The organism is Roseovarius sp. (assembly GCF_048262375.1).
In the GTDB taxonomy this organism is placed as follows: Bacteria; Pseudomonadota; Alphaproteobacteria; order Rhodobacterales; family Rhodobacteraceae; genus Roseovarius.
In genome coordinates this window covers 1-56,506 of record NZ_JBLXFE010000018.1, presented here as the reverse complement: position 1 = coordinate 56,506, position 56,506 = coordinate 1, and the positions used below count along the sequence as shown (strand labels likewise).

General features: G+C 60.6%; 53 protein-coding genes, 1 tRNA gene and 1 riboswitch (1 of these 55 cut by a window edge). Of the genes, 21 read left to right on the top strand and 33 right to left on the bottom strand.

Features of this window, described 5'->3' with window-relative positions; translation table 11 throughout:
* Positions 1 to 153 carry the 5' end (the start) of a tyrosine-type recombinase/integrase gene (locus ACN0SW_RS16200; RefSeq protein WP_417728968.1) on the bottom strand. The gene continues 519 nt to the left of window position 1, outside the view, so 153 of the gene's 672 nt are visible here — the first part of the coding sequence; its start codon is at positions 151 to 153; its stop codon lies off the left edge, out of view.
* Positions 154 to 691: 538 nt separating this feature from the next.
* Here ACN0SW_RS16200 and ACN0SW_RS16195 point away from each other — a divergent pair.
* Positions 692 to 1,057 carry an OB-fold nucleic acid binding domain-containing protein gene (locus tag ACN0SW_RS16195; protein WP_417728967.1) on the top strand — a complete coding sequence of 122 codons (366 nt, stop codon included), beginning with the start codon at positions 692 to 694 and terminating at the stop codon, positions 1,055 to 1,057.
* A gap of 36 nt (positions 1,058 to 1,093) precedes the next feature.
* Positions 1,094 to 1,603 (top strand): peptidoglycan-binding domain-containing protein, encoded by a 510-nt coding sequence (locus ACN0SW_RS16190; RefSeq protein WP_417728966.1) that lies wholly within the window; start codon positions 1,094 to 1,096, stop codon positions 1,601 to 1,603.
* Positions 1,604 to 1,684: 81 nt separating this feature from the next.
* Here the strand turns inward: ACN0SW_RS16190 and ACN0SW_RS16185 are convergent, their stop codons facing one another.
* A complete protein-coding gene (locus ACN0SW_RS16185) occupies positions 1,685 to 2,740 on the bottom strand; it encodes a P-loop NTPase (RefSeq protein ID WP_417728965.1) in 1,056 nt (351 codons plus the stop codon).
* A 249-nt stretch (positions 2,741 to 2,989) separates the two neighbouring features.
* On the opposite strand from ACN0SW_RS16185, the gene ACN0SW_RS16180 reads away from it, so the two are divergent.
* Positions 2,990 to 3,214 (top strand): DUF1127 domain-containing protein, encoded by a 225-nt coding sequence (locus tag ACN0SW_RS16180; protein WP_417728964.1) that lies wholly within the window; start codon positions 2,990 to 2,992, stop codon positions 3,212 to 3,214.
* 312 nt (positions 3,215 to 3,526) lie between these two features.
* Here ACN0SW_RS16180 and ACN0SW_RS16175 read toward each other — a convergent pair whose 3' ends face one another.
* The 4 genes from ACN0SW_RS16175 to mgtE all read right to left on the bottom strand — a co-directional run bounded on the left by ACN0SW_RS16175 (position 3,527) and on the right by mgtE (position 6,764).
* Positions 3,527 to 3,796: a hypothetical protein gene (locus tag ACN0SW_RS16175; protein WP_417728963.1), complete on the bottom strand. Its 270-nt coding sequence runs from the start codon at positions 3,794 to 3,796 to the stop codon at positions 3,527 to 3,529.
* Between the two features lie 109 nt (positions 3,797 to 3,905).
* Positions 3,906 to 4,126: riboswitch (cobalamin riboswitch) on the bottom strand.
* Positions 4,127 to 4,176: 50 nt separating this feature from the next.
* On the bottom strand, positions 4,177 to 4,647 hold the full coding sequence (locus ACN0SW_RS16170) for an OsmC family protein (protein WP_417728962.1): 471 nt from the start codon (positions 4,645 to 4,647) through the stop codon (positions 4,177 to 4,179).
* 171 nt (positions 4,648 to 4,818) lie between these two features.
* Entirely contained in the window at positions 4,819 to 5,376 is a 558-nt protein-coding gene (locus ACN0SW_RS16165; protein WP_417728961.1) for a 5-formyltetrahydrofolate cyclo-ligase, read from the bottom strand.
* A complete protein-coding gene (gene mgtE / locus ACN0SW_RS16160) occupies positions 5,373 to 6,764 on the bottom strand; it encodes a magnesium transporter (protein ID WP_417728960.1) in 1,392 nt (463 codons plus the stop codon). The genes ACN0SW_RS16165 and mgtE overlap by 4 nt, the downstream gene beginning before the upstream one ends.
* 136 nt (positions 6,765 to 6,900) lie before the next feature.
* Between mgtE and guaD the strand changes: the two genes are divergently transcribed.
* A complete protein-coding gene (gene guaD, locus ACN0SW_RS16155; RefSeq protein ID WP_417728959.1) occupies positions 6,901 to 8,187 on the top strand; it encodes a guanine deaminase in 1,287 nt (428 codons plus the stop codon).
* 195 nt (positions 8,188 to 8,382) lie between these two features.
* On the opposite strand, the gene ACN0SW_RS16150 is transcribed toward guaD, so the two are convergent.
* Positions 8,383 to 9,174, bottom strand: coding sequence for an inositol monophosphatase family protein (locus ACN0SW_RS16150; RefSeq protein WP_417728958.1), 792 nt, complete (start codon positions 9,172 to 9,174; stop codon positions 8,383 to 8,385).
* A gap of 56 nt (positions 9,175 to 9,230) precedes the next feature.
* A complete protein-coding gene (locus ACN0SW_RS16145; protein ID WP_417728957.1) occupies positions 9,231 to 9,605 on the bottom strand; it encodes a helix-turn-helix domain-containing protein in 375 nt (124 codons plus the stop codon).
* A 338-nt stretch (positions 9,606 to 9,943) separates the two neighbouring features.
* Here ACN0SW_RS16145 and ACN0SW_RS16140 point away from each other — a divergent pair, with 338 nt between their 5' ends.
* Positions 9,944 to 10,906, top strand: coding sequence for an NADPH:quinone oxidoreductase family protein (locus ACN0SW_RS16140; RefSeq protein WP_417728956.1), 963 nt, complete (start codon positions 9,944 to 9,946; stop codon positions 10,904 to 10,906).
* Here ACN0SW_RS16140 and ACN0SW_RS16135 read toward each other — a convergent pair.
* Positions 10,893 to 11,765: a LysR family transcriptional regulator gene (locus ACN0SW_RS16135; protein ID WP_417728955.1), complete on the bottom strand. Its 873-nt coding sequence runs from the start codon at positions 11,763 to 11,765 to the stop codon at positions 10,893 to 10,895. The two genes, ACN0SW_RS16140 and ACN0SW_RS16135, sit on opposite strands and share 14 nt — an antisense overlap.
* A 117-nt stretch (positions 11,766 to 11,882) precedes the next feature.
* On the opposite strand from ACN0SW_RS16135, the gene ACN0SW_RS16130 reads away from it, so the two are divergent.
* The 3 genes from ACN0SW_RS16130 to ACN0SW_RS16120 all read left to right on the top strand — a co-directional run bounded on the left by ACN0SW_RS16130 (position 11,883) and on the right by ACN0SW_RS16120 (position 13,411).
* Positions 11,883 to 12,098 (top strand): DUF1127 domain-containing protein, encoded by a 216-nt coding sequence (locus ACN0SW_RS16130; protein ID WP_417728954.1) that lies wholly within the window; start codon positions 11,883 to 11,885, stop codon positions 12,096 to 12,098.
* Between the two features lie 193 nt (positions 12,099 to 12,291).
* Positions 12,292 to 13,071 (top strand): Bax inhibitor-1 family protein, encoded by a 780-nt coding sequence (locus ACN0SW_RS16125; protein ID WP_417728953.1) that lies wholly within the window; start codon positions 12,292 to 12,294, stop codon positions 13,069 to 13,071.
* 154 nt (positions 13,072 to 13,225) lie between these two features.
* On the top strand, positions 13,226 to 13,411 hold the full coding sequence (locus ACN0SW_RS16120) for a CTP synthetase (RefSeq protein ID WP_417728952.1): 186 nt from the start codon (positions 13,226 to 13,228) through the stop codon (positions 13,409 to 13,411).
* Between the two features lie 37 nt (positions 13,412 to 13,448).
* Here ACN0SW_RS16120 and ACN0SW_RS16115 read toward each other — a convergent pair whose 3' ends face one another.
* A complete protein-coding gene (locus ACN0SW_RS16115; protein ID WP_417728951.1) occupies positions 13,449 to 14,204 on the bottom strand; it encodes an alpha/beta fold hydrolase in 756 nt (251 codons plus the stop codon).
* Between the two features lie 90 nt (positions 14,205 to 14,294).
* Here ACN0SW_RS16115 and ACN0SW_RS16110 point away from each other — a divergent pair, with 90 nt between their 5' ends.
* Positions 14,295 to 14,669 (top strand): hypothetical protein, encoded by a 375-nt coding sequence (locus ACN0SW_RS16110; protein WP_417728950.1) that lies wholly within the window; start codon positions 14,295 to 14,297, stop codon positions 14,667 to 14,669.
* 81 nt (positions 14,670 to 14,750) lie between these two features.
* Here ACN0SW_RS16110 and glyA read toward each other — a convergent pair whose 3' ends face one another.
* Positions 14,751 to 16,058: a serine hydroxymethyltransferase gene (gene glyA / locus ACN0SW_RS16105; protein ID WP_417728949.1), complete on the bottom strand. Its 1,308-nt coding sequence runs from the start codon at positions 16,056 to 16,058 to the stop codon at positions 14,751 to 14,753.
* Positions 16,059 to 16,229: 171 nt separating this feature from the next.
* Here glyA and ACN0SW_RS16100 point away from each other — a divergent pair, with 171 nt between their 5' ends.
* On the top strand, positions 16,230 to 16,991 hold the full coding sequence (locus ACN0SW_RS16100) for an NAD kinase (protein WP_417728948.1): 762 nt from the start codon (positions 16,230 to 16,232) through the stop codon (positions 16,989 to 16,991).
* Between the two features lie 119 nt (positions 16,992 to 17,110).
* Here the strand turns inward: ACN0SW_RS16100 and ACN0SW_RS16095 are convergent, their stop codons facing one another.
* From ACN0SW_RS16095 to ACN0SW_RS16085, 3 genes are all read right to left on the bottom strand, one after another.
* On the bottom strand, positions 17,111 to 17,785 hold the full coding sequence (locus tag ACN0SW_RS16095; protein ID WP_417728947.1) for a Crp/Fnr family transcriptional regulator: 675 nt from the start codon (positions 17,783 to 17,785) through the stop codon (positions 17,111 to 17,113).
* A 305-nt stretch (positions 17,786 to 18,090) separates the two neighbouring features.
* Positions 18,091 to 19,983 (bottom strand): propionate-CoA ligase PrpE, encoded by a 1,893-nt coding sequence (gene prpE / locus ACN0SW_RS16090; protein ID WP_417728946.1) that lies wholly within the window; start codon positions 19,981 to 19,983, stop codon positions 18,091 to 18,093.
* A 214-nt stretch (positions 19,984 to 20,197) separates the two neighbouring features.
* Positions 20,198 to 22,477 (bottom strand): NADP-dependent malic enzyme, encoded by a 2,280-nt coding sequence (locus ACN0SW_RS16085; protein WP_417728945.1) that lies wholly within the window; start codon positions 22,475 to 22,477, stop codon positions 20,198 to 20,200.
* 207 nt (positions 22,478 to 22,684) lie between these two features.
* Here ACN0SW_RS16085 and upp point away from each other — a divergent pair, with 207 nt between their 5' ends.
* Together upp and ACN0SW_RS16075 are read left to right on the top strand one after the other, a co-directional pair.
* Positions 22,685 to 23,317 carry a uracil phosphoribosyltransferase gene (upp, locus tag ACN0SW_RS16080; protein WP_417728944.1) on the top strand — a complete coding sequence of 211 codons (633 nt, stop codon included), beginning with the start codon at positions 22,685 to 22,687 and terminating at the stop codon, positions 23,315 to 23,317.
* 65 nt (positions 23,318 to 23,382) lie between these two features.
* A complete protein-coding gene (locus ACN0SW_RS16075; protein ID WP_417728943.1) occupies positions 23,383 to 24,786 on the top strand; it encodes an SPOR domain-containing protein in 1,404 nt (467 codons plus the stop codon).
* A gap of 23 nt (positions 24,787 to 24,809) precedes the next feature.
* On the opposite strand, the gene ACN0SW_RS16070 is transcribed toward ACN0SW_RS16075, so the two are convergent.
* The 4 genes from ACN0SW_RS16070 to ACN0SW_RS16055 all read right to left on the bottom strand — a co-directional run bounded on the left by ACN0SW_RS16070 (position 24,810) and on the right by ACN0SW_RS16055 (position 28,415).
* Complete coding sequence (locus ACN0SW_RS16070; RefSeq protein WP_417728942.1) at positions 24,810 to 25,808, bottom strand: type I glyceraldehyde-3-phosphate dehydrogenase; 999 nt, start codon at positions 25,806 to 25,808, stop codon at positions 24,810 to 24,812.
* Between the two features lie 169 nt (positions 25,809 to 25,977).
* Entirely contained in the window at positions 25,978 to 26,799 is an 822-nt protein-coding gene (locus ACN0SW_RS16065) for a bifunctional allantoicase/(S)-ureidoglycine aminohydrolase (protein WP_417728941.1), read from the bottom strand.
* A gap of 102 nt (positions 26,800 to 26,901) precedes the next feature.
* Positions 26,902 to 27,651: a Hint domain-containing protein gene (locus ACN0SW_RS16060; RefSeq protein ID WP_417728940.1), complete on the bottom strand. Its 750-nt coding sequence runs from the start codon at positions 27,649 to 27,651 to the stop codon at positions 26,902 to 26,904.
* 122 nt (positions 27,652 to 27,773) lie between these two features.
* Positions 27,774 to 28,415 carry a sulfotransferase family 2 domain-containing protein gene (locus ACN0SW_RS16055; RefSeq protein WP_417728939.1) on the bottom strand — a complete coding sequence of 214 codons (642 nt, stop codon included), beginning with the start codon at positions 28,413 to 28,415 and terminating at the stop codon, positions 27,774 to 27,776.
* Between the two features lie 132 nt (positions 28,416 to 28,547).
* Between ACN0SW_RS16055 and htpX the strand changes: the two genes are divergently transcribed.
* Positions 28,548 to 29,408: a zinc metalloprotease HtpX gene (gene htpX / locus ACN0SW_RS16050; protein WP_417728938.1), complete on the top strand. Its 861-nt coding sequence runs from the start codon at positions 28,548 to 28,550 to the stop codon at positions 29,406 to 29,408.
* Between the two features lie 126 nt (positions 29,409 to 29,534).
* Here htpX and ACN0SW_RS16045 read toward each other — a convergent pair whose 3' ends face one another.
* Both ACN0SW_RS16045 and ACN0SW_RS16040 read right to left on the bottom strand, forming a co-directional pair.
* Positions 29,535 to 30,761, bottom strand: coding sequence for an NAD(P)/FAD-dependent oxidoreductase (locus ACN0SW_RS16045; RefSeq protein ID WP_417728937.1), 1,227 nt, complete (start codon positions 30,759 to 30,761; stop codon positions 29,535 to 29,537).
* Positions 30,762 to 30,943: 182 nt separating this feature from the next.
* Entirely contained in the window at positions 30,944 to 31,429 is a 486-nt protein-coding gene (locus ACN0SW_RS16040; RefSeq protein WP_417728936.1) for a YHS domain-containing (seleno)protein, read from the bottom strand.
* Between the two features lie 155 nt (positions 31,430 to 31,584).
* Here ACN0SW_RS16040 and ACN0SW_RS16035 point away from each other — a divergent pair, with 155 nt between their 5' ends.
* The 8 genes from ACN0SW_RS16035 (at position 31,585) to ACN0SW_RS16000 (ending at position 39,512) form a co-directional block, all read left to right on the top strand.
* Positions 31,585 to 32,067 carry a thioesterase family protein gene (locus ACN0SW_RS16035; protein ID WP_417728935.1) on the top strand — a complete coding sequence of 161 codons (483 nt, stop codon included), beginning with the start codon at positions 31,585 to 31,587 and terminating at the stop codon, positions 32,065 to 32,067.
* An 8-nt stretch (positions 32,068 to 32,075) separates the two neighbouring features.
* A complete protein-coding gene (locus ACN0SW_RS16030) occupies positions 32,076 to 32,996 on the top strand; it encodes a branched-chain amino acid ABC transporter permease (RefSeq protein ID WP_417728934.1) in 921 nt (306 codons plus the stop codon).
* Positions 32,993 to 33,976, top strand: a complete 984-nt coding sequence (locus tag ACN0SW_RS16025) for a branched-chain amino acid ABC transporter permease (RefSeq protein WP_417728933.1) — start codon at positions 32,993 to 32,995, stop codon at positions 33,974 to 33,976. The genes ACN0SW_RS16030 and ACN0SW_RS16025 overlap by 4 nt, the downstream gene beginning before the upstream one ends.
* The gene (locus ACN0SW_RS16020; protein ID WP_417728932.1) at positions 33,969 to 34,733 is read left to right on the top strand and encodes an ABC transporter ATP-binding protein; all 765 of its coding nucleotides are present in this window, start codon (positions 33,969 to 33,971) and stop codon (positions 34,731 to 34,733) included. The genes ACN0SW_RS16025 and ACN0SW_RS16020 overlap by 8 nt, the downstream gene beginning before the upstream one ends.
* Positions 34,730 to 35,419, top strand: coding sequence for an ABC transporter ATP-binding protein (locus tag ACN0SW_RS16015; RefSeq protein WP_417728931.1), 690 nt, complete (start codon positions 34,730 to 34,732; stop codon positions 35,417 to 35,419). The genes ACN0SW_RS16020 and ACN0SW_RS16015 overlap by 4 nt, the downstream gene beginning before the upstream one ends.
* A 259-nt stretch (positions 35,420 to 35,678) precedes the next feature.
* The gene (locus tag ACN0SW_RS16010; protein ID WP_417728930.1) at positions 35,679 to 36,638 is read left to right on the top strand and encodes an ABC transporter permease; all 960 of its coding nucleotides are present in this window, start codon (positions 35,679 to 35,681) and stop codon (positions 36,636 to 36,638) included.
* On the top strand, positions 36,635 to 37,486 hold the full coding sequence (locus ACN0SW_RS16005) for an ABC transporter permease (RefSeq protein WP_417728929.1): 852 nt from the start codon (positions 36,635 to 36,637) through the stop codon (positions 37,484 to 37,486). Before ACN0SW_RS16010 ends, ACN0SW_RS16005 begins: the two co-directional genes overlap by 4 nt.
* Position 37,487: 1 nt before the next feature.
* Positions 37,488 to 39,512, top strand: coding sequence for a dipeptide ABC transporter ATP-binding protein (locus tag ACN0SW_RS16000; protein ID WP_417728928.1), 2,025 nt, complete (start codon positions 37,488 to 37,490; stop codon positions 39,510 to 39,512).
* A gap of 109 nt (positions 39,513 to 39,621) precedes the next feature.
* On the opposite strand, the gene rpoC is transcribed toward ACN0SW_RS16000, so the two are convergent.
* The 13 genes from rpoC to ACN0SW_RS15935 all read right to left on the bottom strand — a co-directional run.
* Positions 39,622 to 43,869: a DNA-directed RNA polymerase subunit beta' gene (gene rpoC, locus ACN0SW_RS15995; RefSeq protein WP_417728927.1), complete on the bottom strand. Its 4,248-nt coding sequence runs from the start codon at positions 43,867 to 43,869 to the stop codon at positions 39,622 to 39,624.
* Between the two features lie 97 nt (positions 43,870 to 43,966).
* Positions 43,967 to 48,103 (bottom strand): DNA-directed RNA polymerase subunit beta, encoded by a 4,137-nt coding sequence (gene rpoB, locus ACN0SW_RS15990; RefSeq protein ID WP_417728926.1) that lies wholly within the window; start codon positions 48,101 to 48,103, stop codon positions 43,967 to 43,969.
* 242 nt (positions 48,104 to 48,345) lie between these two features.
* The gene (gene rplL, locus ACN0SW_RS15985) at positions 48,346 to 48,726 is read right to left on the bottom strand and encodes a 50S ribosomal protein L7/L12 (protein ID WP_009818152.1); all 381 of its coding nucleotides are present in this window, start codon (positions 48,724 to 48,726) and stop codon (positions 48,346 to 48,348) included.
* Between the two features lie 75 nt (positions 48,727 to 48,801).
* Positions 48,802 to 49,320, bottom strand: coding sequence for a 50S ribosomal protein L10 (rplJ, locus tag ACN0SW_RS15980; RefSeq protein WP_417728925.1), 519 nt, complete (start codon positions 49,318 to 49,320; stop codon positions 48,802 to 48,804).
* Positions 49,321 to 49,575: 255 nt separating this feature from the next.
* The gene (gene rplA, locus ACN0SW_RS15975) at positions 49,576 to 50,274 is read right to left on the bottom strand and encodes a 50S ribosomal protein L1 (RefSeq protein WP_417728924.1); all 699 of its coding nucleotides are present in this window, start codon (positions 50,272 to 50,274) and stop codon (positions 49,576 to 49,578) included.
* A 1-nt stretch (position 50,275) separates the two neighbouring features.
* Positions 50,276 to 50,701, bottom strand: a complete 426-nt coding sequence (rplK, locus tag ACN0SW_RS15970; protein WP_417728923.1) for a 50S ribosomal protein L11 — start codon at positions 50,699 to 50,701, stop codon at positions 50,276 to 50,278.
* A 141-nt stretch (positions 50,702 to 50,842) separates the two neighbouring features.
* The gene (gene nusG / locus ACN0SW_RS15965; RefSeq protein WP_417728922.1) at positions 50,843 to 51,376 is read right to left on the bottom strand and encodes a transcription termination/antitermination protein NusG; all 534 of its coding nucleotides are present in this window, start codon (positions 51,374 to 51,376) and stop codon (positions 50,843 to 50,845) included.
* Positions 51,377 to 51,567: 191 nt separating this feature from the next.
* Positions 51,568 to 51,765 (bottom strand): preprotein translocase subunit SecE, encoded by a 198-nt coding sequence (secE, locus tag ACN0SW_RS15960; protein ID WP_417728921.1) that lies wholly within the window; start codon positions 51,763 to 51,765, stop codon positions 51,568 to 51,570.
* A 97-nt stretch (positions 51,766 to 51,862) separates the two neighbouring features.
* A complete protein-coding gene (locus tag ACN0SW_RS15955) occupies positions 51,863 to 52,447 on the bottom strand; it encodes a hypothetical protein (protein ID WP_417728920.1) in 585 nt (194 codons plus the stop codon).
* A 380-nt stretch (positions 52,448 to 52,827) separates the two neighbouring features.
* Positions 52,828 to 52,903: transfer RNA gene (locus ACN0SW_RS15950), tRNA-Trp, on the bottom strand.
* 85 nt (positions 52,904 to 52,988) lie between these two features.
* A complete protein-coding gene (locus ACN0SW_RS15945; protein ID WP_417728919.1) occupies positions 52,989 to 54,227 on the bottom strand; it encodes a CoA transferase in 1,239 nt (412 codons plus the stop codon).
* 282 nt (positions 54,228 to 54,509) lie between these two features.
* The gene (locus ACN0SW_RS15940) at positions 54,510 to 56,357 is read right to left on the bottom strand and encodes an ABC transporter ATP-binding protein (RefSeq protein ID WP_417728918.1); all 1,848 of its coding nucleotides are present in this window, start codon (positions 56,355 to 56,357) and stop codon (positions 54,510 to 54,512) included.
* A 72-nt stretch (positions 56,358 to 56,429) separates the two neighbouring features.
* Positions 56,430 to 56,506, bottom strand: a 77-nt coding sequence (locus tag ACN0SW_RS15935) for a hypothetical protein (RefSeq protein WP_219435318.1), incomplete at its 5' end; no start/stop codon positions are given.

Here is a 56,506-nt window from a genome sequence, read left to right as displayed (position 1 = left end):
AACTGCCCGCTCTCGGGCCTGCGCAAGCGTCAAGCCGGGCCACTGTTCGGGGTCATTGCTGAATGGGCCGATCCCTATATCCCGCCGCTTGCCCCGCACCACGAGGCGCTGCGTCCATCGCTTCGCCCCGGAATGCTCAACCTGGAGGAACAACCCTCCCGTCCACTTAGCGTCTGGGCGCACTGATGGACCGCACAAACGCGGCCGAGAGTTGGTTCCCCTTGTGCTGACCTTTCGCATTCCCCGGCATTTTTCACCCCCTATCCATTCGCCCCACATCCCAACCCACACTTTTTTGCGGAATGTCGTGGACACCTCAGGAACAAGAGGGCAGTATGTCCCTTGGAATACAGGGAAAATGAGGAATTCTTCGGACCACAGTGGAACATATGATGGCCGCCTTACCGGCTGCCACCTTGCGTATATCCCCCATAAAATTACAGATCTCGGCAAGACATAGGCGGTCACTCGGCTTTCCGCCGGGCACATGAACCTTAGTGTGGATCAGCACCGCCAAACCCCAAAGACCGCTCATTTGAAACATGGCTTTCGGGGCGATATGCGAGGCACAGCAGGACCCGCGCTGCAATGAACCACCCTGGATCAGAACAGCACAGCCGCATTGGCCCGGTGTCAAATCCCGTGAAACAGCGGTATGAAACCTTGAGACGACTGACAGATCAGGATCCAGATGCCCGCCATTCCCCGCCCCCCCTCCGCCCTGATCGCCGCCCGCCTGCCCGAAGTGGCCTCTGGCACGCGCATCACCGTGGCCGGGCTGGTGCTGGTGCGGCAGCGCCCCGGTACCGCGCGCGGCGTGGTGTTTGTCACGCTCGAGGATGAAACCGGCGTCGTCAACGTGGTGGTCTGGCGCAAGGTGTTCTTGCGCTTTCGCCGTGCGGTCATCGCCGGACGCATGCTGCGCGTGACCGGCCGGGTGGAACGGCAAGCGGGCGTAACCCATGTCGTGGCCGAAGAAATCGAGGATATTTCGGCCCTGCTCGACCTTCTGGCCGATCCCGACGCACCGCTTTCCCCACCAGATCAAACCGGCTAGACTTCGATGCGAAATCTCGCGCGAGGCTCCCTGCCGATGATCCGTTCCCGCCTGCGCAGCCTCGTGCTGACCTTGTCCCTCACGGCCTGTCAGACCGTGTCCCCCGGCGCGGGCGGTCTCAACCTCGGGGCAGAGGCCCCGCCGGGTGCCTCACCCGGCACCTGCTGGGGCAAAAAGGATACGCCCGCAGTGATCGAAACCATCACCGAACAGGTGCAACTCTCCCCCGCCGAGACCGATGCCGCAGGCCGCGTCCTGCGCCCCGCCACCTATGCCACCGTCACCCGCCAGGCCATCCTGCAAGAGCGCGTGACCACTTGGTTCGAGACCCCCTGCGCCACTGTGCTGACACCAGAATTCATCGCCTCGGTGCAACGCGCCCTGACCGCGCGCGGGCTCTATACCGGCCCGATCACCGCACGCCTGGACCCGCGCACCCGCGCTGCCATCGCCCGCTACCAGAAACCTCAGGGGCTCGACAGCGATAGGCTCTCGCTCGACAGCGCCCGCAACCTCGGGTTGGTGGCAATCCCCCTTACGGACTGATCCGGGCATCATCTGGCGGCAAATACCTCGGGGGGAGCCGCGCAGCGGCGCCGGGGGCAGCGCCCCCGCCTTGGCCCCGCCTCAGCCCCGCCCCTCTTTGATCAGCCGGGCCGCCAACGCACCATAGGCCCGCGCCGCCGCCCCATCACCCAAAGCAACGGGGCGTCCTGCATCCCCTGCCAACCGCGTTTCCAGATCAATCGGCAGGGCCGCCAACAGCGGCAGGCCCAGCCCCTCCGCCTCGTGCTGCACACCGCCGTGACCAAAGATATGCGCCTCATGCCCACATTCGGGACAGTGAAAGACCGACATATTCTCGATCATCCCCAACAGCGGCACCTCCAGCGTGCGAAACATGTCCATCGCCTTGCGCGCATCCAAGAGCGCCACATCCTGCGGCGTCGAGACGATAATCGCCCCATCGGGCTGCGCCCGCTGACTCAGCGTCAGCTGCACATCCCCCGTGCCCGGCGGCAAATCGACAATCAGCACGTCAAGCGCGCCCCATTCGACCTGCGCCAGCATCTGCTGCAACGCCCCCATCAGCATCGGCCCCCGCCAGATCACCGCCTTGGCCGGATCGAGCATCAGCCCGATCGACATCACCTTGACGCCATGCGCCTCCAGCGGAACGATCCTTGTGCCATCTGGGCTTTGTGGCCGCCCGGTCAGCCCCATCATGCGCGGCTGGCTCGGTCCGTGAATATCGGCATCGAGCAGCCCCACGCGCCGCCCCTGCCGTGCCAGCGCCACCGCCAGATTGGCCGCGACGGTGGATTTGCCCACACCGCCCTTGCCGCTGGCCACCGCCAGAAGCGTGCCAATACCCGCCGGTCGGATCGAGGCAGAACCGCCCTTTGGGTGTTGCCCCAGCTTGAGAACGGGCGGCGCGGCCTGCGCGGTCAGCACGACACGGGCACGGTCAATCCCCGGCAATCCGAGCGCCGCACGTTCGGCCGCAGCGCGTAGAGGTTCCATCTTCCTTGCCATATCGGGACTTGGCGCCTCGATGACAAAGCGCACCTCGCCATCCTCCACCGTCAGCGCCCGCACCATATCCCGCGAGATCAGGTTGCCGCCATCGGGCAAATCCAGCTTGCTCAGCCGGGCGTTAAGTTCGGTGCGAAAATCGGTCATCTTCGGTCCTTTGGCCTGTGTCTTGTCGAAAGCGCCCTGTGCAACCAGAGCAGTATATCTTCGCAAACTGCCTAGAAAATGCTGCATTTGCTTAACGTTAAGTCACTTTCCCCGTATGCGTTTGCTGCATAGCAGCATTGCTGTTCGGAGGTATTGTGCACGCGCAGCAAAAGCGTATCTTAGGCTCAACAAGGGCGAAACGAACAGCGCCGAACCTGAACACACTTAAATCCGCAAGGACCCGAAACAATGTCTATGTCGATCAACACAAACCGCTCTGCCGCCTCCTTACTGGGCGAAGACCTGAGCGCGGCGGTATATGCTGCAATGCAGCGTATCGTGGAGTATCGCACCTATCGCCGCACGGTCAATGAGCTGTCGCAACTCAGCGCGCATGATCTTGCCGATTTGGGCCTGCACCGCAGCGAAATTCTCCGCGTTGCGCATGAAACAGTTTACGGCCACCGGTCGTAATAAGAGATCAGATACCCCCTCCTCCTCCCTGGGGTGTCTGTTACGGTCGTCGGCGTCTTTCCTCCTCCCTGATGCCTGCGACCGTCAAATTGGGACCATCCAGTCCCTTCGTTTTGCGAATGGCCCTCTCCTCCTCCCTGGGCCGGACGTATAGGAAACGGCGGCACCCCTCCTCCTCCCTGGTGCCGCCGTTTTTTATTGCGCACAGGCAAGACAGAGTTTCCCAAGAGATGCAGGGTTTTGTCCCAGATTGGACACCCACCCCAATCCACAAAGCGCAGAACAAAGGTGCGTAGCACCCGGCCCCCTGCCTTAATGCAGCACCCGTGCCCGGCTCCGCCGCATCGGCAGGGTCAGACAGTCCCGGCTTGCCTCCTGCAAAAACCCGACAAAGGCCCGCGCTGCCGCACTCTCAGCCTGCCGGGCCGCCGGGCTCTCCAACGCCACCCGTGCCATCTGCGCCGTCACCGGCCCATCCACCGCACAGGCCCATTGCAAAAACCCCATGCGCGCAGCCTGCATGGCCTGCGTGCCTGTGGCATGGCTGCTCTCCAGCCCATCCATGATTTGTAGAAAACTCATTGCTTGCTTCTCCCCGACCACACCCCGGGCCGGATGGGGCGGGACGGGCAAGGGACATGGCACGACAGAGCATCAGACCCGGCGCACACACGTCCGCACCGCACCCCGCGATTCGACGTTGCGCCAAGGCTGGTTTCCGGGCTTGAGCGGCAGGCCATCTGGCCTTCACGTCGCGGCACCTTCCCGAGCAAACCTGCCCAGTGGTCTATCGCCGAAACGCCCTCCCTTACCGTTGCGGGGGCAGCGCCGGAATTGCACCGGCTTCCCAATTCTCCGCCCCTGAAGTTTCGCAAGATCACCAAGGGCAGCACCTAAGCAGGATCAGCCTAGCCTCGCCCCGGCCCCCCACGCAAGCCGAAATCCGACGCCCTCCACTCCGCTCACGTCAGAACCCGGTAGCGCGCTGCGTATATCACCGGAAAATTGACCGACCGCGCAATAAAGCAAAACGCATGCACCTGCGCATGCAGCGCATCGGCCCGCGCCAGATCCGTCCCCTGCGGCACGGCGATTCTGGGCCGCAGGGTGGCGCGCAGAAATCGGCTCGCTCCGGTATTGTCGGTCTCGCCCACCGCCAAAGGGTCATCCACATAGGACTGCACGGCGATACCTGCATCGCTCGCCAGATGCAGAAACCACAGCATGTGACAGGCGCTCAGCGCCGAAATCAGCATATCCTCGGGATTGTGCAACCCCGGATTTCCCCCCAACAACGGATCGTTCGAGCAATGGATCACCGGCTTGCCGGGCGTCTCCACATTCCACGTCCGGTCATAACCCTTGTAATGCGCCGTGCCCTCGCCTCGGTTTCCGGTCCAGACCACGCGGGCAGTATAATCATGCTCGGCCATCGGCATTTCCTCGCTGAGACAGTATAGCGAACTCACCCGATCCAGTCGAAAAGAACAAGTGGGTTTAGCCCCGGGCCGGCCTCATGCCCGCGCGACGATCCGCACATGGGGGGGCTTGCACCCATCATGCACACCGCCGCGCCCCTGTCCGCCCCAAGGCCCGCCACAGGCCTAGAACGTGATCACCTCGGCCTCTGTCACCACCATATCGAGCGGCTGATCGGTGGGCTCGAGCGGCAAGCCCGCCGCCTCCTGCGCCCCGTAGGCAAAACCAATGGCCAGCGTCGCCCGCTTTGCGCGCAGCATCTCCAGCGTGCGATCGTAAAACCCGCCGCCATAGCCCAGCCGCCCGCCGCTACGGTCAAACGCCACCAAGGGCACGATCAGGACCTGCGGCTCGATGAAATCATCCACCTCCGGCACCATTGCGCCAAACGGCCCCTCGCGCAGCGCACAGCCCGGCGTCCAGCGCGAAAACATGAGCGGCAGACCAGCCCCCATGATCACCGGAACAGCCACCGGCCCATGCTGGGCGGCGTCTTCCATCGCCGCGCGCGGATCAATCTCGCTGCGAATCGGCAAATAACCTGAGACAGCCAGCCCCCGGTACCCCGACAACACCCCAACCAAGAGCGCCGCCGCCTCGGGCATGCGCACCGCATGTGCTGCGGCCCGCCGCGCGAACGCCGCCTTGCGCGCTGCGGCCTTCACCTCTGCCAAATCATTCATAATAGAAATACCGTTGCCAATCCCAGAAACGCGAAGAACCCGACGACATCTGTCACCGTGGTCACAAACGTGCCAGAGCCCAGCGCCGGGTCAATCCCCATCCGGTCCATCACAACCGGAATCCCGGCCCCGGCGAGCCCGGCCACGACCAGATTGATCACCATCGCGGCAGCGATCACATATCCCAGCTCTGGCCCGCCAAACCAGATCACCCCCACAGCGCCCATCACCAGCGCGAAAATCAACCCGTTGATCAGCCCCACCAGCACTTCACGCCGCAGCACCCGCCAGACGTTCGACCCGGTGAGATCCTTGGTCGCCAGCGCCCGCACGGCCACGGTCAGGCTCTGGGTTCCGGCATTGCCCCCCATCGAGGCCACAATCGGCATCAGGACCGCCAGTGCCACCAATTGCGCAATCGCCAGTTCGAACTGCGCGATCACCAGCGACGCCAGAATCGCCGTGCCAAGATTGACCGCCAACCACGGCACCCGCTGCTTTGAGGTCTCGATCACGGAATCATTGATACCGCCTTCGCCGACCCCGGCCAGACGCATGATATCTTCTTCATGCTCTTCATCCAGCACGGCCATGGCGTCATCAATGGTGATAACCCCCACCAAGCGCCCGTCCTCATCCACCACCGGGGCGGAAATCAGGTGATACTGATTGAACATATAGGCCACATCGCCGTCATAGCGCGTGACCGGAATGGTGTGGAATGTCTCCTCCACGATGTCTTTCAGCGGTGTATCCCGGCGCGAGGCCATGATCCGCCCCAACGTGACATTGCCCACCGGATGCAGACGCGGGTCCACCAGCACGATATGATAGAACTGTTCGGGCAATTCCTCGGCATTGCGCATATAGTCGATGGCATCGCCCACCAGCCAATGCTCGGGCGCCATCACCACCTCGCGCTGCATCAGACGGCCAGCGGAATATTCCGGATAGGTCAGCGATTGCTCGACTGCGGCGCGGTCGCTGTCCTCAAGGACGCTCAGGATCGCCTCTTGCTGCTGATCCTCCAGATCCTCGACCAGATCGACCACATCGTCGGACTCAAGCTCGCGTACAGCGTCGGCCAGAACCTCGGGTTGCAACAGGCCGATGACCTCTTCGCGGATCGATTCGTCCAGTTCCGACAGAATGTCGCCGTCAAACTCCTGTCCGTAGAGTTCGATCAACCGCCGCCGGTCATAACTGTTGCTCTGCTCTAACAGGTCAGCGATGTCAGCCGCATGCAGCGGTTCCATCTCGGCCCAGAGCATCTCGCGGTCCTGCGTCTCGACCGCATACATGATCCGCACGATCAAGGCCCGCGTCAGCGGTTGATGAGCCTCTTCCTGTTCCACCTCAGGGGTCGGATCGTCCTCGTGCTCTACCATGTCGCCCCCCACCGTTCTCCATTGCGCGCAGGATTAAAGAAGCGGTTTGCGGAAAACAATCATAATGGGCCAATTTACCCTGGCACTGTGGCCGCTTATCTTGAACCCTGCGCAATCCGCCGCCGAAAGGGGTCACATGTCACCCAAAACCCTCATCACCGGTCAAATCCTCAGCTTTGACCGCTCTCCCTTTGACGCGGGCAATCCCGCCGATTCAGCCCGCCTGCACGAGGCGCTCTTGATCGAGGCAGGGCGGATCATCGGCCTCGGCACGACCGCTGATCTGCGCGCGCAGGCGCCGCGGGCCACCCAGACCGATATGGGGGACCGGCTCATCATCGCCGGTTTTGTCGATGCGCATGTGCACTACCCCCAAACCGCGATCATCGCGAGTTGGGGCAAGCGGCTGATCGACTGGCTCAACACCTATACCTTTCCCGAAGAAATGCGGCTCTGCGATCCCGCCTATGCAACCCGGATTGCCAACCGCTACCTTGATCTCGCGCGCGCCAATGGCACCACCACATGCGTCAGCTATTGCACCATCCACCCCAGCAGCGTGACCGCATTTTTCGAGGCCGCACAGGCACGCGGGCTGCGCGCCGTGGCGGGTAAGACCTGCATGGACCGCAACGCGCCCGAGGGGCTGCGCGACACGGCGCAATCGGCCTATGACGACAGCAAGACCTTGTTGGAACGCTGGCACGGGGTGGACCGGCTCTCCTATGCGATCACCCCTCGGTTTTCGCCCACCTCGACGCCCGCGCAGCTTGACGCGCTCGGCGCGCTCTGGGCAGAGCATCCCGACTGCCTGATGCAGACCCACCTTGCCGAGCAAACCGACGAGGTTGCATGGGTCAAATCCCTTTATCCAGAGGCGCGCGACTACCTCGACACCTACGAATCGCACGGCCTCTTGGGGGCGCGCGGCCTTTATGGCCATGCCATCCATCTCACCGCCCGCGAACGGGACCGCCTGCACGAGGTGGGGGCTGCACTGATTCACTGCCCCACCTCCAACAGCTTCATCGGCTCGGGCCTCTTCGATCTCGCCGCCCGCGTGGCCGAGGGCCAACGCATTGGCCTTGCCACCGACACCGGCGGGGGGTCGTCCTTTTCCATGCTGCGCACCATGGCTGCAGCCTATGAAATCGGCCAGCTCACCGGCACGCCCCTGCATCCCGCCCAACTGCTCTGGCTCGCCACCGCAGGGTCGGCCGGGGCGCTGCACATGGGCCACCTCATCGGCAATATCGCCCCCGGACAAGAGGCCGATCTCATCGCCCTCGATCTGGCCTCAACCCCCGCCATCGCCCAGCGCCACGCGCGGGCCGAAGACATCTGGGAGGCACTTTTTCCCACAATCATGATGGGCGACGACCGCGCCATCGCGGGTGTCTGGGTGGCTGGCAAGGCAATCTGATCCCCAAAGTGCGGACTCAAGGCACAAAGCAGCGCCCGTCCGCCCCACCGGGCGGGCACTATACGGCTCATCGCTTGGGGTTAAACGTCAGGAACAGACCGATGAGAGCAGTGATATATCGAAAAAGACAGCGTCCCGCCCCCAGTGCCTTGCGACTTTTCTATAGTCGCGCGGACCGTAACTGGCTCTTGGGTGTCACACCACTTTCGACAGGATTTCCAACGCTGCCGCGTGCTGCGCGCGCCCAGCGGCGGCAATGACGCGCCCGCCCTGATGCGCCGGACCGCCCTGCCAATCTGTGGCAATACCGCCCGCTGCCTCGATCACCGCAATCGGCGCCTGAATGTCATAAGGCGCAAGCCCGGCCTCGATCACCAGATCAATATGGCCCGCAGCGACCAGAGAATAGGCATAACAATCCAGCCCGTAGCGCGTCAGTTTCGCGCGTGCGGCCACCTCGGCAAACCCTGCCGCCTCGGCCGGACTGCCCAATTCCGGGAAGGTGGTAAAGACAATCGCCTCTGACAAGGGCCGCGCCGCACGCACCCGCAAATCGCGTGTGCCCAGTGGCCCGGTCATCTTCGCCTCTCCCCAGCCCCCCTCGAACCGTTCACCGATATAGGGCTGGTCAATGATCCCATAAATCGGGCCATTCTCATCCGACACCGCGATCAGGACGCCCCATGTCGGCGCCCCGGACAGGAATGCCCGCGTGCCGTCAATCGGATCAAGCGCCCATGTCAGGCCACTCGTGCCCGCCACCGTGCCATATTCCTCGCCGAGAATGCCATCTTGCGGGCGCAACCGTCCCAGAACCTCGCGCATCGCGCGTTCGGTGGCGCGATCGCCCTCGGTCACGGGGTCAAACCGCCCATCAGGCAGCTTGTTATCCGCCGTCAGACCGGCACTTCGAAAAAACGGCAAGACAGCCACGCGCGCGGCATCTGCCACGGCATGAGCTGTCCTGACGATATCTGTCTTATCCATTCCGGCCCGCCTTTCCTACCGCTTACGCAGAGGCATAGACTGCAGGCCGGTCAGGCTCAAGCCACCTCGCTCAGCACCCGAGCAAGGTCAAAAAGACGGCGACGCTGGTTCTCCGGGATAGCATAGTAGGACCGCACCAGATCGAGCGCCTCCTTGTCTCCCATCAGATCAGCGCGTGCCGGATCGCCTTTTTCGCGTTCAGCGCTCCCGTCCGGCTCCAGGCCTTCAAAGAAAAAGCTTATGTCGACATCAAGCGACTCGGCAATATCCCAAAGCCGCGACGCGCTCACACGGTTCGCGCCGGTCTCATATTTCTGAATCTGTTGAAATTTAATTCCGACACTCTCGGCCAGTTGCTGCTGGGTCATTCCCACCAACCACCGACGGTGACGAATGCGTTTTCCGACGTGTACATCTACGGGGTGCGGCATCTAAATGTTCCTTTTTACCAACTCCGAGATCAACCGCAATCCTGACAAACCGAAATCCATATCCTGGAAATAGCGCCATAAATCCCAGCAACTCTCAGCAGAACGTATCAAACAGGCCCCAAAATTCAAGAAATATCGCTATCCATTTGCGTGCCCTATCCGAAAGATACACAATCTAAGCGAGCGAGTCCCGTGAAGAGTCAAAGCATCACCATTTTTTCTGACTTCTCGCCCATGAATTTCCGACTTCGCGCTCATCAATTTGACAGCCCGAATCAATTTCGTCTAACCAATCCTATCAATTTTGTTTCATGAACTCAGAATCATAGAGGTCAGACATGCGCGCTTATCAGATCACCGCCCGAGGCGCCGACCCTGCCCTCACCAACCTGCCCCGCCCGATCCCCAAGCCGGGCGAAATCGCCCTGCGCATCGCGGCGTGTGGCCTGAATTTCGCCGATCTGCTGATGGTCAAGGGGGCCTATCAGGACACCCCGGAGCCCCCCTTCACTCTGGGCATGGAGGTGGCGGGTGTGGTCGAGGCGCTCGGTCCCGATACGCGCGGCCCTGTTCCTGGCACCCGCGTCGCGGTCTTTGCTGGTCAGGGCGGGCTGGCGGATTATGGCTGCTTTCCGGCAGAGCGCGCCGTGCCCCTGCCCGATAGCATGAGCTTTACGGACGCCGCCGCCTTTCAGGTCGCTTACGGCACCAGCCATGTGGCGCTGGATCACAAGGCGCGGTTGCAGCCCGGCGAAACCCTGTTGGTTCTGGGCGCGGCGGGGGGCGTCGGCCTTACGGCGGTCGAGATTGGCAAACAGATGGGGGCCCGCGTCATCGCCTGCGCACGCGGCGCGGACAAACTGGCGGTTGCACAAAACGCCGGGGCCGATCACCTGATCGACGCCGCGACTCAGGACATCCGCGACGCCTGCAAGGCGCTAGGCGGCGTCGATGTGGTCTATGATCCGGTCGGCGGCGATCAGTTCAAGGCCGCCTTTCGCGCCTGCAATCCCGAGGCGCGCATTCTCACCATCGGATTTGCCAGCGGCGAGGTGCCGCAAATCCCCGCCAACCACCTTCTGGTCAAGAATATCAGCGTTATGGGTCTCTATTGGGGCGGTTACCTGAAATTCCGCCCCGAGGTGGTCACCCGCAGCCTCTCCACCCTGTTTGACTGGTACACCGAGGGGCGCATTCGCCCGCATGTCTCGCACCTTATGCCGCTCGAACAGGCCGCCGAGGCGCTCGATCTGCTGCGCCAGCGTAAATCCACCGGCAAGGTCGTGATCACGCTGACATAAGCGCCTGCGGCGTCAACGCGCCGAATCCCTGCCGCAGCATGCGCATCAACTCAGCGCGCACCTGGTCTTTGCCCGCACGGGCATAGAGGTTGATCTTCTGTACCCCCAAATCAGGCAGCGCCCCGCCGGGGTAAATCGCCTCAAGATGCGGCGGAATGCTGTCCTCCAACAGCGCCCCCACCGCCAGATCGGCGCTCACCAGCGCCTCGACCGCGCGGTCATCCTCCGAATCCACTGCCATCTCCCAGTCCATCCCCGCCGCCTCCAGCTTGCGCAGAACGATAGGCCGGAAAATACACTGACGGCAAAACGCCAGCCGCAGCGGACGGCGCTTCCACGACACGCCCCCCAGCGCGCCGGTCCAGCGCAGCGTCATTTCGGTCAGGGTCTCGCCACCGTCGCCCACACCTTCCTCGGTGGTCAGGATCACATCCACCTCGCCCCGCGCCAGCGCATCGAGCAGCTTCATCGTACTGGACGAGCGCAGACTCACCTTGACCCGTGGATAGGCCGCGTTGAACTGTTTGAGAACCCGCGGCACGACCGGATAAACGATGTCATGCGGCACACCCAGCGCCAGTTCCCCCTCAAAGCTCTCTTCGGTCAACCGCCCCACCACCTCGTCATTAAGATCCAGCATGCGGCGCGCATAGCCCACCAATTGCTCGCCAGAGGCGGTCAGCGACACCCGCCGATTCGCCCGATCAAACAGCGTGAGGTCCAGCATATCCTCCAAGCGCTTGATCTGCATCGACACAGCCGATTGCGTCAGGTTCAGCGCCGCCGCGGCCCGCGTCACACCGCCTTGATCGGCGACAGCCACCAAAGAGCGCAGCGTGGTGATATCAAGATTTCGCATACATCACAGTCCTTGATGTTAAGGCAGTCAAACATTCATTTTCAAAATTGAACCATTTCAGGCAAAAGATCAATAACTGAAATGCGAACCCTTCGCCACATCACCAAAGGGAAAGGAATGACCATGACTTTTCAGATTCACACCCCCGCCCTCGGCACCGCCTTCCCGGCTCGGCGCCTGCGTCTTGGCGATATGCTGGCGGTCTGGGCACAGCGCCGCGCTCTGCGCAGCCTCGATGAGGCGGCGCTCCTTGATCTGGGCCTCACCCGCGAGGCAGCCCTGCGCGAGGCCAGCCGCGCGTTTTGGGATCTCCCCCGTCGGCTGCATTGCTGACCGGAGGGGTGTCGCGCCGCCGCAATTGGCCATCAAAACACCCCTCCTGCCCGCTCCCATAGCCCGCGCCATCAAACGCCTCGATAAAACCTGCTAAAAATAGTCATGCAAAACTTGAAAAAGCCTGACCAACCCCCGATATTACAGGCAATGTCCCAGAACCGGGACCGCCATTCACATATCGGAGGGTTACATGGCAGAGTTGAACACGATCCGGACGGCGTCGGGCACACGCACCGCCCAGATTGACGCGGGCCTGCGCGCGCATATGAACAAGGTCTACGGCACGATGTCCGTGGGCATGCTCATCACGGCGCTTGCGGCATGGGCCATCGCGGGGCTTGCCGTGACAACCGATCCCTCGGCTGCGGCGGCGCAACTGCCCAACGGCACGCTGCTCTCGGGCTTGGGCGCGGCACTGTACCTCTCGCCGCTGAAATGGGTGGTGATGCTGGCACCGCTGGCCTTCATCTTCCTCGGATGGGGCGCCCTTCTGAGCCGTGGCTCGGCGGCAGCCGTGCAGCTTGGCTTCTTCGCCTTCGCGGGCCTTATCGGTATCTCGATGAGCTCGATCTTTCTGGTCTTCACCAGCTTCTCGATCGCGCAAACCTTCATTGTGACCGCCATCGCCTTTGCTGGCCTGTCGCTTTATGGCTACACCACCAAAAAGGATATCTCCGGCTGGGGATCGTTCCTCATCATGGGGGTGATCGGCCTGATCGTTGCCATGCTGATCAACATCTTCTTGCAAAGCCCGGCCATGATGTTCGCAATTTCGGCCATTGGCGTTCTGATCTTCGCGGGCCTGACCGCTTACTACACGCAAGAGATCAAGAACACCTATGTCGCCCATGCGGCGCAGGGCGATCAGGAATGGCTGGACAAGGCCGCTTATGACGGGGCACTCAACCTCTACATCAGCTTCCTTAATATGTTCCAGTTCCTGCTGATGTTCATGGGACAACAGGAATAACAGCGGACGTATCTGCATACCCCACAAAAAGAACCCGCCGGATCTTCATCCGGCGGTTTTTTCATGCCCGAAATCAATCTCTGACCCAGATCAAGGCCACCCTGACGCGCATTTGCTAGCATATGCCAAGGCAACAATACCGAAAGAATCTCCCATGCTGCGTCTTGGCCTCATCCTGCATCTCTTTATCGGCTCCACCCTCTCGGGATCGGCAGTCGTGGCCGCACTCGCGATAGGACATGACACGTTTTATTCCATCCTGACCGCCGCCATTCTGGGATTCATCGCGGCGTTTCCGGTGACCTATGTCGTGGCGAAATCGCTCTACGACTTGCGCTGAATCCCATCCGTACGGTTTAACCGCACAACCGTACGCTTCACCCCAACCAGGTTCGCACCGCCGCCTCGAATTCGCGCGGTTTCTCGGCATGCAGCCAATGCCCCGCGCCGGGAATCTTGGCGAACTGCGCCGCCGGAAACAGTGCTTTGATCCGGTCGCGGTGTTCGCGCCCGACATAGTACGATTCCGCCCCGGTCAGGAACATCACTTTACCCTCGTAAGATCCCGAAATATCAGGAAAACTCAGGATTTTCGGCATCTCGCGTTCCAGCGTGTCAAGGTTGAGCAACCAGCGCTTTTCCTTCACATCCAATGCCTGCAAGAAGAACGGAACGAGGGCGGGATTATCCACCATTGCCAGCAATTGCTCCCCCGCATCCGAACGCCGCTCAATCACGCTCAAATCGACCGATTTCATCGCCTTGATATACAACATCTGGTTGTGTTGATAGGCCACAGGCGCAATATCCGCCACAATCAGCCGATTAACCAAGGTCGGTTGCGTCAGCGCCAGCACCATGGACGCCTTACCGCCCATCGAATGGCCCAGCACGTCATAGGGGCCCTCTAGGCCCTCGATCACCTCGGCCAGATCATCCGCCATGTTCTCGTAGGAATGCGTTTCAAACCAAGGGCTTGCCCCATGATTCCTCATGTCGACAGCGACCACATGCCGCGTGTCCGACAGCCGCTTGGCAATCACCCCCCAATTGCGCGCCGACCCATAGAGCCCGTGCACAATCACCAATCCCGGACGCTCTGTCGGCGTGCCATGTTCAATCAGGTTCAACATGTCTTTGACATATCGCCCTCTTGGGATGGATTCCAGCCCTATTGCTTGGGGTAGGCAGACCCATTAAACTGCATCAAAAGGAATACCCAAGTGATTGATACAGAACAATTTCAAGGGAAAGTTATCGGGCTGCAAAAGGCCCTGAGCGACAAGATGGGCCTGCGCGGTGCCACGCTTGAGCGACAGTTGCGCCGGGCCGGACGCCGCTTACCCCGCCGCCCACGCCGCGCCGGTGCCGTCATCCTTGGCGCACAGGATTGGATGGCCCACCCCAAACTCGCCCGTATCCTCGATTTCTCCAGCGTAAACAACGCCTTTGCCGATTTGCACAGCTATCTCGACGGGCTTGACCCCAAAGAGGCCCGCAAGACCGCGCGTCTACGCCTTGTTAGCAGCATTGTTCTCAATCTGATTGTACTCGCCGCGCTGATCTATGCCCTGCTCCACTGGCAGGGCGCAGTTTAAGAACTATCTTTAAATATTTGAATTAGTATAAAAAAAACCCGCGCAAGACAGGGCTTGCGCGGGTCAATATCCAGTCGAACCTCAGAGGTTCGGATAAAGCGGGAACCGCTTGCACAAGGCTTCGACCTCGGCTTTCACCTTGGCCTCAACCGCGCCATTGCCCTCTGCTCCGTTGGCGGCCAGCCCATCAACCACTTCGATGATCCAGTCCGCGATCTGCCGGAATTCCGCTTCGCCGAACCCGCGTGTCGTTCCCGCCGGAGACCCAAGACGTATCCCACTGGTAACAGTAGGTTTTTCCGGATCAAACGGCACTCCGTTCTTGTTGCAGGTGATATGCGCCCGGCCCAATGCCTTCTCGGTGTCATTGCCTTTCACACCTTTGGGCCGCAGGTCCACCAACAGAACATGCGTGTCGGTGCCGTGCGTGACCGTATCCAAACCGCCCTTGATCAACTGATCCGACAGCGCCTGCGCGTTGCTGATAACCTGTTGAATATACGACTTGAATTCCGGGCGCAGCGCCTCACCAAAGGCCACTGCCTTGGCCGCGATCACATGCATCAGCGGGCCGCCCTGAATGCCGGGGAAAATCGCCGAGTTGATTTTCTTGGCCAGCGCCTCGTCATTGGTCAGGATCATGCCGCCACGTGGTCCGCGCAGGGTCTTATGCGTCGTGGTCGTGGCCACATGCGCATGCGGGAAGGGGCTCGGATGCTCACCCGCCGCCACCAGACCCGCGAAATGCGCCATATCCACATGCAGGTAAGCGCCAACAGAATCGGCAATTTCACGCATCCGGGCAAAATCGATCTGGCGCGGAATGGCAGAGCCCCCGGCGATGATCAGCTTGGGCTTGTGCTCGGTCGCCAGCGCCTGAACCTGATCATAATCAATCAGATTGTCCTGACGGCGGACCCCGTACTGAATGGCGTTGAACCATTTGCCCGACTGGTTCGGGGCGGCCCCATGCGTCAGGTGGCCACCGGCATCAAGACTCATGCCAAGAATGGTGTCGCCGGGCTGCAACAGCGCCGTGAACACGCCCTGATTGGCCTGAGAACCAGAGTTGGGCTGGACATTGGCAAACCCGCAGTCAAACAACTTGCACGCCCGCTCAATCGCCAGATTCTCCGCGATATCAACATATTGGCAGCCGCCATAATAGCGCTTGCCGGGATAACCTTCGGCGTATTTGTTGGTCATCACGCTGCCTTGTGCTTCCATCACGGCGGCAGAGACGATGTTTTCAGAGGCGATCAGCTCGATCTCGTCGCGCTGCCGCCCCAGTTCAGAGCGGATCGCGCCGAACAGCTCCGGATCGCGTGAGGACAAGGATTCGGTGAAAAATCCTTGATCTGCAACTGGTTGGTGTCCGTCGTGGGGCATTGAGGCAACTCCAAAAATAGGTGAATTGGATGTTTTCCTAAAGGAAACTCGCTTGGTTTGAAAGAATGTAAAGCGACAATTCCACCCGTAACTCCGGCATGGCTGGTCTTGGGGGGGGAATTGTGCTTCGATCCGGCGCAGATCATCGCCTTTTGGAAACAGGACCACCACATGCCTCGCAAGATCGCCTTTGTCGCCAGCGATGCGCCCATCGCCCAGACCGCGCGCGCCACACTTGCAAGCCGTTTTGGCCATGTGCCCGAGGCCGAGTCGGACGTGATCGTGGCTCTTGGCGGCGACGGGTTTATGCTGCACACACTGCACCGCACGCAGGCGCTCGATATTCCGGTTTATGGGATGAATCGCGGTACGGTCGGGTTTTTGATGAATGAATACAGTGAGACAGACTTGATCGACCGCCTCGTTGCTGCCGAGGAAGAGGTGATCAACCCCCTCGCCATGCGGGCGGAATCCTGCGACGGCACCCTGCACGAGGCCCTGGCGATCAACGAGGTCTCGCTTTTGCGCGCCGGCCCACAGGCCGCCAAGCTGCGTATCACGATAGACGGCCGTTTGCGCCTCGAAGAGCTGGTCTGCGATGGCGCGCTGGTGGCCACCCCCGCCGGGTCTACCGCCTACAACTACAGCGCCCATGGTCCTATTCTTCCCATTGGCTCGGATGTGCTGGCGTTGACGGCGGTTGCGGCCTTTCGGCCCCGCCGCTGGCGCGGTGCGCTTCTGCCCAAGACGGCATTGGTGCGCTTTGACGTGGTCGATGCCGACAAACGGCCCGTAATGGCTGATGCCGACAGCCGTTGGGTGGAAAACGTACTTTGGGTCGAAATCCGCTCCGAATCCAGCATCGCACACCGCATCCTGTTCGATCCGGGACATGGATTGGAGGAACGGCTTCTGCGGGAGCAGTTTACATAAAGAACCGTAAAAGGCGCAGCATAGGCGATCAGAAACCGCTCAATATACTCCCACCCATTGAAAAAACAGATCGGCCTGATGATCCCGGCTATGACCAGAGCAGAGCCGCCAAATCGGCTTTATTCCGCGGTCTCAGCGGCCCGCGTCAGCGCCTGCGGATCACAGAGCACGATCCCCACGCCCTCTCGCTCGATCACGCCGGCCTGCTCCCAATCACGGAACTGACGGTTCACACTCTCGCGCGACAGCCCCACCAGATCCCCCAAGTCCGATTGCGAGAACCGCTCGGAGAGCCGCAGCTTGCCCCCCGGAAGCGCCTCGCCCCATTTCTCTGACAGATGCAGCAAGAGCCGCGCCAGACGCGCCTGCCCGTCCGCCAGCATATGCGCCGTATACATGCCCGAGGTCTGACGCAGCCGCTGACAGAGCATGCCGATCACATCAAGCGCGGCATCGGGCTGTTCGCGCAACAGCTGTAGCACCTGCGCGCGGTCCAAAACCCGGCCACGCACCACCGTCGCCGCCACCGCATCGGCGCTGCGTGGCCCGCCATCCAGTACCGCCAGTTCACCCAACAGGTCCCCCGGCCCCAAATGCGTCAGAATCGAGCGTCGCCCGTCAACCGAACTGCGGCTTATCTCGACCCGGCCCTTGGTGATCAACATCATCGTTTGATCATCGGCACCCGTGGCATAGATCACCTTTGCCCTTGAAAACTCGACCTTGCGGCCGTACCGCTCCAAAAGCCCGGCAAGTCCATTTACCGCCTGTGCCGGTCCTGCCTGCAATTTCATGAGCCAAAGATCCTCTTTTTTCATGTCGCTGTGAGATGCATCACAGCAGGACCACTTACAACCTGCAATACAGTGACTATGTCTCGCGTGTTGGGGTGTCCCAAGCCCTTTTCCTATCGCAAGCCCTTGCCCTTTTTTTGCGGGACATACCGGTTGAGTGCCACCCAGCGACCATGCTGGGCAATTTCTGACCGGTCTCGCTGTCTGGCCTGATGTTTGTGAGTACGTCACGCCAGACAGCACCCTTTCAGTATCCCCGCTGAGGGATGAGGGTTCCGGCATTCTCCGGAACCCTCTTTTTTTCATTATTTCTGCGCTAGGCCAATGCTTTGCAGGGCAATCTTGATCTCATCCAAAATTGCCGGATCGTCGATGGTGGCGGGCATCTTATAGTCTTGCCCGTCGGCGATCTTGACCATGATACCGCGCAGGATCTTGCCCGAACGGGTCTTGGGCAAGCGATCCACCACCACCGCCAGCTTGAACGCGGCCACGGGCCCGATCTGATCACGCACCCGCGCCACCACTTCACGCACAACCTCTGAGGTTGCGCGCTCCGATCCGGTATTCAGGCACAGGAACCCCACAGGTGCCTGCCCCTTGAGCGCGTCCGCGACCCCGATCACCGCACATTCTGCCACGTCAGGATGGCCCGCCAACACCTCTTCCATTGCTCCAGTGCTCAGACGGTGGCCCGCCACGTTGATCACATCATCCGTGCGCGCCATGATCCAGAGATAGCCATTCTCATCCTTCATCCCCGCATCCCCGGTCTCGTAATAGCCCGGAAAGGTGGTGAGATAGGATTTGCGATAGCGCTCTTCGGCATTCCAAAGCGTTGGCAAGGTGCCCGGCGGCAGCGGCAATTTCACCGCGATGGCCCCGAGCGTGCCCGGCGCCACCTCATGCCCGCCCTCGTCGAGAATACGCACGTCATAGCCCGGCATCGCCACCGTGGGCGATCCGATCTTGACCGGCAGCGCCTCTAGCCCCGCAGGGTTGCCCGCAATCGCCCAGCCGGTCTCGGTCTGCCACCAATGGTCATAGACCGGCACGCCCATCACCTTTTGCGCCCACTCAATCGTGTCCGGGTCAGCGCGTTCGCCCGCCAGATAAAGCGCGCGCAGACAGGAAACATCATAATCCTTGATCAGCTCGCCCTTGGGATCGTCGCGCTTGATCGCGCGAAACGCGGTCGGCGCGGTAAAGAAACTGCGCACCTTATGCTCGGAGATCACCCGCCAGAACGTGCCCGCATCCGGCGTGCCCACCGGCTTGCCCTCGAACACGATCGTCGTGTTGCCATGAATGAGCGGCCCGTAACAGATATAGCTGTGGCCCACGACCCAGCCCACATCGGACGCCGCCCAGAACACCTCGCCGGGGTTCACATTGTAGATGTTCTTCATCGACCAATTGAGCGCCACCAGATGCCCTGCGGTCGCGCGCACCACACCTTTGGGCGCACCCGTGGTGCCCGACGTATAGAGGATATAGGCCGGATGATCGCCCGACACGGGCACACAGTCCGCAGGCTCCACGCCATACTGGAACCCGTGCCAGTCATAGTCACGGCCCTCTATCAGCTTGGCCACCTCTTGGTCTCGCTGAAAGATCACGCAGAATTCGGGCTTGTGCGTGGCCTGCTCAATGGCCCCATCGAGCAGCGGCTTGTAATGCACCACCCGCCCCGGCTCGATCCCGCAAGAGGCGGCAATGATCGCCTTGGGCATACAATCGTTGATCCGAACCGCCAGTTCATGCGCGGCAAACCCGCCAAACACCACCGAATGCACCGCCCCCAGACGCGCACAGGCCAGCATTGCCTCCAACGCCTCGGGCACCATCGGCATATAGATGATGACGCGGTCGCCCTTTTCTATGCCCTTGGCCCGCAACGCCCCCGCAAGGCTCGCAACCCGCCCCTGCAATTCGGAATAGGTAATCTCATGTTTGGTATGGGTCACCGGGCTATCGTGGATGATCGCCACCTGATCACCGCGCCCCGCCGTCACATGCCGGTCCACGGCATTCCAGCAGGTGTTCACCTGCCCGTCCTTATACCACTCATAGAGCGGGGCACTGGCATCAAACAGCGCCTTGGTGGGTTTGGCCACCCAGTCAATCGCCTCCGCTGCCTCCATCCAAAAGCCTTCGGGATCTGCAAGCGATCGCTCGTAAACCTCAGTGTATCCCATGGTATCCTCCTCCGATCCGTTGGATATGTGTTACGGATCGCCCTGCCTTGGGGCAAGCATCATGCGCCTCCTCAGGACACAAGGCCGCAGAAATTTTGCAGAATAGACAAAAGCCACCCTGCAAATTTTTGCAAAGCGGCTTTTTTTGTTCATCTTAACCGAATTCAGCGTCAAGTTTGCAAATCTGCAAAGATTTTATCTGCAAACCCTGATTCTATCCGTAATGCGCCACCGGCGTCCCCGCGATAGCCGCCATGTTAAGCAGCCCCCGTGCGGTGATCGACGGCGTCACGATATGCGCCCGGTTGCCCATCCCCATCAGGATCGGACCCACCTCAAGCCCCCCCGCCTTCATCTTGAGGATATTGCGCACGCCCGAGGCCGCATCGGCATAGGCAAACACCAGCACATTCGCCGCCCCCTGCATCCGGTTGCCCGGCAACAACCGCTCGCGCAGATCGGGATCAAGCGCGGCATCAATCGTCATCTCCCCCTCATAGACGAAATCACGCGGCGCCTCATCCAAGAGCGCGATCGCCTGACGCAACCGTTCCGCGCCCTCATCCGGCTGATTGCCGAATTGCGATTGCGAACAAAACGCCACCTTGGGCGCGATCCCGAACCGCCGCACATGCCGCGCCGCACCAATCGCGGTCTCAGCCAGTTGCGCGGGATTTGGCGTCACCCGCACATGGGTATCGGCAATAAACAACGGCCCATCTTCGAGGATCATCATGCTCAGCGCGCCATGCGGGCGACGGCTGGCATCCTCCAGAACATTGGTCACATATTTCATGTGCCAGCGGAATTCGCCAAAGGTGCCGCAGATCAGGCTGTCAGCCTCATTGCGATGCACCATCACCGCACCAATCGCGGTGGTGTTGGTGCGCATGATCGCACGCGCCAAATCCGGCGTCACACCTTTGCGCGCCATGACCCCGTGATAGGTCTCCCAATAATCGCGGTAACGCGGATCGTCCTGCGGGTTGACGATGTTGAAATCCCGCTCAGGCCGGATCGACAGGCCCGCCCGCTCGCAGCGCCGTGCGATCACCTCGGGACGACCGATCAGAATCGGCTGTTCGGTGGTTTCCTCCAAAATCGCCTGCGCGGCGCGCAGCACCCGCTCATCTTCGCCTTCGGCAAAGACAATGCGCCGCGACGCGGTCGAGGCCGCCTGAAACACCGGCCGCATCAAGAGCGCCGATTTGAACTTGCTGGCATCCAGACCGGCTTTATAGGCCTCCAGATCCGCGATGGGCCGGGTGGCCACACCGCTCTCCATTGCGGCCCGCGCCACAGCGGTCGAAACGACACCGGACAGGCGCGGATCGAACGGCTTGGGAATCAGGTAATCCGCGCCGAATGTCATTTGTTCGCCGTGATAGGCCGCCGCCGCCTCGGCACTGGTCGAGGCGCGCGCCAATTCGGCAATCCCCTGCACACAGGCCACCTGCATCACGTCATTGATCTCGGTCGCGCCCACATCCAGCGCGCCCCGGAAAATGAACGGGAAACACAGCACGTTGTTCACCTGATTGGGAAAATCCGACCGGCCCGTGGCAATGATCGCATCCGGCACCGCCTTGCGCGCCAGATCGGGCATGATTTCAGGGTCCGGATTGGCCAGCGCAAAGACGATGGGGCGCTTGGCCATGGTCTTGACCATCTCAGGCGTCAGGATATTGGCCCCCGACAGCCCAAGAAACAGATCCGCCCCGCCAATCACTTCGCCCAGCGTCCGCAGGTCCGTCGCCTGCGCAAAGGCCGCCTTTTCCGGGTTCATGTCCATCTCACGGCCCGCATAGACCAGCCCGTGAACATCGCAGAGCCAGATATTCTCGCGCTTCACCCCCAGCTTCACCAGCATGTTGAGGCAGGCAATGCCCGCCGCGCCACCGCCCGTAGAGACCACCTTGATCTCTTCAAAACTCTTGCCCGCCACATGCAGCGCGTTGGTCGCAGCAGCCCCCACCACAATCGCCGTGCCATGCTGATCGTCATGGAATACCGGGATATTCATCCGCTCACGACAAATTCGTTCAACGATAAAACAATCCGGTGCCTTGATATCTTCCAGATTGATCGCACCAAAGGTCGGCTCCAGTGAACAGACAATCGCCGCCAGCTTTTCAGGATCGCTCTCGTTTATCTCGATATCGAAACAGTCGATATTGGCGAATTTCTTGAACAGAACCGCCTTGCCTTCCATCACCGGCTTGCTGGCCAGCGCCCCGATATTGCCCAGACCCAGCACGGCGGTGCCATTCGTGACCACAGCCACCAGATTGCCGCGGGTGGTGTATCGGCTGGCATTCGCAGGATCTGCCTTGATCTCCAGACAGGCCTCCGCCACGCCGGGGCTATAGGCCCGCGACAGATCACGGCCATTGGCCATCGGTTTGGTGGCGCGGATTTCCAGCTTTCCGGCCCGGGGCAGCGCGTGGTAATCCAGCGCCGCTTGGCGTGCAGCTTCCTTTTGGCTGTCTGTCATGGTCCTCATCTCCCTAGGGGCAAAAGTAGTTTAATGTTAAACTACCGTTACGGCATGCTCATATCATGCCCCCGCCATTTTTCAAGCCCGAGCTTGCACCGCCGCGACGTGACGCGCAATCCCGAATACATCGCCGGTGCATCGCGGCGTTGCCCTTGGCCGCGTTTTCTGGAATGACGGTCAACACCGCAGCGCAAGAGGCCCGCCATGTTCCCGAATCTCACCATCGTCGATCACCCGCTCGTCCAGCACAAGCTGACCCTGATGCGGCAAAAGGAAACCTCCACGGCAGTATTTCGCCAACTGCTGCGAGAGATCAGCCAGTTGCTTGCCTATGAAATCACCCGGGAACTGCCGATGACCACCCGCGCCATCGACACGCCGCTGATGGAAATGGACGCGCCGGTGCTGGCGGGGCGCAAGCTGGCGCTGATCTCGATCCTGCGCGCGGGCAACGGCCTGCTCGACGGTATGTTGGAATTGATCCCCTCGGCCCGTGTCGGCTTTGTCGGGCTCTACCGCGACGAGGCGACGCTTCAGCCGGTCAAATACTACTTCAAGGTGCCGGAGCAACTGGGCGAACGCCTCTCGATCGTGGTCGATCCGATGCTGGCCACTGGCAACTCCTCGGCCGCCGCCGTCACCATGCTCAAAGAGGCCGGCGCACGCGATATCCGTTTTCTCTGCCTTCTCGCCGCCCCCGAAGGGGTCGCACGCATGCATGAGGCGCACCCGGATGTGCCGGTCGTCACCGCCGCGCTGGACAAACAACTGAATGACAAAGGGTATATCCTGCCTGGACTAGGTGATGCGGGTGATCGCATGTTTGGCACTAAATAAGCCAATTACTGTTTACTAAACAGCAAAAATAAGGCAACCTGCCCCGAATTGACCTTGGGGGCAAAATGAGATTTTCACGACTAGTCATGCTGGCCTCTACTGTCGCCCTTCTCGGCGCGGCAGAGGTCGCCGCTCAGAGCATTCGCACCGCCTCTGAACCCGCTGAATTCCCACCTGCCAGCTTTCAGGGCCGACAATATGTCGATAGCGCAGGCTGCGTTTTTGTCCGCGCGGGTGTCGCGGGCAATGTCACATGGGTGCCGCGCGTCACGCGTGGCCGCGATCAACTCTGCGGCTTTCAGCCCAGCCTCGCCCCGCCCGTGCAGGCAAAGGCCCCTGTCGCTCAGCCTGCCCCGGCGCAACCTGTCGTACAGACGGCCACCAAACCCGCGGCTAGCATAGCTGCGGCCCCGGCCCCGACCCCCTTGCCTACGGTTCAGCCTGTCCGCCGCACCGCTCCGGTGCAGACCGCGACCACCAAGACCGCAGCGCCCCGCCCCGCCGCCAGTGTGCCGCTCACCGCTCTGCGGCCAGAGGCGGATCCGCGCCCCAGCAGCGTCAAACAGGCCACCCCCACAGCGCAGAGCCGCGCCATCCGCATCACCCAACCCGATCCTTCCCGGACCGCCTGCGCCAATGCCACCGGCGTCTCGGCCGCCTATATGGTTCAGCACAATGGCTCACCCGTCCGCTGCGGCCCCCAGACAACACCGCATGTGACCTATGCCAATCGCACCCCATCGCGAACGACACGCACCATCGGCGCGGCCCCCCGTTCCGGCACCCGAGCCACAGCAGACGCCGTTCCCGCCTATACCCGTGTGGCCCCGGCCCGCATTTACGCCAGCCAACGCGCCAGCCTTGTCGGCGTCTATGTGCCCGCAGGCATGCAACCCGTATGGGAGGATGACCGGCTTAATCCCTACCGCGCGCATCAGACCTTTGAGGGCCGCGACCAGATGCTGGTGATGTGGACCAACACCGTGCCGCAAACCCTGATCAACCGTCGCACCGGGGCCGATGTGATCCACCAGTTCCCCGGCTTGCAACCGCCCTACACCAGCTTCGAGGCGCAGCGCGCGGCAGGGGTCACCGTCTCGACCCAAGGACGCCGGGTGCCTGAGCCGATGACCGTGCAACAAATGGCCCAACAGCAGCCCCCGGCGCAGGCGACGACAGACCGGGGCACGGTCTCAACCCGCTCTGCTCCGGCGACACAGCCCCAGCCCCAGCCCGCCGCAACCCACCGCTACGCTCAGGTCGGGATATTTGCCGATCCGGCGCAGGCACAGGCCGCAGCGCGCCGCATCGCCAAATCGGGCCTTCCGGCCCGGCGCGGCACTCTCACCCGTGACGGGCGCGACCTGACGCTCGTGCTTGCGGGTCCGTTCGCAACGCAATCGCAACTGACCTCGGGCACCGAGCGGCTGCGCGCAATGGGCTTTGCCAATGTGACCTTGCGCAAATAGCGTATACCCTGTGCGGGCGGGGCTCAGCCGCGCCGCCCGATCCGCCGCGCCATATCCAGCATGCGGCAGGAAAATCCCCATTCATTGTCATACCAGCCGAACACGCGCACGAGGCCGCCCACCGACACCGAGGTTTGCGGCCCCGCGACGATCAGGCTCTCGGGGCGCCCGCGCAGATCGGATGACACCAGCGGTGCCTCTGTCCAGCCCAGCCAGTGATGGCGCACGGCCGCCTCCTGCAGCATTGCGTTGACCTGTGCTGCCGTAACCTCTGTGCGCAACTGCACCACCAAATCAATGCAAGAGACACTGGCCACCGGCACCCGGATGGCCCGCGCTTCGATCCGCCCCGCAAGACCCGGCAGCACCAGCCCGGTCTGATGCTGCGCGCTCGTCGTGGTTGGCACCATCGACAGCGCGGCGGCGCGGCTGCGCTCGGGCGCATCCCGTGGCTTGTCCACCGTGGGCTGACTGCCGGTATAGCAATGCACAGTCGTCATCTGTCCGCTGACAATACCAAACGCCTCATCCAAAAGCCGCGCCAGAGGGGCCAGTGCATTGGTTGTGCACGACGCATTCGAGATGACCCGGTGATCCCCCAGATCGTCCTCATTCGCCCCGATCACCAAGGTCGCATCCGCCTCTGCCGAGGGGCCCGACACCAGCACGGCACGCGCCCCCGCCGCCAGCCCCCGTTCGGCCACCGCCCGTGCGCCCCCCATACCCGTGCACTCCAGCACCAGATCGACCCCCGACAGATCAAGCGTGCTCAGATCGCGCGCCGCATGAAACGGGATCTCCTGCCCATCCACCACCAGCATGCCGGGGCGGGCCTCAACCGCACCGAGCCAAGGCCCGTAAACGCTGTCATACTGAAACAGATAGGCGCAGGTTTCCAACGGCTCGATATCGTTGATACAGACCAGATCGAATGCCATCCCCTCACGCATCAGAATGCGCAGGATGGTGCGGCCGATCCGGCCAAACCCGTTGATGGCAACACGAATACGGTCCTCTGACATGGCGTCCTCCCAGCAGACAGGTCAATAGGGCTGACATTGCTGCGCCGCATCCGGAAACACCAGCCCCGAAACATAATTTGATCAAATTCAGCGCCTGCGATCTGCAATCACCGTTCTGCAAATACGCCGAGGGAGCATCCCGCAGGGGCGCGGGGGCAGCGCCTCTATCTCACAACGCCATATGCCGGTTCACATCCTTGTAGAGCAGATAGCGAAACGGCCCCGGCCCGCCCGCGTAACAGGCCTGCGGACAAAAGGCGCGCAGCCACATGTAATCGCCCGTCTCAACCTCGACCCAATCACGGTTGAGCCGGTAAACCGCCTTGCCCTCCAGCACATAGAGGCCATGCTCCATCACATGCGTTTCCATGAATGGGATCACCCCGCCGGGCTGCAAGGTGACGATGGTGACATGCATATCGTGGCGCAGGTCCGCCGGATCAACAAACCGCGTCGTGGCCCAGACCCCGCCGCAATCGGGCATCGGCGTCGGCGCAACTGCGGCGTCGCTGGTGACAAAGGCCTCGGGCGCGTCAATCCCCTCCACCGCTTCATAGGCCTTGCGAATCCAGTGAAACACCGCCGGGGCATCCCCCCGGCCTTGCAGCTGCCAGACGCAGCCGGCAGGCAAATAGGCATAGCCTCCCGCCACCATCACATGTGCCGCGCCTTCAATCTCAAGCCGAATCTCTCCCTGCGTTACAAACAGCACGCCTTGCGCCTCGGCATCCGGTTCGGGCCGCGTGCTGCCGCCGCCGGGCGCCACCTCCATCACATAATGCGAGAATGTCTCGGCAAAGCCGGTCATCGGCCGCGCAATCACCCAGACCCGCGTCTGGTGCCAATGTGGCAGATAGCTGGTGACAATATCCCGCATGACCCCGCGCGGGATCACCGCATAGGCCTCGGTGAACACCGCCCGATCGCTCAAGAGCTGGCTCTGCGGCGGCAATCCGCCCTCTGGCGTTGCGTATTTGCGCGGTTTGGTCATGTCGGGGGCCTCCTCTGGAGCATCGCGGGACTATCCCGCCATCAAACCCCGCAGCACGCGCCCTGCCAAGGACCATCTGTCAACGGCACGCCCTTTGTGCGCTCAAACGGCCATGTGACCACGGTCTGGCGGGCCGCTCGTCGGATGCACCGGCTCTGCAAGCCGGGCCATGGCCAGCATCAACCCCCGCGCTTCGGCCATGGGCAACACCTCATAGGTCACTCCCCCAGGGCTCAGCGCATACTCCAGCAGATCGCGCGAAGACGGGCAGAGCGCCATCAGACCATGCTCGGCAAACACCACCTGTTCGGTCTCGAAATGCAGCTGAACCGCCTCTGCGTTGGGCCCCGGTGGCGCGCGATTCACACCGGGCATCGCGTCAAGCGCGGCACCGGGCACCAGGGCAAAGGGATCCCCCCAGAGTGTCTCGGCCAGATCGCTCTCTACCATCACCACCTGATGCGGCATGATCCGCAGCGGGGCGCGATTGCCCAGCACCCCGCGCGACAGGTCCAACGGCCAGAAACGCTGCGGACAGGCATCCGTACCCGTCCAAACCGGATGCCGCGTCACCCCAGTAAGCGGCTGCAAACCCGCATCAAAGGTCACAACCAGATCTCCGGCACACAGCGCCTGAACCGCCCGCCAGCCAAGGCTCGTGGCCACCCGCGTCCCACTCAAGAGTCCGCTTTGCACACCGGATGGCTCTGGCGTCTGATCTGCGGCAGTTCTGCGCGTATTTATGACGTTCCAGCCCAGCATCCCGGTCGCGGTTCCCTTTGATTTGCGGCCAAACCATACCTGCACAATAGATTTGACGCTTCGATAGAAGCACTTAGTCAAGGTTAACATGACGCGTTTTTGCTCGAATTCAGGCTGAACTATGGCACCGTTGCGGCGCTGTGGACAACGCAACCCAAGCCGCGTGATTGGCGCAATCGTCAGTCGCAATCTCACGAAACCTTTAGAAATTTTCAGAACCGATAGCCGAATCGCGCGATGTCCTCGGCGGCACAATCCGCCACGATTCGGGCCTCTCGGCGACCATAATAATCGCGGTAACAGCCCCGCTCAGAGGCATTGACGCGCTCCAAATCCAATGTGAATCCCAAATGCGCCCAAAGCGGCGCGGCATCCGCCTCAAACTGCTCCAGACGGATGTAGAGGCGACAATGCTCACGCCCATCCGCCGCCGTCATATAGTGGCGCGCGGGATGCGTACGCAGTGCGATCTGTGTTTTTGGTGCCGCCAAAAAACCGGCAAAATCAGTGTCTTTGGCCAGGCGCACCGCCGAATGATCAAAGGCCTGCCCGCGCAGCCAGTGATAATAGCTCACCATCCGGTCCCAAGGGTTGCGCACCAGCGTAAAGGTAAACGCGGCCTCGATTGCCTCGGGGCTCACAAACCCGTCAATATCGGTCAGCGTGGCATGTTTCCACAGCCGCCCGCGCGCCTGCACCCCCCTGAGCCGTGCGCGCCTGCGCCGGGCCTTGGGTGTGTCCCCAATCAATATATCATCCGCGCGCGCGCGCGCCTCCAGCGCCAGCGCCATCGCGGTGCCGCCTGTCTTGGGGATATGCACAAAGATATAGCCGCGACCGGGCGAAATGATCATGCGCGCATCCTAGCGGCATGGCGGCCGGGGAACAGCCCCTTTCAATGCCACCCTCCGCCCGATCCAAGGGGCAGACGCTTGCAAGCGGGCGCGAAACCCCCATATTCGCCCTGGAAATCAAGAGGTGATCCTATGGGATATCTGCGCACAGGCATTCTGATGGCGGCGATGACCGCGCTCTTTCTGGGCATTGGCGCCCTATTGGGGGGCAGCGGCGGCGCGATAATCGCGTTGGTGATCGCTTTGGCCATGAACGCCATGAGCTGGTGGCATTCAGACCGCATGGTGCTACGCATGCACAACGCGCGCCCGGCCTCCGGGCCTGATGGCGCTGCGCTCACGCAGTTGGTGCATGACATGGCAGATGCCGCAGGGATGCCGCGCCCGGCGATTTACCTCCTCGACTCGGACCAGCCCAATGCCTTTGCCACAGGCCGCAACCCGGCCAATTCTGCCGTTGCGGCCACCACGGGCCTGCTCCGCTCCCTGTCGCGCAAAGAAGTTGCCGCCGTCATGGCGCATGAGCTGGCCCATATCCGCAACCATGACACCACCATCATGACCGTCACCGCCACCTTTGCCGGGGCAATCTCCATGCTGGCCAATTTCGCGATGTTTTTTGGCGGCAACCGCAACAATGGCGCGGGGCTGATTGGCACGCTGGCGCTGATGATCCTCGCGCCCCTCGCGGCGGGTCTGGTGCAGATGGCGATCAGCCGAAGCCGCGAATACGAGGCCGACCGCATCGGCGCCGAGATCTGCGGCAACCCGCTCTGGCTGGCCACAGCGCTCGAGAAAATCTCAGGCCTTGCCGCGCGCATCGACAATGACACCGCCGAGCGTAACCCGGCCACGGCGCATATGTTCATCATCAACCCGCTGCACGCCCATGCCCATGACCGGCTGTTCTCGACCCACCCCAACCCCGCCAATCGCATCCGCGCCCTGCGCGACATGGCCGGCGAGCGCACGTCGCGCGGCCCTTGGGCGTAAGGGGGGTATCGGGTAGATGTGGGGAGCGGACTTTCTCTGCGCTCTGCACCGACATCTCGGATGCGGGACAGAGCGGTCTTTGATCTTCAAAAATCGAATGGCCGCTTCCGCGATTGGGTTTCAGCCTCAGATTTCGTCCGGCAATTGATAACCACGCGCATAGACTTCTCGAATAGATGCAAGAGCCGCCTCCTGGTCGAGATCATTGCCGAAACGATCTGCACGGATTGCGTCGAGCCCCTTAGGTGATTGGCCCTTTGTCATCCAGTTTGCCAGAATCTCAGCTGATCCGCCGCCGGTTCCAATGCCAACATTAAAGCCGGTTGCCAGCCAAAGCCCCTCCATGTTTGGCATCGGTCCAATCAACGGCAAACCATCGGGGGTCATGGCAAAAGGCCCGTTGTTGACCACCTTTATGCCTGCGTCTGCGAACAGCGGCATGCGTTCCATAAGGCGTTCTAAATGCGGCATGAGTGGCTCAAGGTTCGGCGGCAGCAGCTCTTCCTTGAAATTTGGCGGGATACCGTCCAGCGCCCAGAACTCAGGCCTTTTTTCATAGATGCCAATCAGCAAACCGTCCTGTTCTTGCCGTACGTTACACGACACCCAACTATCGCGTATTGACGGAAGTTCTTTGTCCAAAGCCGCGATTTCAGGCAGGCTTTCCGTCACAATCTCATGGTGCTGCGTTGGATAAATCGGCAAGTTCAGACCAAGTGGTGCCAACATCTCGCGGGCCCAGAAAGATGTTGCAACAACAACATGTCGCGCTGTGACTTGCCCGTTCGGCGTTTCCAAAACCCATGAGCGCCCATCCCTTTTGATCGCTCCAATCGGACAATGACGTTCAATGGATGCACCAAGTTGGCGCGCGGCTTGGGCCATTGCGTTTGTGGCACCTGTAGGGTCCACATGACCATCCGTCGGAGTGTGCGCCGCGCCATAAATGGCGCTGACGTCAATGAAAGGATGAAGTGCAGCGACGTCTTCGGGGCTTCGGATATGGAACGGGATTCCAAGTGTGGCGTAACGGGGCGCATAGGCATGGAACAGCTCCAGTTCACGTTCTGTTGCCGCGAGTCTTAAAGAGCCTGTCTGATGAAACCCAACCGATTGACCTGACTCCCGCTCGGCTTGCAAATAGGTGCGAATGGACCCCGCAAACAGAGCTGTCATTTTGCGATATGGTCCGAAATATGTGGTGTTGCCCGCCGCGTGCCACGTCGACCCTGAGGTTAGTTCACGACGTTCAAACAGGACCGTGTCAGTCCACCCCAGTTTCGCAAGCCAGTACAATATCGAGACACCGACAATACCTCCTCCAATGACGGCGACCTGAACGTCTGATTTCATTTCTTTTTTAACCTTTTTCGGTCTGGGCAACTCCAGAGAAACCAATTGATCGGGGTTGCAAATATCGCAAGCGACTTAATTGTGTTGCGACATTCGTGAATATCGCAACATTTGTCAAAGTGGCTCAACGCTGCCTTTCGCTGCATACGGCACGGGTGACCGCTCAGGGCCGTTGGCGCCCCTCACCCCTCCCCCTTCAACACCTCCGGCCAGCGCGCATCCCCTCGGGCGATGAACCCCGGAATATCCGCCTGCCACTTTTCCTGAATGTCATCGTTGTAATTGAGGTAAAGCTTGCCCTCCACAATCGCCCAATTCTTGGGCTGGGTGGAATAAAGCTTGCCCTTCTCCGCCACGGCCCATGCGCAGAACCCGCCATATTGCGGCGCATAGCGGGACGGATCATCGGCAAAGGCGGCGCGGTTCTCGGCGCTTGCGAAATGCCACGTCGCGCCATTCCACTCAAACGCATGCACAGGCAATCCCGCCACGGGCGCGCCTTGGGCGAAATAGGCAACCGGATCGGTGCCCCGGATCGCGACGCCTGCCTCGGTATAGACCGGTGCCGCCGCCAGCTCTTCAAAGCCTGCGCGCCCCCAGATCAGATAGCCCGCGCCAGCGGCCCCAACCAGAGCCGCCCCGGCCAATAGACTGCGCCGTGTGATCATGTATCTCGTCCTTTCCTCTTTTGTCCTTGCGCTCTAACTAGGCGTTGCGCCCCAAAATCCAAATCACGAAACTGCCATAAGGCGCATCCCATTGCCTTTGCCGCCGCAAATCCCCTAAAAGGCGCAGAGCATATTCCCAAGGAGGCCCGCGCCCGATGTCAGACGCCCTGCCCTTCCTGTCCTCTTTCCATACGGTCGAAGAGGGCTGGATCGACTTTAACGGCCACATGAACATGGGCTACTACACGGTTCTATTTGATCGCTGCGCCGATGAGGCGTTTAAAACAATGGGCTTTGGCCCGGACTATCGCGCCACCCGCAACCTGACCACCTTCAGCGCCGAATTCCACATCCGCTATCTGCGCGAGGTGAAACGAGGCGACCGGTTGCGCAGCAGCTTCTACCTGCTGGACCACGACCCCAAGCGGTTTCACTCTTTTCAGGAACTCTATCACAGCGACGGCTGGATTGCCGCCACCGGCGAGGGGCTGACCCTGCATGTGGATATCACCGGCCCACGCGTCGTGCCCATGCCCGGGGATGTGGCGACCCGCGTCGCAGCCATGGCCGCAGCGCATGCCACCCTGCCCCGACCCGACGGCATCGGCAGCCGCATCGGCATTCCCGGGCGGGGTTGACGCCTGCGATGTCCGCCATCCTGCTCATCGAACAGGCCCTCAACGGGCTGCAATTCGGGGTGATGCTGTTCTTGATGGCGGCGGGGCTTACGCTCATTTTCGGCGTTATGGGGCTGATCAATCTGGCGCATGGCTCGCTCTATATGATCGGTGCCTTCGCCGCCGCCTTTGTGGCGGGGCTGACCGGCTCTTTTCTTCTGGCCCTTGCGGCCAGCCTTGCCGCCGCCGCCGTGGCGGGCGTCCTCATTGAACTCCTCGTCATCCGCCGCCTCTATGACCGCGACCACCTCGATCAGGTGCTCGCCACCTTCGCCCTTATCCTGATCCTGTCCGAGGGCACCCGCTGGGTCTTTGGCTCTTTCCCGCTTTATCTCGACACGCCAGACTGGCTCTCGGGCACGCTGCGCCTGCCTTTTGGCATCGACTATTCACGCTACCGCCTCGCCATGATCGGCGCAGGGCTCGTCATTGCCGCCGCACTCTTTGCGATGATCTCGAAAACCCGCCTCGGCATCCGCATCCGCGCGGGCGAAAATGACCGCGAGATGATCGCCGCCCTAGGCGTCAACATCTCTGCGCTCTACACGCTGGTCTTCGCGCTGGGCGCAGCGCTCGCAGGCTTTGCCGGGGCCCTCATTGGTGCTGTGCAATCGGTGCAGGTGGGCATGGGCGAGCCGGTGCTCATTCTCGCCTTTGTCGTCATCGTGATCGGCGGCATCGGCTCGATCAAGGGGGCCTTTATCGGCGCACTTCTGGTGGGGCTGACAGATACGCTGGGCCGCGCCCTTCTCCCCACAGCCTTCGCCACCTTCATGGAGCCGGCGGCGGCCAATTCCGTGGGCGCATCGCTGGCCTCGATGGCGATTTACATCCTCATGGCGGGCGTGCTGATTTTCAGACCGCGCGGCCTCTTTGGCGGTGCCACATGAGCCGCGAACCCCTGCTCAATGCCACCCTGATGGCAGCGCTCCTGCTCTTCCCTCTCTACGCCTGGGCCGCAGACGAACCCTTTCTCATCACCCTCACCACCCGCGCCGTGATCCTCGCCATCGCCGGTGTCGGCCTCAACATCGCCCTCGGCTTCGGCGGGCTTGTGAGCTTTGGCCACGCGCTGTTTTTCGGCCTTGGCGGCTATGCCATGGGCATTCTTGCCTATCACGCCCAGACCTATACCGCGCTCATCGACGGGCCGTTCGTAATCGAGGGCACCAAATCCATGCCGGTGATCTGGCTGGTGGCCACCCTCGTCGCGGGCCTCGCGGCCCTTGGCGTCGGCGCGCTCTCGCTGCGCACGACCGGGGTCTACTTCATCATGATCACCCTCGCCTTTTCGCAGATGTTCTACTACTTCGCGATCTCATGGCCTTCTTATGGTGGCGAGGACGGGCTGTCGATCTATGTCCGCAATGGCTTTCCGGGCCTCAACACCATGGACCCGATCCAGTTCTTCGCGCTCTGTTACGGGCTCTTGGCGCTGATCCTCTTTTTCACCGCGCGGCTGGCCCGCTCGCCCTTTGGCCTGATGCTGGGGGCAGCCCGACAGAATGAGGCGCGCGTCGCGGCAGTGGGGCAACGCCCCTACCGCCTCTATCTCATCGCCTTTACCCTCTCGGGGGCGATCACCGGCCTTGCGGGCGCGCTCTTTGCCGATCTCAACCGCTTTGTCAGCCCGGTGATGTTCTCTTGGCAAACCTCGGGCGAGATCATGGTGTTTGTGATCCTGGGCGGGGTTGGCCGCGTTTTTGGCCCCGTGGCGGGGGCCGCGCTCTTTATCCTGCTCGAACATACCTTGGGCGGGCTCAGCGACTATTGGCACATCTATTTGGGCGCAATCCTATTGGGCACCGTGCTGTTTGCGCGCGGCGGGCTTTACGGGATGCTCGCCGGTCGGGGGCAGCCGCATGACTGATCCCATTCTCGAAATTCACGGCCTGACCAAAAGCTTTGGCGCGCTCACCGCCAGCCGCGACATCACGCTCGATCTCAGACCGGGCGAAATCCACGCCCTGATCGGCCCCAATGGCGCGGGCAAATCGACCCTGATCGCCCAGATCGCAGGCGCGCTGCGCCCCGACGCAGGCCGCATCCTCTTTGACGGGCAGGACGTGACCGGCCTTGATACAGCGGCGCGCGCGCGGCTGGGCATGGCGCGCACCTTTCAGATTTCGGCCCTGCCGATGGACTATACCGTGCTGCAAAACGCCATTCTGGGGGCGCTTGGCCAGCGCGGCGATGTGGTCCGCTTCTTTCGCCCGGTCATGCGCGACTCCGACCTGATAGCGCGCGCCGAATCCGCGCTTGGCACCGTCGGTCTGCTTGACGCACGCCATACCCGCTGTGCAGAGCTGTCCCATGGCCAACGCCGCCAGCTCGAAGTGGCCATCGCCCTCACCCTGCGCCCACGCCTGTTTCTGATGGACGAGCCAATGGCGGGGCTTGGGGCAGACGGCACCCGCGCGCTGACCAGCCTCTTGGACGGCCTGCGCGCCGAGGCCCCGATCCTGCTGGTCGAACATGACATGGACGCGGTCTTTGCCCTTGCCGACCGGATCAGCGTGCTGGTTTATGGCCAGATCATTGCCACCGGCACCGTGGATGAAATCCGCCGCGATCCCGAGGTGCGCAGCGCCTATCTTGGCGATGACATGGACGAGGCCGCGCAATGACATTGCTCTCGCTCGAAAATATCACGGCATCCTATGGCGCAAGCCAAGCACTCTTTGACGTCACCCTCAACATCCGCGAAGGCGAGGTCGTAGCGCTCATGGGGCGCAACGGCATGGGTAAATCCACCACCGTCAAGGTGATCTGCCGCCTCCTGCGCCACGGCAGCGGCGCGGCAACCTTTGCCGGGCGTGACCTCTCAGGCCTGCCCGCCCATCGCGCGGCGCGGGCTGGGATTGGCCTTGTGCCCGAAGGGCGGCGCTGCTTTGCCAGCCTGACCGTGCGCGAGAACCTGATTGCCGCTGCCCGCACCGGCGCGTGGGACATGGCCGCCGTCACCCGGCTCTTTCCGCGTCTGGCAGAGCGTCAGGATCAGATCGCCGCCTCTCTCTCGGGCGGCGAGCAACAGATGCTGGCCATCAGCCGCGCCTTGATGACAAATCCCCGCCTCCTGATCCTCGACGAAGCAACCGAAGGCTTGGCCCCGGTGGTGCGTCAAGAAATCTGGGCCGCCCTCGCCCGGCTGAAATCCGAAACCGGCATGGCGCTTCTCGTCATCGACAAATCCATTCGCGAACTCTCGCGCGTGGCCGACAGCGCCGTGATCGTTGAAAAGGGGCGCACCGTCTGGACTGGCGGATTTGCAGCGCTCACACCAGCAATCACCGACCGCTATCTCGGGGTCTGAACTCCCCTGCGAAACCTCGTTCACAGCCTGCGCACATAAAAATGACCGACAGGCCGCAGCCCCTTACGCCCGGCCTTGCTTCGGTAAAAGTCATGTGATTTCCGCCCTGTGCCAAGGCGCGTACACAAACTGCGTACAACAGGTACACTTTGTACCATTCTCAAGGGCCAAGAAACGCTCGACGCGGGCACCGGGGCTGGTCTAGTCTCACCTCAGGCACAGGCAAGGGACCGTGACCTGTTTCAGGGGAACAGGATATATGTTTGCTTTGATTTTCAAGCGGTTGACGCTTGGACTGGTCACAGTTTGGCTGGTCTCGGTAATCATATTCCTCGGCGTCGAGGCGCTACCCGGCGATGCCTGCACAGCCATCCTCGAACGCGACGCCCATGGCGAAGCCCTGCAAAAATGTCGTGAAATCATGGGGTTAAACGAACCCGCCTTTAGCCGCTACCTGTCTTGGGCAGGCGCATCCCTGCACGGCGACTTCGGTCTGTCAGCAAATGGTCAAGAAAGCATCACCGAACTGGTCGGCTACCGTGTCCGCAACTCATTCCTGTTGGCGGCAGGGGCGCTAAGTGTCGGAATTCCCTTGTCAATTTTCCTTGGCACGGTCGCAGGATTGCGCCGTGACACTTGGGTCGACATCCTCTTTTCGACCGGCGCGATCCTTGCCATGACCATCCCAGAATTCGTCGCCGCCACGATTTTGATTTTGATCTTTGCCATCTGGCTAGGCTGGGTGCCGGCCATCGTTCTGACCCCGGCAGATGCGCAACCCCTTGAATTCTTTCCAGAATTCATACTCGCGGCAGTGGTCCTCACGATGCTTATGGTCGCTCACATCATGCGCATGGTGCGCTCGTCGGTGATTGACGCCATGGCCAGCGATTATGTCCAAATGGCCACGCTCAAGGGCGTCCCCTACTGGCAAATCGTCTTCCGCCACGCCCTGCCCAACGCCCTTTTGCCCGCCATCAACATCATCGCCCTGACCGTCGCATGGCTCTTGGGCGGGGTGGTCGTGGTTGAAGTTGTCTTTAATTATCCGGGGCTTGGCCGCTTACTGGTCGATTCCATTTCAGGCCGGGATTTGCCCGTGGTGCAGGCAATCACGATGATCGTGGCCGCAACTTATGTCGCCATCAACCTCCTCGCCGATATCCTCAGCCTCGCTCTGAATCCGCGTCTGCGCAGCAACCGCATGAGGCAACGATGATCCGCCTCGCCGCCACACTGCGCGATATGGCGTCGCGCCCTTCTGGGGCGATCGGGTTGACACTCGTCATCTGCCATCTTCTGCTGGCATTCATCAGCCCTTGGATAGTTCCCTTTGATTACAAAGAGATGGATGCGGTCCAAACCTTGATCGGACCTTCGTCCCAGCATTGGCTCGGCACCGATCATCTGGGCCGCGACGTCCTGACCCGTGTCCTCTTGGGCGGACGAGAGGCCCTGTTGGTCACCGGCATCGCCACCCCCATCGCCATGATCTGGGGCGGTCTCTTGGGGGTTTATCTCGGTCTGCGCGGTGGCTGGGCGGATGAGATCAGCCTGCGCCTTGTCGATGCGTTCCTCGCCCTGCCGGGCATCCTTCCGTTGCTGGTACTGATCACCGTTTTCGGCAGCGGTGGCGAGGTGTTGATGCCGACATTGGCCTTTTTCTTTGGGATTCCCGTGATCCGCGTCGCCCGTGCCGCCACACATGAGGTGGTTGCGCGCGACTTCATTTCTGCGGCCCGCGCCCGTGGCCACAGTGCCCTGTCAATCGTCCGTCGCGAACTCCTGCCCAACGTGACTGACGCGCTGCTGGTCGAGGGCGCGATGCGCTGGTCCTGGATGCTCTTGGGCTTTTCCGCCTTGTCCTTTCTGGGCTTTGGTGTGGCCCCCCCCCGCCCGGACTGGGGGCTGATGGTCTCGGATGCGCGGGTCTATATGTCGTTGGCCCCTTGGGGCGTCATCGCACCGGTTGTGGCCCTTTCCAGTCTGATCATCGGCATCAATCTCACGGCGGATGCGTTGGCCAAGACGCTTGGGCTCGACCAGAGCCGCAAGGCGGTGGTGTAACATGGCGCGCGCCCCCCTCATCGACATCCGCAAACTTTGCGTCGGGTTCCGCGGTCGCTCCGGGGCAATCCTGCCCGTCCTGCATGAGGTCGACCTGACTGTCTGTCGGGGAGAAAGCCTTGGAATTGTTGGGGAAAGCGGGTCGGGCAAGAGCACTCTTGCCTTGGCAGCAATGGGTTATCTCAAGCACGGGCTGCAAAAGCTCTCGGGCGAGGTAATCTATGACGGGTCCGACATGTTCGCCCGCACGCCACGCGAACTCTCCAAGATCCGGGGCGGACAATTGGGCCTTATTCCGCAAAACTCAGGCCAAGCATTAACCCCGACCCTGCGCATCGGACGACAGATCCAAGAGGCGCTCCACCTGCACTGTTCGCTCCCACAGGGCGCACATGCTGCCCGCGCGATTGACCTGCTGGCCCAAGTCCGCCTGCCTGACCCAAAAGCTATCCTGCGTCGCTATCCACACGAGTTGTCAGGTGGGCAGCAACAGCGCGTCGCTATCGCTATGGCCCTCGCGGGCGAACCGGATGCGCTTTTGCTGGATGAACCAACCACCGGACTGGATGTCACCACACAGGCGCATATCCTTGAATTGCTTCGTGATTTGGCGACTGAGCGGAACATGGCTATGGTCTATGTGAGCCATGATCTTGGCGTCATCGCCCGGGTCTGCGACCGGGTACAGGTGCTCTACGCGGGCGAAACCGTGCTATCAGGCCCGACGCGCGAGGTCTTAAAACGCCCCGCCCACCCCTATGCGCGGGGCCTTTTAGCCTCGATTCCTCGATTGGGGGACCAAACCCTGCCTCGCGCGCTGGAAGGGCGTCCACCGGGACCAGATAGCAGCCGGCAGGGCTGCGCCTTTGCACCGCGATGCGGGATGGCAACTGAAGAGTGCAAAACCAGCCATCCAATGATGGTCACCGGAGAGGCGGGGCAACTGACCCGATGCCACTATCCCGCGCAAGTGTCCGCGATGAGCATGGGCGGCATAGGCTCACCCCTCAAATGCTGCAGTTCGAACAGCCCGCTGGCGCTCGGTCTCGACGATGTGACAATCCGCTATGACCATCCCGGCCCTTTTGCCCAGATCCGGCGGCCCTCCCGCCCACCGGCGACGGTGGACAGCATAACCCTGCACCTGACGCGCGGCGAAACCTTAGGGTTGGTGGGGGAATCTGGCAGCGGAAAATCCACCATCCTTAAAGCAATTGCAGGGCTTTTACCCCCTGCCAGCGGGCGTATCACTATGGGGGACGGCACTGTGCTCAGCGCAGCGGTCGAACAGCGCCGCCCGGATCAACTGCGGCGCATCCAGATGATCTTTCAAAACCCTGACGATAGCCTCAATCCCCGCCAGTCGGTTGGCGAAATTCTCGCACAGCCACTGCGGCTCTACTTCGGCCTCACGGACAAGGCCTTGCGAGACCGCACCGTCGAGTTGCTCGACACCGTGCGCCTCGGAGCCCATTATCTAGATCGCCGACCGGGACAACTCTCGGGCGGTGAGAAGCAGCGCGTGGCGGTGGCCCGGGCCTTTGCCGCCGAACCCGAGATCGTGCTTTGCGACGAAATCACCTCAGCGCTTGATGTCTCCGTGCAGGCGGCTGTCCTTGAACTGCTCAACGATCTCAAGGGGTTGCACAGCACCGCCTTTATCTTTGTTAGCCATGATCTGACAGTGGTGCGTGCGCTTTCGGATCGGGTGGCAGTGCTGTATCAGGGGCGTCTTTGCGAAATTGGACCAGCAGCGGCCGTTTATGCGCAGCCGTCCCACCCCTATACCACGGCACTTTTGGGTGCAGTGCTAGAGCCCGACACCGACCATGCGCCCCTTCTCTTGGCTGAGGACGTGACAGAGTTGTCACCGCCTGCGCGGGGCTGTCCGTTCCAACGCCGCTGCCCGGTCAAACGCGGCGAGATCTGCGAGACCAACACGCCCCCCGCGCAAGAGGCCGGACGCGGCCACATGATCCGCTGTCATCTTCCCCTCTCCGAATTGCACGCCCCACAAGATCGATAAAGCCGAAATCTTGAAAAGATTTCGATCCGCTTTCATTAGATGAAAGCGGACCACGGCACGAAAAAGCCCGACCAAATGGCCGGGCTCTTCCTAGTCTGTCCTGCGATCTTTACTGATCGCGGCTCTCGGGGGTCTCGACGAAATTGTCGAACTCGTCACCACCGATCACATCGTTATCGATCACCGGGGCAGCCAAGGCAGCGGCGGCAGCCGCCTCTTCCTGACGTGCCTCGATCACGATATTGTCGCGCGCCTGCGCGATACGACGCATATCCTGCGTCGCACCACCCGTCCCAGCGGGGATCAGACGGCCCACGATAACATTCTCCTTGAGACCAACCAGCTTATCGCGCTTGCCCTGAACCGAGGCTTCGGTGAGCACGCGGGTGGTTTCTTGGAACGATGCCGCCGAAATGAAGGATCGGGTCTGAAGCGATGCCTTGGTGATGCCCAGAAGGATCGGCTCGCCCGTGGCGGGACGTCCCCCCTTGGCCTCAGCCTTGGCGTTGGCTTCATCGAACTCGATCTTGTCGACATGCTCGCCCTTGAGCAGCGTCGTGTCGCCAGAGTCTTGGATCTCCCACTTCTGGAGCATCTGACGCACGATAACCTCGATGTGCTTGTCGTTAATCTTCACGCCTTGCAGACGGTAGACCTCCTGCACCTCGTCGATCATGTAGTTTGCCAACGCCTCGACGCCCATGATGGCGAGAATGTCATGCGGCGCCGGGTTGCCGTCCATGATGTAATCGCCCTTCTGGACATAGTCACCTTCCTGTACCGGAATATGCTTGCCCTTGGGAACCATATACTCGACCGGCTCAAGGCTGTCGTCGGTGGGTTCGATGGAAATGCGACGCTTGTTCTTGTAGTCGCGCCCATAGCGAACATAGCCGTCGATTTCCGCGATGATGGCGTGATCCTTGGGACGACGTGCCTCAAAGAGTTCGGCCACACGCGGCAGACCGCCGGTGATGTCCTTGGTTTTGCCCCCCTCACGCGGGATGCGCGCGATCACGTCACCGGCCTGAACCGGTTGACCTTCTTCAATCGACAGGATGGCATCCACGGACATCGGATAGATAACCGGGTTGCCTGCATCATTGCGCATCGGCTCGCCGTCCTCACCAACGATGAACACTTCAGGCTTGAGCTCGTTGCCGCGCGGAGCCGCGCGCCAGTCAGTCACAATCTTCTGTGTCATGCCAGTGGCTTCATCGGTCACGTCCCGCACCGACACACCCGAGGTCAGGTCCACGAATTTCGCATTACCGGATTTCTCGGCCAGAATCGGCAGGGTGTAGGGATCCCACTCAAAGAGTTTTTGCCCACGCGTGACTTTGGTGCCTTCTTTGACAAACAGCTTGGTGCCATAGCCGACCTTGTGACTGGCCAGTTCAACCCCTTTGTCACCGATGATCCGGAGCTTCATGTTCCGGCCCATAACGAGGGTCTCGCCGTTGGAGTTTTCCAGGGTCTGCGGCTGATCATAGGTGATCGTACCCTCCTGGCTCGCTTCAAGGAACGACTGCTGACCGCCCTGTGCCACGCCGCCGATGTGGAAGGTCCGCATCGTCAGCTGGGTACCCGGCTCACCAATCGATTGCGCCGCGATGATACCGACAGCTTCACCGATGTTGACCATGGTGCCACGGGCCAGATCGCGCCCATAACACATGGCACAGACGCCGTCTTCAGCCTCGCACGTCAGCGGCGACCGCAGGCGCACAGTCTGCACAGCAGCTTCTTCCAGCGAATCCGCCATCCGCTCGTCGATGAGTTGCCCCTTGGCGATCAGCACCGCATCGCTGATCGGATCGACAATATCCTCGGCAGCAACACGGCCAAGGCAACGCTCTGCCAGCGATGCCACGACTTCGCCGTCGTTAACGGCTGCTTCGACCGTAACCGCACGCTCAGTGCCGCAATCATGCTCGCGCACGATGCAGTCCTGCGCCACGTCCACCAGACGTCGGGTCAGATAACCCGAGTTGGCGGTCTTCAGAGCAGTATCCGACAGACCCTTACGGGCGCCGTGAGTCGAGTTGAAGTATTCAAGAACGGTCAGACCTTCCTTGAAGTTCGAGATGATCGGCGTCTCAATGATGTCGCCGTTCGGTTTCGCCATCAGGCCGCGCATGCCGCCCAACTGCTTCATCTGCGTGACCGAGCCTCGCGCGCCCGAGTGCGCCATCATGTAGACGCTGTTGGGCTCGCGTACCGCGCCATTCTCATCGCGCAGTTCCGCCGAGATGGTGGACATCATCGCTTCGGTGACTTGATCGTTACACTTTGACCAGGCATCGACGACCTTGTTGTATTTCTCACCTTGGGTGATCAAGCCGTCCATGTACTGCTGTTCAAAGCCTTTGACCTGGCTGCGGGTTTCTTCAACGATACCCCATTTGCTGTCAGGAATGACCATGTCATCCTTGCCAAACGAAATCCCGGCCTTGAACGCCTCACGGAAGCCGAGGGTCATAATCTGATCGCAGAAAATGACGCTCTCTTTTTGGCCGCAATAGCGATAAACGGTATCGATGACCTGCTGCACCTCTTTCTTGCGCAGCAGGCGGTTCACGAGACTGAACGGAGCCTTGGCATTCTGCGGCAGCAGCGCGCCCAGACGAGCCCGACCCGGAGTCGTCACAACGCGCACCATGACCTCGTTGCCATGCTCGTCAATCTGCGGCACCCGGACGGTGATCTTGGCGTGCAAATGCACTTCACCCGCATCCAAGGCATGCTGAACTTCGCCCAAGGAGGAGAACACCATGTCTTCACCCTTCATCCCGTCGCGCTGCAGCGTAACGTAATAGAGGCCGAGGATCATATCCTGAGACGGAACGATAATGGGCGCACCATTGGCAGGCGAAAGCACGTTGTTGGTAGACATCATCAACACGCGCGCTTCCAACTGGGCCTCAAGGCTCAGCGGGACGTGCACGGCCATCTGGTCACCGTCAAAGTCAGCGTTAAAGGCGGAACAGACCAGCGGGTGAAGCTGAATTGCCTTGCCTTCGATCAGGACCGGTTCGAACGCCTGAATACCCAAGCGGTGAAGTGTCGGTGCACGGTTGAGCATCACGGGATGCTCGCGGATCACCTCGTCCAGAATATCCCAAACCTCGGGACGTTCTTTTTCAACCAGCTTCTTGGCCTGTTTTACCGTGCTCGACAGCCCCTTGGCCTCAAGCCGCGAGTAGATAAACGGCTTAAAGAGTTCGAGCGCCATCTTCTTGGGCAGGCCGCACTGATGCAGTTTCAGTTCCGGACCGGTCACAATCACCGAACGGCCCGAGAAGTCGACGCGCTTACCCAAAAGGTTTTGACGGAAGCGGCCCTGCTTGCCCTTAAGCATGTCAGACAGCGACTTCAGCGGGCGCTTGTTGGCCCCGGTGATGACGCGCCCACGACGACCGTTGTCAAAGAGGGCGTCGACCGATTCCTGCAACATCCGCTTTTCGTTACGCACGATGATATCGGGTGCGCGCAGTTCAATCAGACGCTTGAGGCGGTTGTTGCGGTTGATCACCCGGCGATAAAGGTCGTTGAGGTCAGAGGTGGCAAAACGGCCCCCATCCAGCGGCACCAGCGGGCGCAGCTCTGGCGGGATAACCGGAATTACCGTCATCACCATCCATTCCGGGCGATTGCCGGATTCGATAAAGGATTCAACCACCTTGAGGCGCTTAATGATCTTCTTGGGCTTCAGTTCGCCAGTGGCTTCCTTGAGATCGGCGCGCAATTGCTCTGCCTCGTTCTCAAGGTCAATATTCTGGAGCATCTCGCGGATCGCCTCGGCGCCGATATTGGCGGTAAAGGCATCCATGCCATACGCATCCTGCGCATCCATGAACTCTTCTTCGGTCAGCATCTGGCCATAGGTCAGATCGGTCAGACCGGGCTCGATCACCACATAGTTCTCGAAATAGAGCACCCGCTCCAGATCGCGCAGCGTCATGTCCAGCATGAGGCCGATGCGCGACGGCAGCGATTTCAGGAACCAGATATGGGCACAAGGTGCCGCCAGTTCGATATGGCCCATACGCTCGCGCCGGACCTTTTGCAGCGTAACTTCCACACCGCATTTCTCGCAGACAACGCCGCGATATTTCATGCGCTTGTATTTGCCGCAGAGGCATTCGTAATCCTTGATCGGGCCAAAGATACGCGCACAGAAGAGACCGTCACGCTCGGGCTTGAAGGTCCGATAGTTGATGGTTTCCGGCTTCTTGATCTCGCCATAGGACCAGCTGAGGATACGCTCCGGGCTGGCAAGGCTGACCTTGATTTCGTCGAACACCTTGGCAGGGGCCACCGGGTTAAACGGGTTGTTTGTCAGTTCCTGGTTCATTTTCAAATCCTTAGAGGCTGGCAGTGGAAAGAGGTGAAACGCCGTTTTCTTGAAAAGAAAACTGACCGGACCCTTTTAAAGGGTCCGGCTCGCGCTCTTACTCATCTTCCTCCGCGTCCAGGAGTTCCATGTTGAGGCCAAGGCCCCGGACTTCCTTGACGAGTACGTTGAACGATTCCGGGATACCGGCTTCGAAATTGTCCTCGCCCTTGACGATGCTCTCATAGACCTTGGTGCGGCCCGCTACGTCGTCCGACTTGACCGTCAGCATCTCTTGCAGGGTATAGGCGGCACCATAGGCTTCGAGCGCCCATACCTCCATTTCCCCGAAACGCTGACCACCGAACTGCGCCTTACCACCCAAGGGCTGTTGCGTGACAAGGCTGTAAGGTCCCGTCGAACGCGCGTGGATCTTGTCGTCGACAAGGTGATGCAGCTTCAAGAGATACTTGATGCCCACAGTCACAGGACGCGAGAATTGCTCACCCGTGCGCCCATCAAAGAGCACCGACTGACCGCTTGTGTCAAAGCCGGCACGTTTGAGCGCATCGTTGACATCCGCCTCTTTCGCCCCGTCAAAGACCGGGGTGGCAATGGGCACGCCGCGCGTGACAGTCCCGGCCGATTCAACCAGCGTGGTTTCATCCATGCCTTCGATACCTTCAGCATAGACGTCATCACCGTAAGCAATACGCATTGCCTCGCGCACCGGGGTCAGATCGCCAGAGCGACGATATTCCTGCAACGCCTCGTCGATCTTGAGACCGAGAGAGCGGGCAGCCCAACCCATGTGGGTTTCAAGAATCTGCCCCACGTTCATCCGCGACGGCACGCCGAGCGGATTGAGACAGATATCAACCGGCGTCCCATCTGCGAGGAATGGCATGTCCTCGATCGGGATCACCTTGGAGACCACACCCTTATTGCCGTGACGACCGGCCATCTTGTCACCCGGCTGAAGCTTGCGCTTGACCGCGATAAAGACCTTGACCATCTTCATCACGCCCGGCGGCAGATCATCGCCACGGCGCACCTTCTCGACCTTGTCCTCGAACCGTGCATCCAGCGTGCGCTTTTGCGCCTCATACTGATCATGCAGCGCCTCGACGATTTTGGCATCGGCCTCATCCTTGAGGGCAAGCTGCCACCACTGACCTTTGGTCAGCGTCGACAGCAGCTCTTCAGTGATGTCCGAATTGGCCTTGACGCCCTTGGGCCCTTTGACAGCAACCTTGCCCATGATCAACGTGCGCAGACGGGCATAGATGTTACGATCTAGGATCGCCAGCTCGTCGTCGCGGTCCCGCGCCAGACGCTCGACCTCTTCACGCTCGATTTGGAGCGCGCGCTCGTCTTTCTCCACGCCGTGGCGGTTGAACACGCGCACTTCAACGACCGTGCCATAATCCCCCGGCTTGACGCGCAGGGACGTATCACGCACGTCGCTCGCCTTTTCGCCAAAGATGGCGCGGAGGAGTTTTTCCTCCGGCGTCATCGGGCTCTCTCCCTTGGGGGTGATCTTGCCCACAAGGATATCGCCCGGCTCTACATCGGCGCCAATATAGACGATGCCCGCCTCGTCGAGGTTGCGCAGCGCCTCTTCACCCACGTTGGGAATATCGCGAGTGATTTCTTCCGGCCCGAGTTTGGTATCGCGGGCGGCGACCTCGAATTCCTCGATATGGATCGAGGTAAAGACGTCATCGCGCACGATCCGCTCGGAGATCAGGATCGAGTCTTCGTAGTTATAACCGTTCCACGGCATAAACGCCGTGATCACGTTCTTGCCAAGCGCCAGTTCGCCCATATCGGTACAGGGACCATCGGCGATGACCTCGCCCTTCTGAACGGTGTCGCCCACCTTGACCAGCGGCTGCTGGTTGATGCAGCTGTTCTGGTTCGAACGCTGGAACTTGCGCATGCGGTAGATATCCACGCCCGGATCGCCGATTTCCAGATCAGCCGTGGCGCGGATCACGATCCGCTGGGCGTCGACCTGGTCGATCACACCCGCACGGCGCGCCATGATCGCAGCGCCGGAATCGCGGGCCACGACGCCCTCAATCCCAGTCCCCACCAGCGGCGCTTCGGCACGCAGCGTCGGAACGGCCTGACGCTGCATGTTCGACCCCATCAGCGCGCGGTTGGCGTCGTCATTCTCAAGGAAGGGAATGAGTGAGGCTGCGACCGAGACAAGCTGCTTGGGGCTGACGTCGATCAGATCAACGCTTTCGCGCGGAGCCAGCATGTATTCGCCCGATTGACGCGTGCTGACAAGATCGTTGACGAAGCGGCCACCCTCGTCGAGGTTTGCGTTGGCCTGCGCCACTGTGTGACGCATTTCCTCGGTAGCGGACATGTATTGCACTTCGTCCGTCACCTGACCGTCGATCACCTTGCGGTATGGAGTTTCGATAAAGCCATATTTATTGACCCGCGCAAAGGTGGCGAGGCTGTTGATCAGACCGATGTTCGGGCCTTCCGGCGTTTCAATCGGGCACATCCGGCCATAGTGGGTGGGATGCACGTCACGGACCTCAAAGCCCGCACGTTCGCGCGTAAGACCGCCCGGCCCGAGCGCCGAAAGACGGCGCTTGTGGGTAACTTCCGACAGTGGGTTGGTCTGGTCCATGAACTGGCTGAGCTGAGACGAGCCAAAGAACTCGCGCACTGCGGCCGCAGCCGGTTTTGCGTTGATGAGATCCTGCGGCATCACCGTGTCGATCTCGACAGACGACATACGCTCTTTGATGGCGCGTTCCATCCGCAAAAGGCCCACGCGATACTGGTTCTCCATCAATTCGCCGACCGACCGCACCCGACGGTTGCCGAGGTGGTCGATGTCGTCGATATCGCCTTTGCCGTCGCGCAATTCAACCAAGGCCTTGATGCAGGCCACAATATCGTCACGGTCCAGCGTGCGCTGCGTGTCGGGCTTGTCGAGGTTGAGGCGCATGTTCATCTTGACCCGGCCAACAGCCGACAGATCATAACGCTCAGAATCGAAGAACAGTGTATCAAACAGCGCGGCAGATGCCTCTTCGGTCGGCGGTTCACCCGGACGCATGACACGGTAGATATCCATGAGCGCGCTCTCGCGGTTCATGTTCTTGTCAGCGGCCATTGTGTTGCGGATATAAGCGCCAACGTTGATACCGTCGATGTCCAGTACCGGAATGTCGGTGATCCCGGCATCCAGCAGATCCTGCAAACTGCCGCCGGAAATCTCGCCATCCTTGCCATATTCCAGCGTCAGCTCATCACCCGCCTCGACATAGATCGCGCCGGTTTCCTCATCGATGATGTCACGCGCGACGAATTTACCAACGATATGTTCGAATGGCACCAGCAATTCCGAAACCGTGCCCTCATCGATCAATTGCTTGACTGCACGCGGAGTGATTTTCTTGCTCGCTTCAAAAATCACTTCGCCAGTTTTGGCGTCGATCAGGTCATAAGTCGGACGCGTGCCACGCACCCGCTCAGGGAAGAACTTGGTGACCCAACCCTTTTTCTTCTTCAGCTTGAACTCGACGGTGTCGTAATAGGCATTCATAATGCCTTCTTGGTCAAGCCCAAGCGAATAAAGCAGCGTCGTCACCGGCAGTTTGCGGCGACGGTCGATCCGCGCGAACACAATATCCTTGGCGTCGAATTCGAAATCGAGCCACGAACCGCGATAGGGGATGATCCGGCAGGTGAACAAAAGCTTGCCCGAAGAATGCGTCTTGCCCTTGTCATGGTCAAAAAACACGCCGGGACTGCGGTGCATCTGGGACACGATTACGCGCTCGGTGCCATTCACGACAAAGGTGCCATTGGGCGTCATCAGGGGCATGTCGCCCATGAATACATCCTGCTCCTTGATGTCTTTGACGGATTTCGCGCCGGTATCCTCGTCGACATCAAATACGATGAGACGCAGCTTGACCTTGAGCGGCGCGGCATAGGTCATATCGCGCTGCATGCATTCCTCAACGTCGTACTTCGGCTTTTCGAGCTCGTAGCTGACGAATTCCAACACGCTGGTTTCGTTGAAATCCTTGATCGGGAAAACCGATTGGAAAACGCCTTTGATCCCCTCGCCGTCCTGCGGCTGGGGTTGATCACCGGATTTCAGAAACAGATCATACGAAGATTTTTGCACCTCAATGAGGTTCGGCATCTCCAAGACTTCGCGGATTTTGCCATAATATTTGCGCAAACGTTTCTGGCCAAGATAGCTTTGAGCCATGGTCGATGTCACCTTTCATTTCTCACCGGTCGCGCGCGCTGTTGGGGCTCAGCACCGCGTCCATCCGAGACGGCTGGGTTTGATCCATTCATGGCCATCGTCCCAATGATGGCCTCCCGATCGTATAAACCTCGCCTTAGAAAAGCCCCGATTGATGCAGGGCCTCTCTGAGACAGGTTTGGCCGGATCCGGGAAACCCCGGACCCAGCCGATAAATCCTCTCCGGGTTGCCCCGGCACGGATTACTTGATTTCGACTTCTGCGCCCGCTGCTTCGAGCTTGGCTTTGATGTCGTCTGCTTCGTCCTTGGACACTTGCTCTTTGACAGCTTTGCCGCCGGCATCGACCAGATCCTTGGCCTCTTTCAGACCCAGACCGGTGATAGCGCGCACTTCCTTGATCACGTTGATCTTGGATGCGCCAGCCGACTTGAGGATGACGTCGAATTCGGTTTGCTCTTCAGCATCCGATCCGCCAGCATCGCCTGCCGGGCCTGCCATCATGACCGCGCCACCGGCTGCGGGCTCAATGCCATACTCGTCCTTGAGGATGGTTTTCAGTTCTTGTGCTTCGAGAAGCGTCAGACCAACGATCTCTTCTGCCAGTTTCTTCAGATCAGCCATTTTTTGACTCTTTCCGTTCTCTAGATGTGTTCCAACGTCGGGAAGTAAACCCCTACGCAGTGATTACAGTTTGCCTTACGCGGCCTCGGCCTTTTCGATGATCGTCGAAAGGATGCCCGCGATATTCGAAGCAGGCGCGCCAATCGCACCGGCGATATTCGAAGCAGGTGCGCCGATACAGCCCACGATCGAAGCAATAAGCTCGTCACGCGAGGGCATTTTCGACACGGCTTCGACACCGGCCCGGTTCAGAGCCGTGCCACCCATTGCACCGCCAAGGATTTCGAACTTTTTGTTCGCCTTGGCAAAGTCCTCGGCCACCTTGGCTGCTGCCACGGGGTCTTCGGAGAAGGTGAGCACGGTCATGCCCGTGAGGTAGTTGGCAATGCTTGCGCACGGCTTACCCTCAAGGGCGATCTTGGCGAGCTTGTTCTTGGCTACACGAACTGATGCCTCTGCCGCACGGGCGCGGGCACGCAGATCCTGCATTTCGGCAACTGTAAGACCCGCGTAGTGGGCGACCACTACAACGCCAGAGCTTTCAAAGATCTGGCCGAGTTCCTCGACCACTTTCTCTTTCTGGGCTCTATCCACAGTTTCACTCCAAATTTGGGGGTCTCCCCCCGGCTCAGTTTTTGCCTCTCCCGAAGGATCGGCGTTCGGGTCCAAAACACGGGTCCCGAGGCCAAGATCACCCGAGGGCTAGTCCCCGGCTGGAAATCTCATCTCGTTCCCCATCTCAGGAAGGATTTATTCTGGCGCATGCCAGAACCCTCCGTCTCGGACAGGACAGGGCCGTTGTGCGGCCCTGCCGTTCACCCCCGGATCACAAGATCCGGGCGCAAATTCTTATTCGACAACTGCGCTGTTCACGTCAACGCTGACACCCGCACCCATGGTGGACGAGAGCGAAATCTTCTTGACATAGGTGCCCTTGGCGCCGGCTGGCTTGGCACGTTGCACGGCAGAGACAAAGGCGCGCACATTCTCGGCCAGTTTAGCCGCGTCAAAGGACGCTTTGCCAATCCCGGCATGCACAACACCAGCTTTTTCAGCCTTGAACTGCACCTGACCACCCTTGGCGTCCTTGACCGCCTGCGCCACATCCATGGTCACAGTACCGACCTTGGGGTTTGGCATCAGGTTGCGCGGACCAAGCACCTTACCCAGACGGCCCACGACGGGCATCATGTCAGGTGTGGCGATGCAGCGGTCAAATTCGATTTTGCCGCTCTGGACGGTTTCCATCAGATCCTCGGCGCCAACGATGTCAGCCCCAGCCGCCTGGGCCTCATCGGCCTTGGCACCACGGGCAAACACGGCAACACGCACGGTTTTACCAGTGCCGTTGGGCAGGCCAACCACACCACGAACCATCTGATCCGCATGACGCGGATCAACACCGAGATTCATGGAAATTTCAACGGTTTCGTCAAACTTCGCGGTAGCGCATCCCTTGATCAGGGCAATCGCATCCTCAACGCTGAGGTTATCCTTGCCATCAAAGGCTTCACGCAGGGCACGGGTACGTTTTCCAAGCTTTGCCATCTTATTTCACCTCGATGCCCATGGAACGCGCGCTGCCCAGAATGATCTGCATGGCGGCGTCGATGTCGTTCGCGTTCAGGTCTTTCCACTTGGCCTCTGCAATCTCGCGCACCTGCGCGATAGTCACAGTGCCTGCAGTGGTACGGCCAGGGGTCTTGGACCCGGACGGAAGCTTGGCAGCTTTCTTCAGGTAATAGGACGCCGGCGGCGTCTTGATTGCCAGCTCAAACGACTTGTCCTGATAGTAGGAAATCACGGTCGGGCATGGTGCGCCCGGCTCCATGTCTGCAGTCTTGGCGTTAAATGCCTTGCAGAACTCCATGATGTTGATACCGCGCTGACCCAATGCGGGGCCGACGGGTGGGCTGGGGTTGGCTTGCCCGGCTTTCACCTGCAGCTTGAGCGTCCCGATAAGTTTCTTGGCCATATGGCCTCTCCTTTTGGTCCAACACCATTAGGGCGCGCCCCTCTGGCTCTCTTGTTGTGTGGTGCGGTCTGGTGGCCGCGGCCACCTCGCCTCCCACGGCTCTTGCCCGATCCGCCCTCAGGCGACCCCGGACAACCCTGATCACATCTGTTTCGTGACCTGGGTGAATTCCAGTTCGACCGGGGTTTCCCGACCAAAGATCGACACCGACACCTTGAGGCGCTGGTTGTCTTCATCCACTTCCTCGACCATGCCGTCGAAATCCTCGAACGGACCGTCGTTAACCTTGACCTTCTCGCCAATCTCAAAGTGGATCAGGGTGCGCGGGCTCTCTTCGCCCTCCTGAACACGGTTGAGAATCGCATTCACCTCGGCGTCCCGCATCGGCATCGGACGCCCCTGCGGTCCCAAAAATCCTGTTACGCGGTTGATGGAACTGATCAGGTGATAACCACGATCAGACATCTCCATATGCACCAACACATAACCGGGCATGAAACGACGCTCCGCAGTCACTTTCTTGCCACGACGGATCTCGATGACCTCTTCTGTGGGGACCAGAACCTCGTCAATTTCATCCTCAAGGCCGTTCTCAACGGCAGATTGTCTGATCTGCTCGGCAATCTTCTTCTCAAAATTCGAGAGAACACTGACCGAGTACCACCGCTTTGCCATCGTCGACCTATGCCTTTGTTCTTACCGATACCACGACCGGATTTCCGTATTCTTTCAGACCCTTGGGCCTGCGCCATCTAAAACAAAAATCGGCGCGCAACACGAATCGCCGCGCGCCATGTTTCAGAGTGTGGGGTCAACTACCCCTGATTGCCTGCGAATTCAAGAGCCTGGACAACAATTTGATCGGCTCAGCCGAACAGGCTCAGCACGCCTTGGAGACCGCTGCGGATTCCAAGATCGACCAGTGCAAAGAAGATCGCCGTGATCGTAGCCATGATGAATACCATGACCGTGGTCAGCACCACCTCGCGGCGGCTTGGCCAGACGACCTTGGCCACTTCCGAGCGGACCTGCTGAATGAATTGAAGCGGATTCGTGCGTGCCATCTGCGCTGTCTTCTCTGATTTCAATGCTCAGCGCGACATACGCGTGCTGGCCCGCGAGTTCAAGGGCAGAAGGTTCTTAGCTTTCTGCCCTTATCTCTCAACGTGCCTTGACCGCAATCCGGTCGAACGGATCGGGGCGGTTCAAATAGATATCCGGCTCCGGTTCCCGGCGAAGCCACAGTTCGGGGATGGCGCGGCGCAGTGAAAAACTGCGCGGAATGCGATGCAAAAGCTGTGAGCGCAGCTGCTTCATGCGTTGGGCCCCAAAGATCACATAGGAAAAGAGTACCATCCAAAATCCGATGAACATGGCAATGAGCACCGGCAGCGGTTGCCACAAAACCAAGGCAAAGACGACAAGCCATCTGGCATGGCGGAAATTTAAGGTAAAGGATTGGAAATGCAGCGCCTTGACCCGCGACCACAGCGCGATGCGCCGCCTAGATAGCTTGGACTTAACAGGCTCAAGGTGCTCATCCGGCACATGCGGTGCAAGATCCGGGAGCGCGTGGCGGCGTGTTTTGCGCCGCTCTTCGGTCAGGATCTCTCGGATGGTTAAAATTGCGTTTTCTACGGCTTGCTCGGTCGATGCCGCATCTTGCGCTGCCTCGCCCGAAAATTCGGTATTATGTTGTGAAAAATGCGTTGTCGGGCTTTGAACCCGCGCCAAATGCGTTTCCATGGCAGTCTTCCCTATTTCGCCCACGCCCCCACGCGGATCGGCCCTTGTCCCCCCGGACGTCAAAACCGATTAATGGTCGTGATGCGGCGCGATTGAGGCAAAAACATGGCAAGCTCGCGTCGAAAACACGGCATGTCTAAATTTAACCGCATTTCAGCTTGATTTAGAGCTTTTTTAAGGCGCGCAGGCCGAGCAGAGAAGACTCGACACTCATTTTTTCACTCTTTGGTGACTTAGGGCCAGTCGCCTCGGATCAAGAGCAATCCGCCAGAAAAGCAGGTAGCCGTCTTTAAGAGGTAACCACATCTCTCTCGACTGGCAAAAGGCTCTATAGGCTCGCTCACAGAACAAACATCCCGTGACGGTCTATTCTGGAAAATTGGCAGGGGCAGCAGGGTTCGAACCCGCGACCTACGGTTTTGGAGACCGTCGCTCTACCAGCTGAGCTATACCCCTAAGGCCGAGCGCCGGATTACGCCAGCTTGGACCGGGAATCAAGCGCCCTTGGTCGGATTTCGGAGGGAAATCCACAATTTCCTTTTCAAGCGGCCGGGCGCGCCCCATAGCGCGGGCTTTGCACGACACCGGTATCGAACAAACCGGCGATTTCCGTGTCACTCAGACCGACCACGTCACTCAAAACCTCCTCGGTATGTGCCCCAAGTTGCGGGGCGGGCTGCGGATCCTCGCGGGCATGGGCCGAGAAGGTCGCCGGATGCCCCGGCACCGGAAACCGCCCGAGGCCCGGTTGCATCAATGTCCTGAACATCGGATTATCCTCACTCAGGTCGGAATCTTCTGCGAGCGCCTCGCGCACTGAGCGGAATACTGACCACGTCAAGCCCGCCGCATCGAAATCCGCAGCAAAGCTGCTCAACTCTCGCACCGCAAACCAAGGCCGCAGAATTGCCGTGATCTCGCGTCGCAAATGCCAGCGCGTGCCCTCGTCATTCAAATCACGCCCGCAGCGCGCCGCAAGCGCCTCCATCGCCGCCCCGGTGCCGGTGACCTTGAGCAACCCGCGCCATTGCCGATGGGTGAGACCAATCACCATCACACGCCGACCACAGGCGCAGAGAAAATCTTGGCCATATGCGCCATAGAGCGCATTGCCCGATTTGCCGCGCTCTTGCTTATTGACCACCGCGTCTCCGATCAGGCCCAGATGCCCGATCGTGGCCGCCGCCACATCCTTGAGTGACAGTTCCACCTCTTGTCCCCTGCCCCAGCGCAGTCGCTCGCGCTCAGCGGCCAAGAGCGAGGACACCACCAGATGTCCTGCGGCGATATCCCATGCAGGGAGCGCATGCGCGACCGGCTCTGGCCAGCCCACCGGCCCTGTCATCTCAGGAATCCCGAGTGACGGGTTGACCGTGTAATCCACAGCCGGTCGACCATGCCGATCCCCCATTAGCGTGACCATGATCAGATCCGCACGGTGCTGGCTCAATGTCTCATAATCCATCCAACCACGCACCCGCAGATTGGTCAGAAAGAGCCCCGAATCCTCGCCCGGTGCGGTGATGACCCGCGTCACCAATTCTTGTCCCTCGGGGCGGCTCATGTCCACGGCGATAGATTTCTTACCCTTGTTGAGCCCCGCCCAAAACAGGCTCTGACCCGAAGGTGCCAGTGGCCAGCGGCCTACATCAAGACCACCGCCGATCCGGTCGAAGCGGATCACCTCAGCCCCCATCTGCGCGAGCGTCATCCCCGCCAGCGGCACCGCAACAAAGGCCGATCCCTCAACCACGCGCATTCCCTTGAGTATTCCGCCCATGCAGCGCCCTCCCGATGGCTGTCGTAAACGTCGCGCCGTATTTGCTTGGATACGGCATTGGACCAGCCTGCCAGAGACTTAAATAAAGTCAATATTTCAATAACTTAACGGAATACAACGGCATGCAATGCACTCTGCGCAGGTGCGGCACCATGGCAGGGCTTGATTTATATCGGTAATTCAGAACAAAGACCGCCGTCATCTGCGTCTGTGCCGCATCAGAAAAGAGGTTTCCACAACGTGGAAATGGCGCGACAGAATGACCCACCGCGCCCTTCCAACTCAATCCATCAGGAAACCACCCGACTGACGCGCCCAGAGCCGGGCATAAAGCCCCTCTTGCGCCAGAAGGGCGGCATGCGTGCCTTGCTCTACAATCCGCCCCCCGTCCATCACGATCAATCGGTCCATCGCGGCGATGGTCGAGAGGCGGTGCGCGATGGCAATCACAGTCTTGCCCTGCATCAGCCGGTAAAGCTGTGTTTGAATCGCCGCTTCCACCTCGGAATCGAGCGCAGATGTCGCCTCGTCCAGCACGAGGATCGGCGCATCCTTGAGCGCCGCGCGGGCAATTGCGATCCGCTGACGTTGCCCGCCCGAAAGCTTGACACCCCGCTCGCCGACTTGCGCGGTCAGTCCCTGCCGCCCCATTGCATCCTCGAGCCCCGCGATAAAGTCGCGCGCCTCGGCCAGATCGGCGGCGGCCATGACCTCGGCCTCGGTCGCATCGGGACGGCCATAGGCGATATTCTCACGCACGGACCGGTGCAGCAGGGCCGTATCCTGCGTCACCACCCCAATGGCCGCGCGCAGACTGTCCTGAGTGACCTGCGAAATATCCTGCCCATCTATCAGGATACGCCCCGAACTCAGGTCATGAAACCGCAGTAAGAGGTTGATGAGGGTCGATTTTCCCGCGCCCGAGCGCCCGACCAGGCCTACCTTCTCGCCCGGTGCCAGCGTGAGATCGAGATCGTCGATCACCGGTGCCTTTTGCACACCAGAACGCTCATAGACAAAACGGACCGCCTCAAAGCGGATGTCCCCCCGGCTCACCATCAGCGGCTTTGCGTCCGGGCTGTCTTGCACCGTGCGCGGCATGGCCAGAGTGGCCAGACCGTCACGCGCCGTACCAATATTCTCAAAGAGCGCGGCAAACTCCCACATGATCCAATGCGACATGTTGCCTAGCCGCAGCGCGAGCGGAATAGCCACCGCCAAGGCCCCCAAATCAATCCGGCCCTGCCCCCAGAGCCAGAGGCCCAACCCGGTGACCGCCGCAGTCAGGAGCGCGTTGAGAAAGTTAACCGACATGTCCTGCGTCGCCACCAGTCGCATTTGCCGATGCACCGTCTGCAAGAATCCGTCCAGTCCGGTACGGGCATAGCCCTCTTCGCGGGCAGCATGGCTAAAGAGCTTGACGGTGGCGATATTGGTATAGCTATCGACGATCCGACCCGTCATATCAGCCCGCGCATTTGCCTGTTCCTGCGCCACCCGCCCCAGCCGCGGCACGATAACACCAAGCATCGCGCCATAGGCCAGCGCCCATATGGCAAAGGGCGCGGCCAACCGGATATCCTGCGTGCCCGCCAAAACCAATGTGCCGATGAAATAGGCCAGAATATAGACCGCCACATCCATCAGCTTCATCACCGTCTCGCGCACAGCAAGCGCTGTCTGCATCAACCGCGTGGCGATCCGACCTGCAAACTCCTCCTGAAAATAGCTCATCGACTGCCCCAACAGCCAACGATGCCCCTGCCAGCGGATGCGCTGCGGAAAATTGCCCATCAGGGCCTGATACATGATGAGCGCGCCAATCACGCTGAGCGAAGGCAAGACGATGAGCAGCAAGACACCCATCCCACCGAGCCGCATGGCCTCAGCCGCAAAAAACCGCTCTGGCCCCAGATCCGCCATGCGGTTGACCAGCGTGCCAAGATAGCCAAGCAGAACGATTTCGACCGCAGCAAAGACCGCCGAAATCACCGACATGGCAACAAGCCAAGGTGCGACAGGGCGCGCATAATGCCACAGGAAGGGCCAGAACCGCGCGGGCGGCTGGTCGGGTGGCGACGCAGGATATGCGTCAATCCGCGCCTCGAAATAGGAAAATATACGCTTCATATCCGGCTCCGGAATGCAAAAGGGGCGTGCAGTGACCCGCACGCCCCCTTGTCAGTCAGAGCGGATCAGACCTTACTCGATGATTTTCGACACGACGCCGGCGCCGACGGTGCGGCCACCTTCGCGGATGGCGAAACGCAGGCCGTCTT

Excerpts from the sequence above, each read along its gene's own strand:
- rplA (WP_417728924.1), bottom strand. The coding sequence starts at position 50,274 with ATGGCAAAGCTTGGAAAACGTACCCGTGCCCTGCGTGAAGCCTTTGAT.
- ACN0SW_RS16165 (WP_417728961.1), bottom strand. The coding sequence starts at position 5,376 with ATGAATGATTTGGCAGAGGTGAAGGCCGCAGCGCGCAAGGCGGCGTTC.
- ACN0SW_RS16045 (WP_417728937.1), bottom strand. The coding sequence starts at position 30,761 with ATGAAATCAGACGTTCAGGTCGCCGTCATTGGAGGAGGTATTGTCGGT.
- rpoC (WP_417728927.1), bottom strand. The coding sequence starts at position 43,869 with ATGAACCAGGAACTGACAAACAACCCGTTTAACCCGGTGGCCCCTGCC.
- upp (WP_417728944.1), top strand. The coding sequence starts at position 22,685 with ATGTTCCCGAATCTCACCATCGTCGATCACCCGCTCGTCCAGCACAAG.
- rpoB (WP_417728926.1), bottom strand. The coding sequence starts at position 48,103 with ATGGCTCAAAGCTATCTTGGCCAGAAACGTTTGCGCAAATATTATGGC.
- ACN0SW_RS16065 (WP_417728941.1), bottom strand. The coding sequence starts at position 26,799 with ATGACCAAACCGCGCAAATACGCAACGCCAGAGGGCGGATTGCCGCCG.
- htpX (WP_417728938.1), top strand. The coding sequence starts at position 28,548 with ATGGGATATCTGCGCACAGGCATTCTGATGGCGGCGATGACCGCGCTC.
- ACN0SW_RS16190 (WP_417728966.1), top strand. The coding sequence starts at position 1,094 with ATGATCCGTTCCCGCCTGCGCAGCCTCGTGCTGACCTTGTCCCTCACG.
- ACN0SW_RS16170 (WP_417728962.1), bottom strand. The coding sequence starts at position 4,647 with ATGGCCGAGCATGATTATACTGCCCGCGTGGTCTGGACCGGAAACCGA.
- ACN0SW_RS16040 (WP_417728936.1), bottom strand. The coding sequence starts at position 31,429 with ATGATCACACGGCGCAGTCTATTGGCCGGGGCGGCTCTGGTTGGGGCC.
- guaD (WP_417728959.1), top strand. The coding sequence starts at position 6,901 with ATGTCACCCAAAACCCTCATCACCGGTCAAATCCTCAGCTTTGACCGC.
- ACN0SW_RS16135 (WP_417728955.1), bottom strand. The coding sequence starts at position 11,765 with ATGCGAAATCTTGATATCACCACGCTGCGCTCTTTGGTGGCTGTCGCC.
- ACN0SW_RS16075 (WP_417728943.1), top strand. The coding sequence starts at position 23,383 with ATGAGATTTTCACGACTAGTCATGCTGGCCTCTACTGTCGCCCTTCTC.
- secE (WP_417728921.1), bottom strand. The coding sequence starts at position 51,765 with ATGGCACGCACGAATCCGCTTCAATTCATTCAGCAGGTCCGCTCGGAA.
- glyA (WP_417728949.1), bottom strand. The coding sequence starts at position 16,058 with ATGCCCCACGACGGACACCAACCAGTTGCAGATCAAGGATTTTTCACC.
- ACN0SW_RS16130 (WP_417728954.1), top strand. The coding sequence starts at position 11,883 with ATGACCATGACTTTTCAGATTCACACCCCCGCCCTCGGCACCGCCTTC.
- ACN0SW_RS16060 (WP_417728940.1), bottom strand. The coding sequence starts at position 27,651 with ATGTTAACCTTGACTAAGTGCTTCTATCGAAGCGTCAAATCTATTGTG.
- ACN0SW_RS16010 (WP_417728930.1), top strand. The coding sequence starts at position 35,679 with ATGTTTGCTTTGATTTTCAAGCGGTTGACGCTTGGACTGGTCACAGTT.
- ACN0SW_RS16120 (WP_417728952.1), top strand. The coding sequence starts at position 13,226 with ATGCTGCGTCTTGGCCTCATCCTGCATCTCTTTATCGGCTCCACCCTC.
- ACN0SW_RS16020 (WP_417728932.1), top strand. The coding sequence starts at position 33,969 with ATGACTGATCCCATTCTCGAAATTCACGGCCTGACCAAAAGCTTTGGC.
- ACN0SW_RS15940 (WP_417728918.1), bottom strand. The coding sequence starts at position 56,357 with ATGAAGCGTATATTTTCCTATTTCGAGGCGCGGATTGACGCATATCCT.
- ACN0SW_RS16125 (WP_417728953.1), top strand. The coding sequence starts at position 12,292 with ATGGCAGAGTTGAACACGATCCGGACGGCGTCGGGCACACGCACCGCC.
- ACN0SW_RS16030 (WP_417728934.1), top strand. The coding sequence starts at position 32,076 with ATGTCCGCCATCCTGCTCATCGAACAGGCCCTCAACGGGCTGCAATTC.
- prpE (WP_417728946.1), bottom strand. The coding sequence starts at position 19,983 with ATGGGATACACTGAGGTTTACGAGCGATCGCTTGCAGATCCCGAAGGC.
- ACN0SW_RS16175 (WP_417728963.1), bottom strand. The coding sequence starts at position 3,796 with ATGAGTTTTCTACAAATCATGGATGGGCTGGAGAGCAGCCATGCCACA.
- ACN0SW_RS15945 (WP_417728919.1), bottom strand. The coding sequence starts at position 54,227 with ATGGGCGGAATACTCAAGGGAATGCGCGTGGTTGAGGGATCGGCCTTT.
- ACN0SW_RS16195 (WP_417728967.1), top strand. The coding sequence starts at position 692 with ATGCCCGCCATTCCCCGCCCCCCCTCCGCCCTGATCGCCGCCCGCCTG.
- ACN0SW_RS16070 (WP_417728942.1), bottom strand. The coding sequence starts at position 25,808 with ATGTCAGAGGACCGTATTCGTGTTGCCATCAACGGGTTTGGCCGGATC.
- rplK (WP_417728923.1), bottom strand. The coding sequence starts at position 50,701 with ATGGCCAAGAAACTTATCGGGACGCTCAAGCTGCAGGTGAAAGCCGGG.
- ACN0SW_RS16115 (WP_417728951.1), bottom strand. The coding sequence starts at position 14,204 with ATGTTGAACCTGATTGAACATGGCACGCCGACAGAGCGTCCGGGATTG.
- rplL (WP_009818152.1), bottom strand. The coding sequence starts at position 48,726 with ATGGCTGATCTGAAGAAACTGGCAGAAGAGATCGTTGGTCTGACGCTT.
- ACN0SW_RS16015 (WP_417728931.1), top strand. The coding sequence starts at position 34,730 with ATGACATTGCTCTCGCTCGAAAATATCACGGCATCCTATGGCGCAAGC.
- ACN0SW_RS16145 (WP_417728957.1), bottom strand. The coding sequence starts at position 9,605 with ATGCCGCACCCCGTAGATGTACACGTCGGAAAACGCATTCGTCACCGT.
- ACN0SW_RS16000 (WP_417728928.1), top strand. The coding sequence starts at position 37,488 with ATGGCGCGCGCCCCCCTCATCGACATCCGCAAACTTTGCGTCGGGTTC.
- ACN0SW_RS16150 (WP_417728958.1), bottom strand. The coding sequence starts at position 9,174 with ATGGATAAGACAGATATCGTCAGGACAGCTCATGCCGTGGCAGATGCC.
- ACN0SW_RS16055 (WP_417728939.1), bottom strand. The coding sequence starts at position 28,415 with ATGATCATTTCGCCCGGTCGCGGCTATATCTTTGTGCATATCCCCAAG.
- ACN0SW_RS16005 (WP_417728929.1), top strand. The coding sequence starts at position 36,635 with ATGATCCGCCTCGCCGCCACACTGCGCGATATGGCGTCGCGCCCTTCT.
- ACN0SW_RS16095 (WP_417728947.1), bottom strand. The coding sequence starts at position 17,785 with ATGAAATTGCAGGCAGGACCGGCACAGGCGGTAAATGGACTTGCCGGG.
- ACN0SW_RS16100 (WP_417728948.1), top strand. The coding sequence starts at position 16,230 with ATGCCTCGCAAGATCGCCTTTGTCGCCAGCGATGCGCCCATCGCCCAG.
- ACN0SW_RS16185 (WP_417728965.1), bottom strand. The coding sequence starts at position 2,740 with ATGACCGATTTTCGCACCGAACTTAACGCCCGGCTGAGCAAGCTGGAT.
- mgtE (WP_417728960.1), bottom strand. The coding sequence starts at position 6,764 with ATGGTAGAGCACGAGGACGATCCGACCCCTGAGGTGGAACAGGAAGAG.
- ACN0SW_RS16025 (WP_417728933.1), top strand. The coding sequence starts at position 32,993 with ATGAGCCGCGAACCCCTGCTCAATGCCACCCTGATGGCAGCGCTCCTG.
- ACN0SW_RS16035 (WP_417728935.1), top strand. The coding sequence starts at position 31,585 with ATGTCAGACGCCCTGCCCTTCCTGTCCTCTTTCCATACGGTCGAAGAG.
- nusG (WP_417728922.1), bottom strand. The coding sequence starts at position 51,376 with ATGGCAAAGCGGTGGTACTCGGTCAGTGTTCTCTCGAATTTTGAGAAG.
- ACN0SW_RS16180 (WP_417728964.1), top strand. The coding sequence starts at position 2,990 with ATGTCTATGTCGATCAACACAAACCGCTCTGCCGCCTCCTTACTGGGC.
- ACN0SW_RS16140 (WP_417728956.1), top strand. The coding sequence starts at position 9,944 with ATGCGCGCTTATCAGATCACCGCCCGAGGCGCCGACCCTGCCCTCACC.
- ACN0SW_RS16085 (WP_417728945.1), bottom strand. The coding sequence starts at position 22,477 with ATGACAGACAGCCAAAAGGAAGCTGCACGCCAAGCGGCGCTGGATTAC.
- ACN0SW_RS15955 (WP_417728920.1), bottom strand. The coding sequence starts at position 52,447 with ATGGAAACGCATTTGGCGCGGGTTCAAAGCCCGACAACGCATTTTTCA.